At 64.6% G+C, this 56,087-nt stretch carries 54 protein-coding genes and 1 tRNA gene (2 of these 55 cut by a window edge); 22 read left to right on the top strand and 33 right to left on the bottom strand.

What is annotated here, in order from left to right; all coding sequences use genetic code 11:
* From uvrA to DCM79_RS11155, 3 genes are all read right to left on the bottom strand, one after another.
* Window positions 1-1,951, bottom strand: the 5' portion of a protein-coding gene (uvrA, locus tag DCM79_RS11165) for an excinuclease ABC subunit UvrA (protein ID WP_257179884.1). Its footprint begins 1,025 nt before the window's first position; the window shows 1,951 of its 2,976 coding nt (coding positions 1-1,951); the start codon lies at window positions 1,949-1,951; the stop codon falls past the left edge of the window.
* Between the two features lie 272 nt (window positions 1,952-2,223).
* Window positions 2,224-2,916: an outer membrane protein gene (locus DCM79_RS11160; RefSeq protein ID WP_257179883.1), complete on the bottom strand. Its 693-nt coding sequence runs from the start codon at window positions 2,914-2,916 to the stop codon at window positions 2,224-2,226.
* 239 nt (window positions 2,917-3,155) lie between these two features.
* Window positions 3,156-3,935 (bottom strand): outer membrane protein, encoded by a 780-nt coding sequence (locus DCM79_RS11155; RefSeq protein ID WP_257179882.1) that lies wholly within the window; start codon window positions 3,933-3,935, stop codon window positions 3,156-3,158.
* A gap of 446 nt (window positions 3,936-4,381) precedes the next feature.
* Between DCM79_RS11155 and DCM79_RS11150 the strand changes: the two genes are divergently transcribed.
* A complete protein-coding gene (locus tag DCM79_RS11150; RefSeq protein ID WP_257179881.1) occupies window positions 4,382-4,879 on the top strand; it encodes a single-stranded DNA-binding protein in 498 nt (165 codons plus the stop codon).
* Between the two features lie 352 nt (window positions 4,880-5,231).
* Window positions 5,232-7,964 (top strand): DNA gyrase subunit A, encoded by a 2,733-nt coding sequence (gyrA, locus tag DCM79_RS11145; protein ID WP_257179880.1) that lies wholly within the window; start codon window positions 5,232-5,234, stop codon window positions 7,962-7,964.
* A 71-nt stretch (window positions 7,965-8,035) separates the two neighbouring features.
* On the opposite strand, the gene DCM79_RS11140 is transcribed toward gyrA, so the two are convergent.
* Entirely contained in the window at window positions 8,036-8,293 is a 258-nt protein-coding gene (locus DCM79_RS11140; RefSeq protein WP_257179879.1) for a hypothetical protein, read from the bottom strand.
* 256 nt (window positions 8,294-8,549) lie between these two features.
* Here DCM79_RS11140 and coaD point away from each other — a divergent pair, with 256 nt between their 5' ends.
* From coaD to queA, 5 genes are all read left to right on the top strand, one after another.
* The gene (gene coaD / locus DCM79_RS11135; protein WP_028136279.1) at window positions 8,550-9,047 is read left to right on the top strand and encodes a pantetheine-phosphate adenylyltransferase; all 498 of its coding nucleotides are present in this window, start codon (window positions 8,550-8,552) and stop codon (window positions 9,045-9,047) included.
* A 36-nt stretch (window positions 9,048-9,083) separates the two neighbouring features.
* Window positions 9,084-9,647: a peptidylprolyl isomerase gene (locus DCM79_RS11130; RefSeq protein ID WP_257179878.1), complete on the top strand. Its 564-nt coding sequence runs from the start codon at window positions 9,084-9,086 to the stop codon at window positions 9,645-9,647.
* 9 nt (window positions 9,648-9,656) lie between these two features.
* Window positions 9,657-10,082: a hypothetical protein gene (locus tag DCM79_RS11125; protein ID WP_257179877.1), complete on the top strand. Its 426-nt coding sequence runs from the start codon at window positions 9,657-9,659 to the stop codon at window positions 10,080-10,082.
* Window positions 10,079-10,543: a peptidylprolyl isomerase gene (locus DCM79_RS11120; RefSeq protein WP_126257534.1), complete on the top strand. Its 465-nt coding sequence runs from the start codon at window positions 10,079-10,081 to the stop codon at window positions 10,541-10,543. Before DCM79_RS11125 ends, DCM79_RS11120 begins: the two co-directional genes overlap by 4 nt.
* Before the next feature lie 140 nt (window positions 10,544-10,683).
* On the top strand, window positions 10,684-11,757 hold the full coding sequence (gene queA / locus DCM79_RS11115; protein WP_257179876.1) for a tRNA preQ1(34) S-adenosylmethionine ribosyltransferase-isomerase QueA: 1,074 nt from the start codon (window positions 10,684-10,686) through the stop codon (window positions 11,755-11,757).
* Window positions 11,758-11,871: 114 nt separating this feature from the next.
* Here queA and DCM79_RS11110 read toward each other — a convergent pair whose 3' ends face one another.
* The 4 genes from DCM79_RS11110 to DCM79_RS11095 all read right to left on the bottom strand — a co-directional run bounded on the left by DCM79_RS11110 (window position 11,872) and on the right by DCM79_RS11095 (window position 15,962).
* Complete coding sequence (locus DCM79_RS11110) at window positions 11,872-12,909, bottom strand: aspartate-semialdehyde dehydrogenase (protein ID WP_257179875.1); 1,038 nt, start codon at window positions 12,907-12,909, stop codon at window positions 11,872-11,874.
* 232 nt (window positions 12,910-13,141) lie between these two features.
* Complete coding sequence (locus DCM79_RS11105) at window positions 13,142-13,744, bottom strand: PepSY domain-containing protein (protein ID WP_257179874.1); 603 nt, start codon at window positions 13,742-13,744, stop codon at window positions 13,142-13,144.
* A 235-nt stretch (window positions 13,745-13,979) separates the two neighbouring features.
* Complete coding sequence (locus tag DCM79_RS11100; protein WP_257179873.1) at window positions 13,980-14,726, bottom strand: TetR/AcrR family transcriptional regulator; 747 nt, start codon at window positions 14,724-14,726, stop codon at window positions 13,980-13,982.
* Between the two features lie 135 nt (window positions 14,727-14,861).
* The gene (locus tag DCM79_RS11095) at window positions 14,862-15,962 is read right to left on the bottom strand and encodes a patatin-like phospholipase family protein (protein ID WP_257179872.1); all 1,101 of its coding nucleotides are present in this window, start codon (window positions 15,960-15,962) and stop codon (window positions 14,862-14,864) included.
* A gap of 300 nt (window positions 15,963-16,262) precedes the next feature.
* On the opposite strand from DCM79_RS11095, the gene tgt reads away from it, so the two are divergent.
* The gene (gene tgt / locus DCM79_RS11090) at window positions 16,263-17,408 is read left to right on the top strand and encodes a tRNA guanosine(34) transglycosylase Tgt (RefSeq protein ID WP_257179871.1); all 1,146 of its coding nucleotides are present in this window, start codon (window positions 16,263-16,265) and stop codon (window positions 17,406-17,408) included.
* 1 nt (window position 17,409) lies between these two features.
* On the opposite strand, the gene DCM79_RS11085 is transcribed toward tgt, so the two are convergent.
* A complete protein-coding gene (locus DCM79_RS11085) occupies window positions 17,410-17,628 on the bottom strand; it encodes a hypothetical protein (RefSeq protein ID WP_028136289.1) in 219 nt (72 codons plus the stop codon).
* A gap of 222 nt (window positions 17,629-17,850) precedes the next feature.
* Here DCM79_RS11085 and cysK point away from each other — a divergent pair, with 222 nt between their 5' ends.
* Together cysK and DCM79_RS11075 are read left to right on the top strand one after the other, a co-directional pair.
* Window positions 17,851-18,828 carry a cysteine synthase A gene (gene cysK / locus DCM79_RS11080; RefSeq protein ID WP_257179870.1) on the top strand — a complete coding sequence of 326 codons (978 nt, stop codon included), beginning with the start codon at window positions 17,851-17,853 and terminating at the stop codon, window positions 18,826-18,828.
* A gap of 3 nt (window positions 18,829-18,831) precedes the next feature.
* The gene (locus DCM79_RS11075) at window positions 18,832-19,074 is read left to right on the top strand and encodes a BrnA antitoxin family protein (RefSeq protein ID WP_257179869.1); all 243 of its coding nucleotides are present in this window, start codon (window positions 18,832-18,834) and stop codon (window positions 19,072-19,074) included.
* A gap of 196 nt (window positions 19,075-19,270) precedes the next feature.
* Here the strand turns inward: DCM79_RS11075 and DCM79_RS11070 are convergent, their stop codons facing one another.
* The gene (locus DCM79_RS11070; RefSeq protein WP_257179868.1) at window positions 19,271-20,701 is read right to left on the bottom strand and encodes a caspase family protein; all 1,431 of its coding nucleotides are present in this window, start codon (window positions 20,699-20,701) and stop codon (window positions 19,271-19,273) included.
* Window positions 20,702-20,902: 201 nt separating this feature from the next.
* On the bottom strand, window positions 20,903-21,778 hold the full coding sequence (locus tag DCM79_RS11065) for a DMT family transporter (protein ID WP_257179867.1): 876 nt from the start codon (window positions 21,776-21,778) through the stop codon (window positions 20,903-20,905).
* A gap of 248 nt (window positions 21,779-22,026) precedes the next feature.
* Between DCM79_RS11065 and DCM79_RS11060 the strand changes: the two genes are divergently transcribed.
* Window positions 22,027-22,425, top strand: coding sequence for a RidA family protein (locus DCM79_RS11060; RefSeq protein ID WP_257179866.1), 399 nt, complete (start codon window positions 22,027-22,029; stop codon window positions 22,423-22,425).
* Window positions 22,426-22,476: 51 nt separating this feature from the next.
* On the opposite strand, the gene DCM79_RS11055 is transcribed toward DCM79_RS11060, so the two are convergent.
* From DCM79_RS11055 to DCM79_RS11045, 3 genes are all read right to left on the bottom strand, one after another.
* Window positions 22,477-23,022, bottom strand: a complete 546-nt coding sequence (locus DCM79_RS11055) for a hypothetical protein (protein WP_257179865.1) — start codon at window positions 23,020-23,022, stop codon at window positions 22,477-22,479.
* Window positions 22,967-23,317, bottom strand: a complete 351-nt coding sequence (locus DCM79_RS11050; RefSeq protein WP_100174819.1) for a hypothetical protein — start codon at window positions 23,315-23,317, stop codon at window positions 22,967-22,969. Before DCM79_RS11050 ends, DCM79_RS11055 begins: the two co-directional genes overlap by 56 nt.
* A gap of 196 nt (window positions 23,318-23,513) precedes the next feature.
* Entirely contained in the window at window positions 23,514-24,101 is a 588-nt protein-coding gene (locus DCM79_RS11045; protein ID WP_028136296.1) for a formyltransferase family protein, read from the bottom strand.
* 552 nt (window positions 24,102-24,653) lie between these two features.
* On the opposite strand from DCM79_RS11045, the gene DCM79_RS11040 reads away from it, so the two are divergent.
* Complete coding sequence (locus DCM79_RS11040; RefSeq protein WP_257179864.1) at window positions 24,654-24,872, top strand: hypothetical protein; 219 nt, start codon at window positions 24,654-24,656, stop codon at window positions 24,870-24,872.
* Between the two features lie 60 nt (window positions 24,873-24,932).
* On the opposite strand, the gene DCM79_RS11035 is transcribed toward DCM79_RS11040, so the two are convergent.
* Together DCM79_RS11035 and DCM79_RS11030 are read right to left on the bottom strand one after the other, a co-directional pair.
* Complete coding sequence (locus DCM79_RS11035; RefSeq protein WP_028136298.1) at window positions 24,933-25,235, bottom strand: hypothetical protein; 303 nt, start codon at window positions 25,233-25,235, stop codon at window positions 24,933-24,935.
* Window positions 25,236-25,382: 147 nt separating this feature from the next.
* Window positions 25,383-25,610, bottom strand: a complete 228-nt coding sequence (locus DCM79_RS11030; RefSeq protein ID WP_257179863.1) for a hypothetical protein — start codon at window positions 25,608-25,610, stop codon at window positions 25,383-25,385.
* Window positions 25,611-25,885: 275 nt separating this feature from the next.
* Between DCM79_RS11030 and DCM79_RS11025 the strand changes: the two genes are divergently transcribed.
* Window positions 25,886-26,971 carry an AI-2E family transporter gene (locus tag DCM79_RS11025; RefSeq protein WP_257179862.1) on the top strand — a complete coding sequence of 362 codons (1,086 nt, stop codon included), beginning with the start codon at window positions 25,886-25,888 and terminating at the stop codon, window positions 26,969-26,971.
* A 130-nt stretch (window positions 26,972-27,101) separates the two neighbouring features.
* Window positions 27,102-27,494 (top strand): NUDIX hydrolase, encoded by a 393-nt coding sequence (locus DCM79_RS11020; protein WP_028136301.1) that lies wholly within the window; start codon window positions 27,102-27,104, stop codon window positions 27,492-27,494.
* Window position 27,495: 1 nt separating this feature from the next.
* Here DCM79_RS11020 and DCM79_RS11015 read toward each other — a convergent pair whose 3' ends face one another.
* From DCM79_RS11015 to DCM79_RS11005, 3 genes are all read right to left on the bottom strand, one after another.
* Window positions 27,496-27,741 (bottom strand): hypothetical protein, encoded by a 246-nt coding sequence (locus DCM79_RS11015; RefSeq protein ID WP_373568074.1) that lies wholly within the window; start codon window positions 27,739-27,741, stop codon window positions 27,496-27,498.
* A gap of 153 nt (window positions 27,742-27,894) precedes the next feature.
* A complete protein-coding gene (locus tag DCM79_RS11010; protein ID WP_373568073.1) occupies window positions 27,895-28,146 on the bottom strand; it encodes a hypothetical protein in 252 nt (83 codons plus the stop codon).
* A 658-nt stretch (window positions 28,147-28,804) separates the two neighbouring features.
* On the bottom strand, window positions 28,805-29,068 hold the full coding sequence (locus DCM79_RS11005; protein ID WP_257180946.1) for a hypothetical protein: 264 nt from the start codon (window positions 29,066-29,068) through the stop codon (window positions 28,805-28,807).
* Here DCM79_RS11005 and DCM79_RS11000 point away from each other — a divergent pair.
* Together DCM79_RS11000 and DCM79_RS10995 are read left to right on the top strand one after the other, a co-directional pair.
* Complete coding sequence (locus DCM79_RS11000) at window positions 28,965-32,069, top strand: DEAD/DEAH box helicase (protein ID WP_257180738.1); 3,105 nt, start codon at window positions 28,965-28,967, stop codon at window positions 32,067-32,069. The two genes, DCM79_RS11005 and DCM79_RS11000, sit on opposite strands and share 104 nt — an antisense overlap.
* A 291-nt stretch (window positions 32,070-32,360) precedes the next feature.
* A complete protein-coding gene (locus DCM79_RS10995; RefSeq protein WP_257179859.1) occupies window positions 32,361-33,050 on the top strand; it encodes a hypothetical protein in 690 nt (229 codons plus the stop codon).
* A gap of 12 nt (window positions 33,051-33,062) precedes the next feature.
* Here the strand turns inward: DCM79_RS10995 and DCM79_RS10990 are convergent, their stop codons facing one another.
* From DCM79_RS10990 to DCM79_RS10950, 9 genes are all read right to left on the bottom strand, one after another.
* On the bottom strand, window positions 33,063-33,233 hold the full coding sequence (locus DCM79_RS10990) for a hypothetical protein (protein WP_257179858.1): 171 nt from the start codon (window positions 33,231-33,233) through the stop codon (window positions 33,063-33,065).
* Window positions 33,234-33,383: 150 nt separating this feature from the next.
* A complete protein-coding gene (locus DCM79_RS10985) occupies window positions 33,384-33,746 on the bottom strand; it encodes a hypothetical protein (RefSeq protein ID WP_257179857.1) in 363 nt (120 codons plus the stop codon).
* Between the two features lie 154 nt (window positions 33,747-33,900).
* The gene (locus DCM79_RS10980) at window positions 33,901-34,278 is read right to left on the bottom strand and encodes a response regulator (RefSeq protein ID WP_257179856.1); all 378 of its coding nucleotides are present in this window, start codon (window positions 34,276-34,278) and stop codon (window positions 33,901-33,903) included.
* Between the two features lie 682 nt (window positions 34,279-34,960).
* A complete protein-coding gene (locus DCM79_RS10975) occupies window positions 34,961-35,338 on the bottom strand; it encodes a hypothetical protein (protein WP_257179855.1) in 378 nt (125 codons plus the stop codon).
* A gap of 111 nt (window positions 35,339-35,449) precedes the next feature.
* Entirely contained in the window at window positions 35,450-37,600 is a 2,151-nt protein-coding gene (locus DCM79_RS10970) for a S8 family peptidase (RefSeq protein ID WP_257180737.1), read from the bottom strand.
* Between the two features lie 204 nt (window positions 37,601-37,804).
* Window positions 37,805-38,794, bottom strand: coding sequence for an AAA family ATPase (locus DCM79_RS10965; RefSeq protein ID WP_257179854.1), 990 nt, complete (start codon window positions 38,792-38,794; stop codon window positions 37,805-37,807).
* Between the two features lie 242 nt (window positions 38,795-39,036).
* Window positions 39,037-39,112: transfer RNA gene (locus tag DCM79_RS10960), tRNA-Lys, on the bottom strand.
* Window positions 39,113-39,577: 465 nt separating this feature from the next.
* The gene (locus tag DCM79_RS10955) at window positions 39,578-42,238 is read right to left on the bottom strand and encodes a glycosyltransferase (RefSeq protein WP_257179853.1); all 2,661 of its coding nucleotides are present in this window, start codon (window positions 42,236-42,238) and stop codon (window positions 39,578-39,580) included.
* A 213-nt stretch (window positions 42,239-42,451) separates the two neighbouring features.
* Window positions 42,452-43,042 (bottom strand): beta-1-3, beta-1-6-glucan biosynthesis protein, encoded by a 591-nt coding sequence (locus tag DCM79_RS10950; RefSeq protein WP_257179852.1) that lies wholly within the window; start codon window positions 43,040-43,042, stop codon window positions 42,452-42,454.
* Between the two features lie 341 nt (window positions 43,043-43,383).
* On the opposite strand from DCM79_RS10950, the gene DCM79_RS10945 reads away from it, so the two are divergent.
* On the top strand, window positions 43,384-44,943 hold the full coding sequence (locus DCM79_RS10945) for a beta-(1-6) glucans synthase (RefSeq protein ID WP_257179851.1): 1,560 nt from the start codon (window positions 43,384-43,386) through the stop codon (window positions 44,941-44,943).
* Here the strand turns inward: DCM79_RS10945 and DCM79_RS10940 are convergent.
* The 3 genes from DCM79_RS10940 to DCM79_RS10930 all read right to left on the bottom strand — a co-directional run bounded on the left by DCM79_RS10940 (window position 44,903) and on the right by DCM79_RS10930 (window position 47,567).
* Window positions 44,903-45,283 (bottom strand): hypothetical protein, encoded by a 381-nt coding sequence (locus DCM79_RS10940; protein WP_257179850.1) that lies wholly within the window; start codon window positions 45,281-45,283, stop codon window positions 44,903-44,905. The two genes, DCM79_RS10945 and DCM79_RS10940, sit on opposite strands and share 41 nt — an antisense overlap.
* Window positions 45,284-45,616: 333 nt before the next feature.
* Entirely contained in the window at window positions 45,617-46,057 is a 441-nt protein-coding gene (locus DCM79_RS10935; RefSeq protein WP_028136331.1) for an MgtC/SapB family protein, read from the bottom strand.
* Window positions 46,058-46,184: 127 nt separating this feature from the next.
* Window positions 46,185-47,567 (bottom strand): hypothetical protein, encoded by a 1,383-nt coding sequence (locus tag DCM79_RS10930; protein ID WP_257179849.1) that lies wholly within the window; start codon window positions 47,565-47,567, stop codon window positions 46,185-46,187.
* 168 nt (window positions 47,568-47,735) lie between these two features.
* Between DCM79_RS10930 and glmU the strand changes: the two genes are divergently transcribed.
* Window positions 47,736-49,091, top strand: a complete 1,356-nt coding sequence (glmU, locus tag DCM79_RS10925; RefSeq protein ID WP_257179848.1) for a bifunctional UDP-N-acetylglucosamine diphosphorylase/glucosamine-1-phosphate N-acetyltransferase GlmU — start codon at window positions 47,736-47,738, stop codon at window positions 49,089-49,091.
* 8 nt (window positions 49,092-49,099) lie between these two features.
* On the opposite strand, the gene DCM79_RS10920 is transcribed toward glmU, so the two are convergent.
* Window positions 49,100-49,318 carry a hypothetical protein gene (locus DCM79_RS10920; protein ID WP_028136334.1) on the bottom strand — a complete coding sequence of 73 codons (219 nt, stop codon included), beginning with the start codon at window positions 49,316-49,318 and terminating at the stop codon, window positions 49,100-49,102.
* A 222-nt stretch (window positions 49,319-49,540) separates the two neighbouring features.
* Here DCM79_RS10920 and glmS point away from each other — a divergent pair, with 222 nt between their 5' ends.
* The 4 genes from glmS (at window position 49,541) to panE (ending at window position 54,313) form a co-directional block, all read left to right on the top strand.
* On the top strand, window positions 49,541-51,367 hold the full coding sequence (glmS, locus tag DCM79_RS10915; RefSeq protein WP_257179847.1) for a glutamine--fructose-6-phosphate transaminase (isomerizing): 1,827 nt from the start codon (window positions 49,541-49,543) through the stop codon (window positions 51,365-51,367).
* Window positions 51,368-51,451: 84 nt separating this feature from the next.
* Window positions 51,452-52,222, top strand: coding sequence for a DUF502 domain-containing protein (locus DCM79_RS10910; protein ID WP_028136336.1), 771 nt, complete (start codon window positions 51,452-51,454; stop codon window positions 52,220-52,222).
* Between the two features lie 105 nt (window positions 52,223-52,327).
* Window positions 52,328-53,185, top strand: a complete 858-nt coding sequence (locus tag DCM79_RS10905; RefSeq protein WP_257179846.1) for an NAD(P)-dependent oxidoreductase — start codon at window positions 52,328-52,330, stop codon at window positions 53,183-53,185.
* Between the two features lie 198 nt (window positions 53,186-53,383).
* Window positions 53,384-54,313 carry a 2-dehydropantoate 2-reductase gene (gene panE / locus DCM79_RS10900; protein ID WP_306556723.1) on the top strand — a complete coding sequence of 310 codons (930 nt, stop codon included), beginning with the start codon at window positions 53,384-53,386 and terminating at the stop codon, window positions 54,311-54,313.
* Here panE and recG read toward each other — a convergent pair.
* Window positions 54,310-56,087 carry the 3' portion of an ATP-dependent DNA helicase RecG gene (gene recG, locus DCM79_RS10895; RefSeq protein ID WP_257179843.1) on the bottom strand. 331 nt of this gene lie beyond the right edge of the window, so 1,778 of the gene's 2,109 nt are visible here — the last part of the coding sequence; the start codon falls outside the window, past its right edge — the gene reads right to left on this strand; its stop codon occupies window positions 54,310-54,312. The two genes, panE and recG, sit on opposite strands and share 4 nt — an antisense overlap.

The raw sequence follows: 56,087 nt of genomic DNA, 5'->3' as shown, positions 1-56,087 counted from the left end.
CCTTGATGGTGCGGCGATGGTTCGGCGGACGCCGTTCCGGCACCTCGACCTCGAGCTCGCCGGTCAGGTACTTGCCGGTCAGCGATTTCGGGTTGCGCATGATCTCGGCGGGCGTGCCTTCGGCGACGATGTGGCCGCCATGCATGCCGGCGCCGGGGCCGATGTCGAGCACGTAGTCGGCGAGACGGATGGCGTCCTCGTCATGCTCGACCACGACCACGGTGTTGCCGAGGTCGCGAAGTCTCTTGAGCGTATCGAGCAGGCGGGCGTTGTCGCGCTGGTGCAGGCCGATCGAGGGCTCGTCCAGCACGTAGAGCACGCCTGTCAGCCCCGAGCCGATCTGCGAGGCGAGGCGAATGCGCTGGCTCTCGCCGCCGGACAGCGTGCCGGAGGAGCGGGACAAAGTGAGGTAGTTGAGGCCGACGTCGAGCAGGAAGGTGAGGCGCTCGCGGATCTCCTTCAGGATGCGGCCGGCTATCTCGTTCTGCTGCGCGTTGAGCGCGCCGGGCACGGTCTCGAACCATTCGCCGGCCTTCCTGACCGACAGCTCCGAGATCTCGCCGATATGCTTAGCCCCGACCTTGACGCAGAGCGCCTCGGGTTTGAGGCGAAACCCGCGGCAGGCCTCGCAGGGCACGTCGTGGAAGTACTTCGCCAGCTCCTCGCGGGCCCACTCGCTTTCGGTCTCGCGGTAACGGCGGTTGATGTTGGTGATGACGCCCTCGAACGGCTTCCTGGTGTCGTAGGAGCGCACCCCGTCCTCGTAGGAGAACTTGATCTCGTCCTCGCCGGAGCCGTGCAGGATCGCGTTCTGCGTCTTCTTCGGCAGGTCCTTCCACTTGGTGGTCAGGGTGAACTTGTAGTGCTTGCCGAGCGCGGTCAGCGTCTGCACGTAATAGGGCGAGGACGATTTGGCCCAGGGCGCGATCGCGCCCTTGCCGATGGCGAGCTCCTTGTCGGGGATGACGAGGTCCTCGTCGACATGCTGCTCGACGCCGAGGCCGCCGCAGGCGGGGCAGGCGCCGTAGGGGTTGTTGAACGAGAACAGGCGCGGCTCGACCTCGGGAATGGTGAAGCCGGAGACCGGGCAGGCGAACTTTTCCGAGAACAGCATGCGCTCGGGCCCGCTCTTGTCGTGGATCTTGGCGGTCTTCTTCTTCTCTTCGGCGGGAGCGGCCGCAGGCGCGTCGGCGAACTCGACGACGGCGAGGCCCTCGGCGAGCTTCAGCGCGGTCTCGAAGCTTTCGGCGAGGCGCTGGCCGATGTCGGCGCGAACCACGATGCGGTCGACGACCACGTCGATGTCGTGCGGGAATTTCTTGTCCAGCGTCGGCGCCTCGCTGAGCTCATAGAAGGTGCCGTCGATCTTGACGCGCTGAAAGCCCTTCTTGAGCCATTCGGCGAGCTCCTTGCGGTACTCGCCCTTGCGGCCGCGCACGACCGGCGCGAGCAGATAGAGCCGCGTGCCCTCGGGCAGCGCCAGCACGCGGTCGACCATCTGCGAGACGGTCTGGCTCTCGATCGGCAGGCCGGTGGCCGGCGAGTAGGGCACGCCGACGCGCGCCCAGAGCAGGCGCATATAGTCGTAGATCTCGGTGACGGTGCCGACGGTCGAGCGCGGGTTCTTCGACGTCGTCTTCTGCTCGATCGAGATCGCCGGCGACAGGCCGTCGATCTGGTCGACGTCGGGCTTCTGCATCATCTCCAGGAACTGGCGCGCATAGGCCGACAGCGATTCGACGTAGCGGCGCTGGCCCTCGGCGTAGATGGTGTCGAAGGCGAGCGAGGATTTGCCGGAGCCGGAGAGGCCGGTGAACACCACCAGCTTGTCGCGGGGAATCTCGACGTCGATGTTCTTGAGGTTGTGCTCGCGCGCGCCGCGGATCGTAATTGCGCGCAGGCTGGAGCCCGCGTTCTGTTGTTGGCGCTTCGCCTTGATCACTTCATCCATCCGAGTTGCCCCTAGGGAATCCCATGGGTGCGCGACCGCGCCGATAAAAAAGGCGCGCTTCGTCCGGAACCGGGATCGGCGCCGATGGGGTTGTCAGCGAACGTAGGAAGAACGGAGACGGATTTCCAGAGGGAGTTGCGAATCGTCAACGGAATGTTGGCGCGCTGGCGGCATCTGGCAGCAGGCGCTGCACTGATCCGGCGCGTATCCTCCAAAACAAAAAGGCCGGCGCGAGGCCGGCCTTTCGTAACGCTGAGGCGTTGAAGTGTCGCTTAGTACTTCGCAACCACCGGGGCGCCGAAGTGATAGTTCACGCCGACCTGCACGGTGTGGAGGTTGAGCGTGCCGGTGGGAACGGTGCCCGAGAAGTAGGTCTCGCCGTCGAGGCTGCGATAGAGATACTCGCCCTTGACCGACCATTGCGGTGCGAAGAACGCCTCGACACCCGCGCCGACAGTCCAGCCGGAGTGGAACTTGCTGTCGGAGGCCGAGAGGCCGCCCAGGGTGGCGGTGAGCTTGTTGTCGATCCAGGCGTAACCACCGGTGCCGTAGAGCAGCACGTTGTTGATGGCCCAGCCGATGCGGCCGCGCACGGTGCCCATGGCGTCGGTCTTGGAGGTCAGCGAGGCGGGGACGCCACCGACGCCGGCGACGAAAACCGTGCCAGCTGCCGAGGCGCTGACGTCAGCCCAGGCGGCATCGGCCTCGAGGCCGAACACCACGTTGCCGGTCTGCCAGTTGTAGCCGGCGGTGCCGCCGACGAAACCGCCCTGCATCTTCGGGTCGCCCGACGAGGCTTCCCAGGCGCCGCCACCGACGATACCGAGGTAGAAGCCGGTCCAGTTGTAGACCGAAGCCAGCGGAGCGACCGGCGCCTTGGTGTAGGGGCGAGCCGCGAGATCAGCAGCCGAAGCGGGGGCCGCCAGAGCGAACAAACAGGCCGAAGCCAACAGAACTTTCTTCATTTTCAACTTAATCCCAGTCCCAGTTTCTATTGTTGCCTTCCTTGACGGAAGGGCAGCGGACTCAACGGCCCAACTGAAGCAGTGCTTACACCACTGAAGCCGCAAGTTGTGTCTCCGTAAAGCCACAGTGGTTGAAAAGGTGATGGTTACTGACTCATTGCGCCTGCGGATCCGACCTCCCGAATGACAAAGGCCGGCGCAAGGCCGGCCTTCAATCATCGAACAATGTCAGAGAGATATCAGTATCTGGCGATCAGCGGCCCGCCCCAGCGGTAGTTCACCCGGATCAGGCCGATATCGACGTCCTGGCTGATACGATCGGAGCGTGTAACGGCGCCAAGCGGGGCCGCCAGCAGGTTGCCCGAGCCGGTGAAAGTCATCGTGCGGTTGCCGAGGAAGATGTGGTCGTACTCGAAGCCCACCGTCCAGTTCGGCGCAAATCCAAACTCGATTCCTGCGCCCACGACGCCGCCCCAACGGGTCTCGTTCGCCCGGTCAAACTCGAGGCCGGTGACGAGATCGTAGCTCCGATAGCGGTCGCTGACGACGGCGCCGCCGCCTTTCACGTAGAGCAGCACGTTATTCCAGGCGTAGCCGACCTGGCCGGTGATCAGACCGAAGGCGTCGATCTTCGAGCGATTGCGCAGGCCCGTGCCCACGAGCACCGTGCTGATGTTGTCGCCGGAGAAGTCGGCCCAGTTGCCCTGGCCTTCGAGGCCGAACACCCAATTGGTCGACTGCCAGCGATAACCGACCTGGCCGCCGACCGTGCCGCCGGTCGCGCTGTGACAGCCTTCGCCAACCAGGACGCCGGTCCCCGGGGTGACGAAATCCCAGCACTTACGGCTGCTGCCGCCGCCGCCGTTGATGCCGACGTAGAAGCCGCTCCAGTCGTAGATGGCGGCGACCATCGGCGCCGGGGCCTTGGTGTAGGGGCGCGCGGCGAGATCCGCCGCGCTGGCGGGAGCCGACAGGCTCAATGTCACTGCACCGATGGCACCAATCAGAATCTTGTTCATTGCAGTCTCCCCAGTGTTCGCCGCTTCTCGCAGTCCCCGAAGCAGCGGATCAGGCGCGACGCCCTTATCATTCAATTACAGGGCGATCGTAGTCCCAAGACGGCACCGAGTCCGTCTCTCAAATGCCACACTTGCCGGTGCCCAAAAGGGGCCGCAACTTGCTCAATGTTAAGCGGTTTTGCCTGTTTCCGGGAACCTCGCCCGGTTCCCGTGGCGGAACATTCCTCGGCGCCGGCGGGATGAATCCCAGGTTCTGTTTCGGTGCGCCGTAAGGAAAGAACAAATCTGGAACATAGCGAAGGTCGATGCTATATATGGGGATAACCTTGGGGGTGACGGGCTGAGCGGTGCCCGCAAGCGTATAGGGTCGCCTCAACAGGGCGCAGAGGAACGCGGGCAGCGCGCTCGGCCTTTGAAATCAGTGGCATTCGGAGTGGAGAGCGGCGATGGCGGGAAGCGTCAACAAGGTCATTCTGGTTGGAAATCTCGGCAAGGATCCTGAAATTCGCCGCACCCAGGACGGGCGGCCGATTGCGAATTTGAGCATCGCGACATCGGAAACCTGGCGCGACAAGAACACCGGCGAGCGCAAGGAAAAGACCGAGTGGCATCGCGTCGTGATCTTCTCGGAGCCGCTTTGCAAGATCGTCGAACAGTATCTGAAGAAGGGCGCCAAGGTTTACATCGAAGGTGCGCTGCAGACCCGCAAATACACCGATCAGAGTGGTGTCGAGAAGTATTCGACCGAGGTCGTGCTGCAGGGCTTCAACTCGACGCTGACGATGCTCGACGGCCGCGGTGGCGGCGGCGGAGGCGGCAGCTTCGGTGACGAGCCGGGCGGCGATTTCGGCTCTTCCGGCCCCGTCAGCAGCGCGCCGCGCCGTCCGGTTGCCGCCGGTGGCGGCAGCCGCAACAGCGACATGGACGACGATATCCCGTTCTGAGAACGGATCGGACGAGGCGGCGCTGGCGGGTCTCGGCGCGCCTTTGCACGTCGTGTCAGCAAACCTTACTAATTGACAGAAAGGGCTCGGGATTTCCGGGCCCGCTTCATGTTCGGGTTGAACTCGGCCCGCGCTCGGCAAAGCAGACGGATGGGCGCTCGCCGCGGGGGGGTCCGTGTTGGCAGGGGCGATTCTGGACGACCTGTTCCAGCTTGCTTCCAGGCGTGCCGTGCAACGCCGTAAGTCATTGGAAAAATAAGCGGAAAAAGCGCTTCCGAGCCGCCGCCAAGGGTGGTTATCAGGGGTGCGATGCGCTATATGATTCCCAGACAAAAACTCACCGGATTCCCCCTTGGCTGACGACGACAACAAGCCCGGCGACCAGCCGGCGCAACCCTCGGACATTCGCCCCGTCTCCATCTTCGAGGAGATGAAGAAGTCCTACCTCGACTACGCCATGAGCGTGATCGTGGCGCGGGCGCTGCCTGATGCCCGCGACGGTCTGAAGCCGGTGCACCGCCGCATCCTGTACTCGATGAACGAGCAGGGGCACACACCCGACAAGAAGTACGTCAAATCCGCCCGCGTGGTCGGCGACGTCATCGGTAAGTACCACCCGCACGGCGACCAGTCGATCTACGACGCCATGGTCCGGATGGCGCAGGACTTCTCGATGCGCGTGCCGCTGATCGACGGCCAGGGCAATTTCGGCTCGGTCGACGGCGATCCCGCGGCCGCCTATCGTTACACCGAAGCGCGCCTGACGAAGGCGGCGCTGGCCCTGTTGACCGACATCGACAAGGACACCGTCGACTTCCAGCCCAACTACGACAACAACGAGACCGAACCGTCGGTCCTGCCGGCCAAGTTCCCGAACCTTCTCGTCAACGGTGCGGGCGGCATCGCGGTCGGCATGGCGACCAACATCCCGCCGCACAATCTCGGCGAGGTCATCGACGCCTGCGTCGCGCTGATCGACAACCCCGCGCTCACCATCGACGAGCTCATCAACATCGTGCCGGGACCGGATTTCCCGACCGGCGGCGTCATTCTCGGGCGGCAGGGCATCCGCTCCGCCTATCACCTCGGCCGCGGCTCGATCGTGATGCGCGGCAAGGTCGCGATCGAGACCATCCGCAAGGAGCGCGAGGCGATCATCATCACCGAGATTCCCTACCAGGTGAACAAGGCGACGATGGTCGAGCGCATCGCCGAGCTGGTCAAGGAAAAGAAGATCGAGGGCATCGGCGACCTGCGCGATGAATCGGACCGTGAAGGCTACCGCGTCGTCATCGAGCTGAAGCGTGACGCCGTTCCGGATGTGGTGCTGAACCAGCTCTACCGGTTCACGCCGCTGCAGACCAGCTTCGGCGTCAACATGGTGGCGCTCGACAGCGGCCGTCCGCGGATCATGCATCTGAAGGACCTGCTGACGATCTTCGTCGACTTCCGCGAGCGGGTCGTCACGCGGCGCACCAAGTACCTGCTGGCCAAGGCGCGCGATCGCGCCCATATCCTCGTCGGTCTCGCGATCGCCGTCGCCAATATCGACGAGATGATCCGCGTGATCCGAAGCTCGCCCGACCCGACCACCGCCCGCGACACCCTGATGTCGCGCGACTGGCCGGCCCGGGACGTCGAGGACATGCTGACGCTGATCGACGATCCGCGCCATCGCATCAGCGCGGATGGCACGATCCGGCTGTCGATGGAACAGGCGAGGGCCATTCTCGACCTGCGGCTTCAGCGCCTGACCGCCCTCGGCCGCGACGAAATCCGCGACGAGCTCGACAAGCTCGCCGGCGAGATCGCCGACTATCTCGACATCCTGCGCTCGCGCGAACGCGTGCTCGGCATCATCAAGACCGAGCTCGCCGAAGTGAAGGCCGAGTTCGCCACGCCGCGCCGCACACTCATCATCGAGCAGGAGGGCGAGGTCGAGGACGAGGACCTGATCCAGCGCGAGGACATGGTCGTCACCGTCTCGCATGCCGGCTACGTCAAGCGCGTGCCGCTGTCGGCCTACCGCGCCCAGCGCCGCGGCGGCAAGGGCCGCTCCGGCATGCAGACCCGCGACGAGGACTTCGTCAGCCGGCTCTTTGTGGCGTCGACCCATACGCCGGTGCTGTTCTTCTCCTCCCGCGGCCAGGTCTACAAGGAGAAGGTCTGGCGTCTGCCGGTGGCCGCGCCGAACGGGCGCGGCAAGGCGCTGATCAACATCCTGCCGCTGGAGCAGGGTGAGCGCATCACCACCATCATGCCGCTGCCGGAGGATGAATCGACCTGGGGCAACCTCGACGTGATGTTCGCCACGACGGGCGGCAACGTCCGGCGCAACAAGCTGTCGGATTTCGTCGACGTCCGCCGCTCCGGCATCATCGCGATGAAGCTCGACGACGACGAGGCGATTGTCGACGTGCAGATCTGCACCGAGCGCGACGACGTGCTGCTGACCGCCGCCGGCGGCCAGTGCATCCGCTTCCCCGTCACCGACGTGCGCGTGTTCACCGGGCGCACCTCGATGGGCGTGCGCGGCATCGCGCTCGCCGGTTCCGACAAGGTGATCTCGCTGGCGATCCTGCGCCACGTCGACGCCACCTCGGACGAGCGCTCGGCGTATCTGAAGATGCGCCGCGCGGTCGCCGGCGAAGCCGCCACGGAGGAGGCACCAGGGGATACCGAGGCCGAGGAGACCTCGGGCAGCTTCCAGCTCCCGCAGGAGCGCTATGTCGAGATGTCGGCGCAGGAGCAGGTCGTGCTCACCGTGTCGGTCAACGGCTACGGCAAGCGGACCTCGTCCTACGAATACCGCACCACCGGGCGCGGCGGCAAAGGCATCGTCGCCATGAGCGTCAACAACCGGAACGGCAACCTCGTCGCCTCGTTCCCGGTCGAGGACGCCGATCAGATCATGCTGGTGACCGACAAGGGCCAGCTGATCCGCTGCCCGGTCGAAGGCATCCGCATCGCCGGCCGCTCGACGCAAGGCGTCATCGTGTTCGACACCGCCGAGGACGAGCACGTCGTCTCGGTCGAGCACATCACGGAAGAGGCGGAGAGCGGGAACGGGACGAACGGCGAATAGGGAGCAGCGGCCAAGACTTGCTGCTCCATTCGCTGTTCGCCGCTCATCATTCGCGGGCTTGGCAGGCCCGCCTACGGCGTGCGATTGGCGGTCACGAGGCGCGCTTCGCGGATCGTCGCCTTGGTGCCGGCCTTGCGCAGGCAGGAGGCCTCGAAGTTCGGCCAGGCCTGCTGCGAGCAGTCCTTGCCGATGGCGCGGATATCGAGCCGGTCGCTCTTCGCCAGCGGCTGCGGGACGCTGGCTTCGACCGCCGGGGCAAAGCCGGGCAGGAGCGTGAGGGCTGCGGCAACAAACGCAGAAAGCGTGATCGCTGAAAGAGCCTTGATCATTGACAGTCCCCTGTGATGCGGCCGCCTACGCCCAGTGTGCGGCCCGTCATTCGTTGGCCGGATTAGTAACCATGGCCAGTTTCCGGACGTCTTCGCCTGGCGTGGGAAATGGTTTCGTGGCTGCACCCTTTTGTTTCGTGACCGCGCTCAGGACGAAACAAACCGGCCATTGCCGACACAGCCGGCCGGATATCGCCGGAAGCGGCCGGGGAACCGGCCCGCTTGCCGGGCCGGGCCGGGCGCGGTAGGAGGGGGCATGCCGCGTATCGCCTTTTATCCGGGTTCCTTCGACCCCATCACCAACGGCCATCTGGACGTGGTCCGGCACAGCGTGTCGCTCTGCGACAAGCTCGTGGTCGCGATCGGGGTCCATCCCGGCAAGAAGCCGCTGTTCTCGACCGAGGAGCGGCTGAAGATGCTCCATGACGTCTGCGGGCCGGTGGCGGCCAAGGCCGGCTGCGTGCTCGAAGCCGTGACGTTTGACGACCTGTCGGTGACGTCGGCGCGCAAGCACGGCGCGACCATCATGATTCGGGGCCTGCGGGACGGCAGCGACCTCGACTACGAGATGCAGCTCGCCGGCATGAACGAGGCGATGGCGCCGGAGGTGCACACGGTGTTCCTGCCGGCCTCGCCGATGGTCCGCCCGATCACCGCCACTTTGGTGCGCCAGATCGCCGGCATGGGCGGCGACGTCTCGGCCTTCGTCCCGCCGGTTGTCGCGGCCCAGCTCAAGGCCAAATTCGCCGGATAACGGCGCGCTTCCTCTTCCCTCTGATCCGGAGTTGTCATGATCCGAATTCTCGCAGTCCTTGCCGCGCTTCTGTTCGCGGTGCCGGCGCTGGCGCAGCAATTGCCGGCCAACCTCGACAAGGCCAACGCCATCGTCATCGACAGCACCAAGGGCCGCATCGTCATCAAGCTGCGCAACGACATCGCGCCCCAGCACGCCGAGCGCATCAAGCAGCTCGCGCGCGAAGGCTACTACAACAACGTGCCGTTCCATCGCGTCATGGACGGCTTCATGGCGCAGACCGGCGACGGCCAGAACTTCAACGGTACCGGCGGGTCGAAATATCCGAACCTGAAGCAGGAATTCTCCAAGGTGCATTTTGCCCGCGGCATCGTCGGCATGGCCCGGCGCGGCGACAGCGTCGACAGCGCCAACTCGCAGTTCTTCATCATGTTCGCCGACGGCGGCAGCCTCGATGGCCAGTACACCGTGATCGGCGAGGTCGTGCAGGGCATGGACGTCGTCGACAAGCTGAAGAAGGCTCCTCCCGGCTCCGCCGGCGGCGCGGTGACCGATCCCGACAAGATGGTGAAGGTGCAGGTCGCCTCCGACATCAAATAAGAGGCGGCGATGGCGCGTTGTGGCGACAAGCTCCTGCTGGTTGCCGCGATGCTGCTGCTCGGCACCTCGGGCACGGCTGCCGAGGGGAGGCAGGTCGATACCATCCAGGACGTGTTCCGGCACTTGCGCACCTGCTGGAGACCGCCGCCCGTCACCAAGGCCCGGCCACTCGACATCACCGTCGTCGTGAGCTTTAACCGGTCCGGCGACATTCTGGGCCATCCGAGGATCACCTATGAGTCCGCGGAGGCCTCCGACAATGACCGGCTGCAATACCGGATCGCGGTGATGGAGGCGTTGCAACGCTGCACGCCGATGCCATTTACCGAAGCAATGGCCGGCGCCGCAGCGGGACGTCCATTCGCGATCCAGTTCCGCAGCCGCAAGACGTCACCTGACAAGACTTCACCCACAACGCAAGAGAGACGAGCATGAGCGTCACCGAAAACACCCTGATCCTCGAGACCACGCAGGGCCCCGTCACCATCGAGATGCGCCCCGACCTCGCGCCCGGCCATGTCGCGCGCATCAAGGAGCTGGTCCGCGAAGGCTTCTACGATGGCATCGTGTTCCACCGCGTGATCGAGGGCTTCATGGCGCAGACCGGCTGCCCGCAGGGCACCGGCACCGGCGGCTCCGGCAAGAAGCTGAAGGCCGAGTTCAACAAGGAGCCGCATGTGCGCGGCACCGCCTCGATGGCGCGCGCTGCCAATCCCGATTCCGGCGACAGCCAGTTCTTCATCTGCTTCGACGACGCACGCTTCCTCGACAACCAGTACACGGTCTGGGGCAAGGTCACCGAGGGCATGGAGAATGTCGACAAGATCAAGCGCGGCGAGCCCGTGCAGAACCCCGACAAGATCGTCAAGGCGCGGATGGCCGCCGACAAGGAGTAAGTCCATCCCCTCATGGTGAGGAGGCGCGTAGCGCCGTCTCGAACCATGGAGGCCGAGCTGCTGCAGCGGGGCCTTCATCCTTCGAGACGCGCGTTCCGCGCTCCTCAGGATGAGGAGTGAGGTACGGCGCTGAATCTCACATGCGCACCGATCTGTTCGACTTCGATCTGCCCGCCGAGCGCATCGCCTTGCGCCCGGCGAACCCGCGCGACTCCGCCAAGATGCTGGTCGTCGAGAACGGCGCGCTGCGCGACCAGACCGTCGCCGACCTGCCGTCATGGCTGAAGGCGGGCGACCAGATCGTCGTCAACGACACCAAGGTGATCGCGGCGCAGCTGAAGGGCCGCCGCATCGGCCGCGAGACCGAGCCCAGAATCGAGGCGACGCTGATCAAGCGGCTCGACGGCTCGCGCTGGCAGGCGCTGGTGAAGCCCGCCAAGAAGCTCGTCGCCGGCGACCGCATTCGCTTCGGCAATGAAGGCAAGGTCTGCCTGCTCGGCCATCTCGACGCCGAGGTCGAGGCCAAGGGCGCCGCGGGCGAGGTCACGTTGTCGTTCTCGTTCCACGGCCCGGCGCTGGACCAGGCCATCGCCGATCTCGGCAGCCCGCCACTGCCGCCCTACATCGCCTCCAAGCGCACGCCCGACGATCAGGACCTCGCCGACTACCAGACCATGTTCGCGGTGAACGAAGGCGCGGTTGCGGCGCCCACCGCCGGGCTGCATTTCACCCCGGCGCTGGAGCAGGCGCTGCGCGCGCGCGGGGTCGGCATCAACCAGGTGACGCTGCATGTCGGGGCAGGGACGTTCCTGCCGGTGAAGGTCGACGACACCGAGGCCCACAAGATGCACGCCGAGTGGGGCACGATCTCGGCCGAGACCGCGGACCGCCTCAACAGTGCTCGAAAAAATGGCGGCCGCATCATCGCCGTCGGCACCACGTCATTGCGCCTGCTCGAGAGCGCAGCCCGCGAGGACGGCACGATCCAGCCCTTCGCGGCCGAGACCGCGATCTTCATCACGCCCGGCTATCGCTTCCGCGCCGTCGATGTCCTGATGACCAATTTCCACCTGCCGAAGTCGACCCTGTTCATGCTGGTGTCGGCATTCTCCGGGCTCGAGACGATGAAGCAGGCGTATGCGCACGCCATTGCGAACGGGTACCGGTTCTACTCGTACGGCGATGCGTGTCTGCTGTTTCAGGAAAAGAAGTAGGGTGGGTTAGCTGATCAGAGGCGCGAAGCGCATCTGATCAGCGTAACCCACCATCCTTGTTTGCACCTGAAAATGGTGGGTTACGGCTTCGCCTAACCCACCCTACGCACCTTGCTACGCCATCACGCGCTGCGGCAGGAGCTCGGCGATCTGCACGGCGTTCAGCGCTGCGCCCTTGAGCAGCTGATCGGCCGCCACGAACATCGAGATCGAATGCCCAGTGGGATCGCTGAGATCCTTGCGGATGCGGCCGACCAGGACGTCGTCCTGGCCCGAGGCGTCGATCGGCATCGGGAAGTAGTTCTTCGCGCGGTCGTCGACCACCTTCACGCCGGGCGCCTGCGCCATGATGGCGCGGACCTGGTCTTCGCTGATCGGCCTCTCGCATTCGAAGGTGATGGCCTCGCAATGGGCGCGCAGCACCGGCACGCGCACGCAGGTGACGCCGACGGCGATGGTGTCGTCCTCGAAGATCTTGCGGGTCTCCTTGATGACCTTGGTCTCTTCGTCGTTGTAGCCGGTGTCGGGGTCGACGGCCGTGTTGTGGTTGAAGAGGTTGAAGGCGTAGGGATGCGGCATCACCTTCGGCGTATAGACCTGCCCGTTGAGATTGGCGCGGGTGGATTCGACCAGCTCCTCCATCGCGGCGGCACCGGCGCCCGAGGCGGCCTGGTAGGTCGAGATGATGACGCGCTTGATGCGGTTCTTCTGGTGGATCGGCCACAATGGCACCAGCGCGGTGATCGCCGCGCAGTTCGGATTGGCAATGATGCCCTTGTGGTCGCGGATGCGGTTCGCGTTGATCTCGGGGATCACCAGCGGCACGTTCGGGTCCATGCGGAAAGCGGAGGAGTTGTCGACCACGACCGCGCCCGCCTTGACCGCGATCGGCGCATACTTCTTGGAGATGCTGCCGCCGGCGGAGAACAGGGCGATGTCGACGCCCTCGAAGGACCGCTCGGTCAGCTCCTCGATGACGACGTTCTGGCCGCGGAACGACACCGTCCTGCCGGCCGAGCGGGCGCTGGCGAGCGCCTTGAGCTTGCCGACGCGAAAGCCGCGCTTGTCCATGGTGGCGATGAATTCGGCGCCCACCGCGCCGGTGACGCCGACAATCGCGACGACGGGATCGTTACTCACTTTGTCCTCCATTGAGATTTGCGAATGAGACAACAAAAAAGCCCCGGACCAACGAGGGCGGGGCTTCGGTAGAGCTTGATGCGTTTAGTCGACGACTACGCGCGCACGCCTCCCCGGGCCCCTGAGGCCGTGGTGGTTTTGGTCGTGCGTTTGGTGGTCGTGAACATGGCGGCGACTTATGCGGGAGAGTCCGGCCGCCGTCAATGGCTTTTCCCCCCGGTCGGTACCGGGGGAAAATCTGTCGCTATCGGGCCCGGACGCGCGGGGGCTCCAGGATGACCTCCTTGAGATCGTCGCCGCTGATCACGACGATCGCGAAATTGAGCCGGCCGCGTTCGCGCACGAGGCCACCGCTGATCGCCTTGCCCGAGGCCGCGCGCTCGGCAACGCGCACGGCATCCGCGAGGCGGTGCCTGATCGCACCGAGTGCCGCAAGGTTGTTGCGATCGTCGTGGTCGAGCTCGGCGAGGGGCAGGGCAGCTTCCCCACCCACCAGTTCGCCCGTCGCAGCGTTGATGGTGTGGCGCCAGATCCGGTCGTTGTGCAGGGTCTTCACCCGGTACACCGCGACGCCGGAGCCGCCATCAAAACTCACATCCGCGGTGGTGGCGCCGGCGTGGCGGGCTTCGGCGATCGCCATGGCCTGGCTGATCGAGATCGACGAGCTGCGGAAGCGCTCGATCTCGCGGCTGACGGCCTGGCGGTCAGCCTCGGCATCGCCATCTGTATCGCTGTGAAGTGCGGTCGGTGTGCCCGTGGTCACGGTCGCCTGCAACGGCGCGGCGAGGAGCAGCGCAGGCAAGGCGATCGCGAGCAGTTGCAAGGTCCGTCGTCTGGCTGTCGTCATGTTCGAAACCTTCGACCTGCGAGAGTGCCGGATGAACGTAAAGAATTCGCGGCCGGCCTCGGGCAAAGGCCGGCCGCGGAGCGCCGCGGCGGGCTGTACCTGCCGCGACGATCGAAGCGGTCCGAACCTCCTTGGGGCTGTGAAAGGCGGCCCGGACCAACTTAACTAAACAATACCGTATCGTTTTGTTTGGTCAATGCCGTTGCGGCGATCAGGGCGCGAGCTCACGGAATCGTCAGCGGGACGAGCGGCGCCGCGTCGGGCCTTTTGCGGCGTCCCGGACGCGATCGGCAGGCCCCAGCGCCCCGGCCAGGAACAGCTTGATCGCGGCGCGCGTGCGCTTTTCGGCGGCCTTCATATCGAGGCTCGTTCCGAAGGTCGCCATGCGGTGGGTGTGGCCGACCACCACGTCGAGAAACACCTCGGCCGCAATGGTGGTGTCCTCGACGTCGAGCGCGCCTTGCGCGACCAGATGGTCGAAGAAGCGCGCGGTGGTGGCGACAGCCTTGAGCCAGCCTTCCTCCTTGCCGAGCTTGGCGACGTCGGGGAAGTTGATGGCCTGTGACGTCATCATGCGGCTGAAGGCGACGGCGTCGGGACCGCAGGTGAATGAGAGCATCTCCCGCCCGATCTCGACCAGCCGCTGCTCGACCGAGATGTCGGCGGCACTGCTCAACTGGGTCTCTGCCGCGGCCGACAGCGGCGCAAGCCAGCGTGCGATCTCGCGCCTCAGCACGGCGGCAAACAGGCCGCGCTTGTCGCCGTAGCGGGCATAGACGGTGGGCTTGCTGACCCGGGCCGCTTCCGCGACCGCGTCGAGCGAGGTCGCGTCGAAACCGCGATCGAGGAACAGACGGGTGGCGACCTCGATCAAGCGCTGGTCGCGCTCGATGGCGGCGGTCTTGGTCGGCCGGCCACCGCGGGATTTCGGCACCTCGCGCCGCAGCGCTGCCGGTCTCGTCCTGGTCGCAGTCAATCCCATGCCCAATGATTCCTGCGCGTTTCTGACGTTCGTCATTCGCTCTATATCGCGCAGTAGCCGGGACGTCATCGCCAATCTGGCCGAATTGGCCGTATCGTCAACCGTTTCAGCACGGCCTCGTTCCGTCACGCGGATTCACGGCAGCGTCGAGGTCCAGGCCTGGCCGGATGCAGCCTTCTCGTATCCGTACTGATACAGCGCCCGCATATAGGCGGTGTCGAACCCTTCGGACGGCGGGGCGGGGTAGTCGCGCGCGATGTAGGAGAGATGGAAGCCGAGACGGTTGCGCCGCGCGAAATCATAGGTCGAGAAGATGATCGAGCGCGTCTGCGACTGGGTGATCGCCGACAGGCTGCGCGAGGCGACGTCGATGGTGCCGTTGGAAACCAGCTCGAAATTGCGTTCGATCTTCTTGTTGACGAGGATGTAGATGTCCATTTTCGCACTGCCCGGCAGCCGACTGCCCTGGAACAGCAGGGCTTCCGGCAGCGTCAGCACCGGCGCGGTCACGCCCCCGTCGACATGCATCTCCTGAAACTTGCGGCCCTGGCCCTCGGCGTCGATCATGATCGGTGGAAACACCAGGGGAATGCTGGCGGAGGCCGCCATCACGTCGCGGAACAGCTTGAGCGCCTCGGGCGTTCCGACCGCGGCGATCTTGCCCATGTCCCAGATCGCGGTGCGCTGGGTGTCGAGGTCGGTCGTCGCGATCAGCAGCTTTCGCCCCTTGGCGTTCTCGCGCGCGACCTGGGCCAGAATCTGCGGCCCGACATAGCGCGCGACCAGCTCGCGCAGTCGCGTGTTGCCGAACAGGCCGGATCCGAACAGCACGCGCATGATGCTGGGATCGTTCAGCAGGCTCTCCGCGATGCCGCTGGTGTAGACCTCCTTCAGCGTGTCGTCGTAGTGCGGGCCGAGAAACGCGAACGGCGCGATCAGGCCGCCGGTGCTGACGCCGGAGACGACGGAGAAGGTGGGGCGGGTTCTGGCCGCGGTCCAGCCGTTGAGCACGCCGACGCCGTAGGCGCCATCGGCGCCGCCGCCGGAAAGCGCCAGATAGGACTTCGTCGCCGTGCTGGTGTCCTTGTCGAAGCTGAATTTCGTGACGGGGTCGTCGGCGTAGCGCCTGAGACCATCGATATCGAGCACGCGCGATGTGCTGGCTTCGGCGGCCGTGTAGGGTGTGCGGGGCAGGGAGGTGCAGGCGGCGAGCGCCAGGCTGCCCGTCAGGACCATGACCGCGGTCAAGCGGCCGGTTGTAGGCCTGATCCGGTGGCGCGGGCGGCCGGAGAGGACGGTCGAACAGGAAGGAAGAGGCATTGTCGGTGGCTGGCGATCACACATCTGGCGCCGCCGGCAAATCTCACCGCGGCACCTCGTCCAACCCCCACAGTAAAACTATACTGTATCGTTTTGTTTAACAAGGCTGCCGGCTGGAATAATCGCGTCCAGTGTGTCCCAGGCTGAGGCACCGGCCGGCCGCTGCGCGGGCTGGGCGGGTTGATCGACGTGCTCCGACACGCAATAAGCACCGCCATGAATCCCGACAACGACCTTCCCAATCACTTTGAATTGCTCGCCACCGATGGCGCCGCGCGTACCGGACGCCTGACCACGCCCCATGGCGTGGTGCGGACGCCGGCCTTCATGCCGGTCGGCACCGCCGGCGCCATGAAGGGCATGCACTGGCGCGAGGTGCGGGATGCCGGTGCCGACATTGTGCTCGGCAACACCTATCACCTGATGCTGCGCCCGACCGCCGAGCGGATCGCGGCGCTCGGCGGCTTGCAGCGTTTCACCGGCTGGAACGGGCCGATGCTGACGGATTCTGGCGGCTTCCAGGTGATGTCGCTGTCGGACCTGCGCAAGGTCACCGAGAACGCCGTCACCTTCCGCTCCCATATCGACGGTGCCAAGGTCGAACTGTCACCGGAGCGCTCGATCGAGGTGCAGCGCCTGCTCGGCTCCGACATCGCCATGCAGATGGACGAGTGCGTGCGGTTGCCGGCCGAACACGCCGACATCGAGCGCGCGATGCAATTGTCGCTGCGCTGGGCCGAGCGCAGCAAGCGCGCCTTCGAGCGCGCTCCCGAGGGCTACATGCTGTTCGGCATCGTGCAGGGCGGCGATGTCCCGCAGCTTCGTCACGCGAGTGCCCAGGGCCTGGTCGAGATCGGCTTCCATGGCTATGCGATCGGCGGCCTTGCCGTCGGCGAGCCGCAGGAGGTGATGCTGGCGATGATCGACGAGACCGCGCCGGTGCTGCCGAAGGAGCGCCCGCGCTATCTGATGGGCGTCGGCACGCCCGACGACATCCTCGAAGCGGTGAAGCGCGGCATCGACATGTTCGACTGCGTGATGCCGACGCGCAACGGCCGCCACGGCGTCGCCTTCACGCGTTTCGGCCAGGTGAATTTGCGCAATGCACGCCACGCCGACGATCCGCGTCCGCTGGACGAGGAGAGCTCATGGCCGTCGACGCGCAATTGCGCGCGCGCCTATCTGCACCATCTCGTCAAGGCGGGCGAGACGCTGGGGGCGATGCTGCTGTCCGAAATCAACATTGCCTATTACCAGTTCCTGATGCAGGGCATCAGGGACGCGATCGCAGGCGGAACGTTCGAGGAGTTCTATCGGCGTACGCGCGAGGACTGGGCGAGGGGCGATATCGCCCCACGCTAGCTCAGTTGCACACAAAGCGTTGCTTCACGGCATGTTTGGTCACGAAGCCATAGCCGCAATTGTCGCAGGTCCAGAGATAGCTGATCATTTGGTCCGAGACGTAGGCGGAGGCTTCGGCGGCGACCATGGAGTCGGCGCAAACGGGACAGGTTGGCAACTCGCTGCAACGCGGATCGCGGTTCGGCGCGACGGTCGACAACACTTCAGCAATTGCTGACATCGTGGTGACCTCCCTGCTTTAAGACATAAGTCTAACATAAGCAGAAGCGGTTGACGAGGTCGCAACACAAATGCGTTGGTTTTCTGATCGTCGCCGCTCACGCGATTTTGCGATGCAGCGCATTTAACATGTGCCGCATTGTCGCTTGCGTGCCGCCGCAAGCTGTCTGTAACTGCGCAATGCCGCGATAGATGTGCAGATTGTCGCCACAGGGAGTTCATCATGGACGCACCGTCCAACACGGGTGCAGCGCACCAAGCCGGCCGCGGCCGGATCTACGACTCGATCGTCGAGGCCTTCGGGAATACGCCGATCGTGCGCTTGCGCCGGCTGCCCGGCATGCACGGCGTGAATGCGACCATTTTGGCAAAACTTGAATATTTCAATCCTGCCGCAAGCGTGAAGGACCGCATCGGCGCCGCCATGATCATCGCGATGGAGAAGGCCGGCATCGTCAAGCCCGACACCGTGCTGATCGAGCCGACCTCCGGCAATACAGGCATCGCGCTCGCGTTCGTGGCGGCGTCGCGCGGCTACCGGCTCAAGCTGGTGATGCCGGAATCGATGTCGATCGAGCGGCGCAAGATGCTGGCTTTTCTCGGCGCCGAACTGGTGCTGACGCCGGCGGCCCAGGGCATGAAGGGCGCGATCGCCGCCGCCGAGGAACTGGTGAAGACGACGCCGAACGCGGTGATGCCGCAGCAGTTCAAGAACCTCGCCAATCCCGAGGTGCACCGCCGCACCACCGCCGAGGAGATCTGGAACGACACCGGCGGCAACATCGACTTTTTCGTCGCCGGCGTCGGCACCGGCGGCACCATCACCGGCGTCGGCCAGGTGCTCAAGCCGCGCAAGGCCTCGCTTCGCGTGGTCGCGGTCGAGCCGGAGGAGAGCCCGGTGTTGTCGGGCGGACAGCATACCCCGCATAAGATCCAGGGCATCGGTGCCGGCTTCGTCCCCGACATCCTCGATCGTTCCGTGATCGACGAGATCGTGAAGATCAACTCGACGACCGCGATCGAGACCTCGCGCGCGCTGGCGCGGCACGAGGGCATTCCCGGCGGCATCTCCTCGGGAGCTGCGATTGCGGCCGCGCTTGAGATCGGCAAGCGGCCGGACGCCGCCGGAAAGACCATCCTGGCGATCGTGCCGTCCTTCTCCGAGCGGTATCTTTCGACGGCCTTGTTTGAAGGAATCTAGGACATGGCGGAGCAACCACCGAGGCGGCCGCGCACCCTGGGCGACGCCAGGACGGAAGCAGAGGCCGCGTTCAAGAAGGTGACGGCCAAGGTCGCCGCGCCGCCGCCTAAGCAGACGGCTGTTCCCGGCATCAAGGAGCAGGTCACGCTGCGCATCGATCAGGACGTGCTGGAGTTCTTCCAGGAGGGCGGCCCGGGCTGGCAGGATCGCATCAACGAGGCGCTGCGCAAGGCGGCGGGGAAGTAGGCAGTCGCGTCACGCACACTGGGGCTCCTCATCCTGAGGAGCTTGCGCAGCAAGCGTCTCGAAGGATGGGAAGCCCCGCTGCGAGAGCCAGGCCTTCATGGTTCGAGACGGCGCTTCACGCCTCCTCACCATGAGGACTACAAACGAAAAGCCCGGCGTGAGCCGGGCTTTTGCATTCTGAGGTCGTCGTATCGCCTCAGCGGCGGAACATGCCGCCCATCATGCCGCCGACGACACCGCCGACGAAGGCCGCACCGGCGGCATCGCCGGGGCTGCTGCGTTGTGGGGCCGGCGCCGGCGCGCTGCCCTGAGCCGGGGCGCTGGCGGCGCGCCGGGCCGGCTTCTGGCTGGTGTCGCTCGCGGTCGCCGGGGCAGCCACGATCTCCGAGAGCAGAGCCTTGTGCTGAAGCTTGTTGAGGTAGCCTGACGAGGGATAGCCGCGCGCCGTCTGCCAGCGCTTGAGCACCGAGCGCGTCTCCTCGTCGAACGTGCCGCTCGGCTTGGTGTCGAAGCCGAGCGCCGTCAGGCGACGCTGCACGTCGCGGCGCTTGGTCTTGTCGAGGCCGATCTGGTCCTCGGTGACTTGGGTGGACTCGTCGGTGAAGGTTGCGGGATCGATGCCGGCGTTGAGGGCGCGGGTCGCGGTCGAGGGGCCGCTCTTGATGGCGGCGAGACGTGCCAGCGCCAGCGCCTTGAACTGACCGTTCGGATAGGCGGTGAGATAGGCGTTGAGCTCTTCCGGCTTGTTCGATTCCTTCACCGAGCGCCAGTATTCGAGCTCGACGCCGTCCGAGCCGGCGGTCGCAGCCGGCAACATGCCCGAAGCGGTCGGGGCGGCGTTGGCGACCTGGGTGGTGGGGGCCTGGTTGAGATAGACGGAGCCGGTCAGGTTGGTGTGGCCCCAGGGCAGCTGGCCCTTGCGGGTCTCTTCATTGACCTGGGCGCGCACCGACGTCATGGCCTGCTGGATCTCGACGCCGGGCCTGGTGATGTTGTCGATCAGCGCACGGGTGAACGGGCTGTTGTTGCCCTCCTGACCGTCGAGCGCGGTCTGGCCGGGACCGGTGGCGAACGCGATCAGCGTACCTTCACCCGATTTCATCTCGGCAAGGCCGCTCTGCACGTTGACGCTGCGGGTCGCGGCGTTCGACTTGATCTTGGCGGCGAACGGATTGTCGCGGCAGGCATCGAGGAAGACGAGCTTGACCTTGGCATCGCCCATGGTCTGCTCGAGCGTCAGGTCGATGTTGATGGCCGCGCCCAACTTGACGTCCATCTCCGACTTGATGTCGGCGTCGACGGGCAGCAGGTAGTTGGTGCCACTCACGGCGATGCCGTGGCCGGCATAATAGAACAGCGCGATGTCGGAGCCCTGCGCCTTGCGCCCGAAGTCGAGCAGCTTCTCCGTCATCTGGTCGCGGCTGAGATTGGAGCCTTCGATCACCTCGAAGCCGACATTGCGCAGCGTCGATGCCATCGCCTTGGCGTCGATCGGCGGGTTCGGCAATTGCGCGACGTTCTTGTAGGAGCCGTTGCCCACGACAAAGGCGACGCGGCGGTCAGCCTTCGCGGCACTGACCGACAGCGCCATGCACATCAGCGAGGCGAGGAGGGTGAGATAGCGCATTCTGAAATCCCCAGAATCGAATTGCAGGCAGCAACAAATTGGCAACGAACCTACACGAAGTGCCCGACCTCGCGCCACCAAAACGGCAGAACGTCCGCATCAACCCGCTGCTGTGTGGCCGAATGTGCACGGTGGAGCGCCGCTCCAACGTGATCTAAATCACACGGCCACTTTGTTTTGTCGCGCAAGGCGGCGCAAGGTTCACTGGGTGCGGGCGGGAACCGGCGGCACCGGCTTCAAATTCAGGAGATTGCCGCACAGGATCAGCGCCGCGCCGAGCACGGTCCAGCCGTCGAGCCGCTCGGAATAAAGCAGCCAGCCGGCTGCCGCAGTCAACGGAACCCGCAGGAAGTCCATGGGCACCACGATCGTCGCATCCGCGTACCGGAGCGCACTGGCGAGGCAATAATGGGAGAAGGTGCCGCAGACCCCAATGACAAACAGCCAGCCCCATAGGCGAGGCGAGGGCCAGACCCACACAGCGAGCGTCGGCAGCAAGCCCACGACGGCCTGCACCACGATCATCCAGAACAGGATCGACAACGCGCTTTCGGTTCGGGTCAGCGACTTCGCCAGGATCATGGAAATGCTGAAGCCGATCGCAGCCCCGAGCGCGATCAACTGGCCGGGATTGATCTCGCTGGTGGCGGGCCGCACGATCATGACGACGCCGACGATGCCGAGCACGACGGCGGCGATCTTCCAGAGCGTCATGCGCTCGGACAGGAACGTCGCGGCCAGCACCGCGGTCCAGATCGGCATGGTGAATTCGATTGCGACGACCTGGCCGATTCCGATCAGCGTCAATGCGTAGAACCAGCCGAGCTGGGCAAAATAGTGCACCACGTTGCGAGCGAGGTGCTGGGGCAGGCGCTTGGTCGCGACCGCTTTGAAACCGCCGGCGCGGTAGATGATGGGCAGGAGGAGCGCAAACCCGATCACCGAGCGCACCTCCATGATCTGGAAGACGTTCAACTCGCGCGTGGTCTCGCGCCCGGCAACCGCCATCACCAGCATCAGCGACAGCCAGCCGGCCATCCACAGTGCAGCCATCGTTTTGGACGGTGTCGCGCTCATCGGCGGTGATTGCGGGAGAATGGAATGTGAAGGGACGGCCGGTATCGGCGACATCGCCGCCATTTGCAACGGCCAAATCTGCGGATGCAGTGATGCAGCGGGTCGTGCTAAAGCATGATCCGGAAAAGTGCGCAGCGGTTTTCCAAGAGATCATGCTTAGACGGCAAGCTGAGGCGCGATAGCGAGTCATCCTCATCGCACCGCGCTTTAGTCAGCATCGAACAACAACAATCGGGAGAGCTTCGCTCATGCAGATCCTGCAGCCGGCCGAATGGAAGAAACCGCGTGGCTTTTCCCATGGCGTTGCGGTCGAGGGGCCGGGGCGCTGGGTGGTCCTGGCCGGCCAGACCGGCGGCGACGAGACCGGCAATTATGCGCCCGACCTGGCGGCTCAGGTCGAAATGGCGCTGAAGCGGATCATCAAGCTGCTGGGCGAGGCCGGCGCGGGTCCGGAGCACATCGTCCGCCTGACCTGGTACCTGACCAGCCGCAGCGAATATGAAGCGGCCGGTGCGGGCATTGGTGCGGCCTGGAAGGAAACGCTCGGACAAAATTTCCCGCCTTCGACCCTGCTTTATATCGGCGGCCTCGTGGACGAGCGGGCCAAGGTCGAGATCGAGGTCACGGCGTTCGTCCCGGCCGCATAAAAAAATCGATCCGGCGGGACCGCCGGATCGATTGTCGGATCGACCGCTGGCTTATTTCGACAGCGAGATGTTCGCTCCGCGGAACTGGCTGTCCGCGCGTATCGCGACGCTCTGCTTATTGCCGCTCGTCTTCAGCGAGATGTTGGCATTGAAGCCCGCGGCAGAGGCAAGCAGCTCGTAATGGCCGCCGGAACCATGCCCCTGGAGCGATCCAGAGATGTTGCGGCTGATCTCGGACCAGCTCCCGGTGACGGATCTGCCTTCAGCCTTTAGGCTGGCCGTGAAGTTGAACTTGTAGGCGTCGCTGGCGCAGGTCAGGGTCAGCTCCATGGTGGGGCCGATCGGGGCGTACTTTGCCCGGCAGCGGATCCGTTCGGTCGAGCCGTCGTCCAGGGCCACCGTCCCCGCGCCACTCCAGCTGCCCGCGAGTGGGGCGAACGGGCTCGACTGGGCCTTGCTTTCAATGCCGGCGATCCCCGCCGCAAACAAAACGGCGGCCGCGATCAGCAGCCGCCGGCTCCGGGCGCGAGCCTCGATTGGTTTATTGGCGCGATGCTTCCCATCGCCCGCTGCACGGTATGCCTGCAGATGCTCCATTCCACTTCCCCGATCCGGCGTTGCCGTTGAGTTGACCGTTGGCATATGCACCATTGATCGAAACTTTCACAAGACCCCCGCTGCCGATGGTGCCGGAAACGTTAGCGCCGGGCGCAGTGATCTTTCCGTCGGCAACCGTCAGCATGGAACTCGCGGTGGGTTCGCACGAGCCGCTCTTGGTCACGATCGTGACCTGCCAGTTGCCGTCATAAGGCGTCTGGGCAAAGGCGGACGCGGCGAGGGTGCCGGTGAAAACTGAGGCGGCACAGAACACCGCAATGCGAGCAAAACGCATAAATCCGTCCTTCAATGTGTCTGATATGCTGTCGCTTATCTGGACCAAATGTGACGGAAATTTGTTGCGATGCCAAATCGCAAATTGTTCCTGTTGGAACAATGGTTTATTTGCGTTTTCGGCTCCGATTTTCCAAGCAGAATCAACGCGGCTTCACGTTAAGGGTAAACGTCGGGAGCGAGCCCTTGGATAGGCTTCACGAAAGGCTTGGCGCGGAGGTCGCGAACTGCTCGTCCTGAGTCTTGGCGGGCAGCGCCTTGTGGACCTTGGCGTAGTCGATCACGTCGGCGAGGAGCTTGAGGCCGAGGGGCGCCAGCGCGCGCTCCCAGAGCTCTCGCGCCGTCTCGCCCTTCTTCACGAAGCACCAGTCCTGGGCGGCGATGGCGCCGGCGTCCATGCGGTCGGCGAGGTGATAGATCGTGCCCCCGGCGATCGGATCGCCTTCCTTGATGGTCCATTCCACGGCGGCCTTGCCGCGATGACGCGGCAGCAGCGAGGGGTGATAGCCGATCCCGCCGAGCCTGGCCGCGGCGAGCGCGTCCTTGCCGATCCGGGCGTGGCTGTGCGCCGTAATGATCAAATCGGTATCAGGGGCGATCTCGGAGCCTACGACCAGCTTCGGGTTGGCCTGCACCACGACCTCGATGCCGGCCGCCTTGGCGGCCGCGGCGAGGCGATCCTCGGCGTCGGCCACCACGACCCGCACGATCGAAACGCCGTGCTCCCGGAGCATGTTCAGGGTGGTCACGCCGAAATGGCGGGAGCCGACGAGGGTAATGCGCATGGGTCTCCGATCCGGTCTCGCAACTGCGTCATCACCCGATAACACGTCCGGACGCCCTGTCACCACCCGCGCAGCGCTTGCCTGGGTTATCAACAATGAGCCGAGGACGCGGCTGCGATCGATGCCTGGAATGCGCAGCTCGCCATTTCGGTGCCTCCAGGGCGGGCGCAGATTGCCCGCAACGCTTCCGCAAACCCATGCCGCGAACCATGTGCGTTGCCGCGCGGCCACGGCGGGACGGCAAGCGTCCAATGATTCGGTTCCTGTGTTTCGTTGTTAACAGAGGGACGCCGGGCGGGCTGATAAGAGTGCGTGGACCGGGGCTGGCTACATTTCAACCCGCATCCGTTTTTAAACCCGGCCTGGGCCGCTGGCGTTATCGCCAGCGGCCTTTTCAATGCCGCGTATCACGAAATCACTGAATGGTAACGCGATCTCAACCAGCCCGGCGTATCGACGAATCCGTCGCGGATTTGTACTGCGTACCGCGACACCGAAAATGTCCCGCCGGCGTGGGTGCGCCGCGCGGGCCTTTTCGCCGGGACAAATCTCATGCCGCGCGCAATTGAGCAGATTGTCGACAGCTATGTGCGGCTGAAGAACCGCCGTGGGCTCGACGAGCTGATGATGCACAGGCAGCGGCTCGCGGTCGAGCTGAAGAGCAGGTCCGGTTATGATTTCAGCCTGCCGATCGGCCAGATCGACGAGGAGATCGCGATCATCGAGGCAGGCCTCAGCCGGCTCAAGGCAGAGAATTCCACGCCGATCTAGCGGGATCTGCGCGGCAAGGCTACGGACGCCGCGGCGCCGTCGGATCAATGCGCCTGTTGTTCAATCGCGCCGGCCGCCGTCGATCACTGTGAACAGCGGCCGCGCCGGGGTCGGCTCGACCAGCAGTTCCTCCACCAGGGCGGTTGCCGCGTCGACATATTTGCGTGTCGGCTTGTCGAGCGGGCGCCTGGCCTCGTCGTCGAGCGCGACCTTTGCGGCTTCGACCAGCTTGCGCATCCGCGCCGCATGGTCATCGCCCGCCGTCAGCGTCGCGCGCGCCAGCGAGCGCAGCACGAACAGCTCGCCTTCGAGGCGGAGCAGGCGGTCGTTGAGCCTGGTCAGGACGGCGTTGAGGTCGGCCATGATTGCTGGTTCGGCGCCAAGGGTCCGTTCTGATCTAGCGGCGATCGATGAACGGAGTCCAAATGGCGCCGCTGCAATTCGGCCGATCCGCCGGTCCGTCTCGGACGACCCTGCGGCATCGTCAGGGCTGCCCGCGTGATGGGCGGCCTACCATTCCACGTCCGCCCAGCGCTTTCCGAACACGGGTGGCCGCGTCTTGACGGCTTGCCAGCCGAAGAAATGATGCTTGCCGGACCAGGCGTGCACCATTCCGCTGCAGATGCTGCATTTGAAATGGCCGGCGTGGGCTTCGCTGTGCTCCTCCCTGGTCGCGGTGTAGTTCATGCCGCAACCCGCACAGGTAAATTCTTCGATCGTCCAGATGCTGTTGGCCATTGCACGGAATGCTTCTTGGTGACCCCGATCTACGCTAGCCGCGGGCGTTTGCAGCGGCGTAAACCGGCGCGCGGGAATCCGGTTAACGGGCGTTAGCCAAGGGCGGGTGACGTCGGAGGCGGTCGCGGGTCGCGGGCCATGGCGCAAGGGCCCTGACGTGGTGCCAATCGCGGGGCGGGCCGGTTCCCGTCGCCTTGACGCCGGATGCGTTGCTGGCAATAACGGCTGGGCCGCGCAAGCACCGGAAGTTTTGCGTTCATGCCGCAAGGAAAGCAGTGCCCGTGAAAAGTCTCCGTCAGCTCCTGACGGGAGAGGATGTCATCCAGCTGGTGATCCGGCTCGGCCTGCTCGCCCTGCTGATCATCTGGACCTTCCTGATCATCCGCCCGTTCGTGCCGATCCTGGCCTGGAGCGGCGTGCTCGCGGTTGCGTTCTATCCGGCCTTCAGCTGGGTGGCCAAAGCCCTCGGCGGCCGGCCCAAGACCGCAGCCGCGATCCTGACCTTGATCACGCTCGGCATCGTCATCGGCCCGGCGACCTGGCTCGGCATCAGCGCGGTGGACGGCGTGCGCGAGCTGGCCCACCAGCTCGGCACCGGCGATCTGGCGCTTCAGGCCGCGCCCGAGCAGATCAAATCCTGGCCGCTCGCCGGCCCCTGGCTCTACGAGCTCTGGGACCAGGCCTACACCAACGTCCGTGCGCTGGTGCGCGAGGTGGCGCCATATCTCCAGCCGCTGGCGGGCCCGCTGCTGTCGCTTGCCGGCGATGCCGGCCTCGGCACGCTCCAGTTCCTGGTCTCGGTGTTCGTGGCCGGCTTCCTGTTTCCGCATGGGCCGAGGCTGGTCGCGGCCGGCCGCGGCTTCCTGTTTCGCATCGTGCCGGAGCAGACCGAGCATTTCCTCTCGCTGGCGGGCGCGACCATCCGCGCCGTGGCGCAGGGCGTGATCGGCGTAGCGATCGTGCAGGCGCTGCTCGCCGGCATCGGCTTCAAGCTCGCTGCCGTGCCGAGCGCCGGCCTTCTGGCCTTCATCGTGCTGCTGCTCTCGATCGTGCAGATCGGCGCGTTCCTCGTGCTGCTGCCGGTGATCATCTGGATCTGGACCGCCAAGGACGTCACCACGGCGCTGCTGCTCACCGTGTTTCTCGTCCTCGTCGGCTTCATCGACACCATGCTGAAGCCGCTCGTCATGGGACGCGGCCTGACCACGCCGACCATCGTGATTTTCGTCGGCGTGATCGGCGGCACGCTCGCCCACGGCATCGTCGGCCTGTTCATCGGACCGATCATCCTCTCGGTGGCCTGGGAGATGATGATGGCCTGGATCAGGACGGAGGACCGGGCAGGGGCGGGCAAGGACTGATCTCGCCGCCGACCGCGGCGATCTGCCCGAGGTGCCACGCCAGCATCCGGCGCCCCGAAGTATGCCGCGAACTTGTCTGTTTCACTAGACAAGTTACGATCGGAACGATTCTGTTTCAGCGACGGCAGCAATGGCGAAGTCTTCCAAGCTCGTCGCCGCGAGGCGCGGCAAGGTATTGTTGGTCAGACGCCGGTCGGACGGCCTGTGGATGTTTCCGGGCGGCCGCAAGCGGGCGCGCGAGTCCGCGAAGGATTGCCTGCGGCGGGAAATCCGGGAGGAGCTGCCCAAGCTGAAGCTCGGCAGGATCAGTCTCTGGAAGGAAGTGAAAGCCAGGAACAAGCGTTCCGGCCGCAAGATGAGCGACGCGATCTTCATTGCCAAGAGCGCCAAAGGCCGGCTGGCCATCGGCGACAAGAAGGAGATCGACCGCGCCGCCTGGCAGAAGCCGCGCGGCATCCGTCTGACCGCAACCTCGCGCTACATCCGCGATCGCCTGTTTCCGCGCAAGCAGAAGCCGAGGTGAGCTACTCCTCGCGTTCGGCCGACCGCGTCCGTCCGGCGAATCTCCTCGATTGCGCCGCGCGCGGTTCGGGTGCGACAAGCCGCAAGGCCTCGGCCTCCCTAATGTCCTTGCGGACCTTGCGCGCATTGCGCATCGCGCGCTTGATGAAGGGATGCTGGGAATCCTCGGCGAAGAACAGCACCACTTCGCAACTCGGGCATTGCCTGGAATAGCCGTCCTGCAACCGCCCGGCGCGATCGCGAAACACGCTCTTGCACCGCGTGCACTGAATCTGGACCGAGCTCATGCGCCGACAACAATGACTTTGAAAAACGGATCTTGAGCTGATCCCAAATGTCTGAAGAAAGCTTGAAGGATATTGCGGCTGGATGTCGGAGCGCGCGCGGGCTTCGGCCGGCCGCTAGTGCCCGGCCGCCATCGTCTCCAGGCAATGGGTGAGGAAAGCGGTGCGATCCCTGGGCAGCACCTTCTCGAGATCCGCCTTCAGCGCGCATTCGCGCTGGCGCAGCTGCTCGGCCCGGCGCTTCTCGGCTGCCTCGCGATATTCGGGAGCGACCTTGCTCGGATCGACCAGCGTCTGCGAGTGGGCGGGGGCCGACGCAAGCAGCGCGACGGCGGCGATGAAAAGCAATGGTTTCAAATGAGCCTCCATAAAAGCGGCATCCTAGCGCGCAGCGCGTGCACGCTCAAACCGCAATGCGGTATCCCACTCCGGCGGATTGAACGGGACGAACGTTCAGGCCGCCGCGGCGAAGCTCTCCGCCGGTGGTGATGGAACGACTTTGCATGGAACGACTTTGCATGGAACGACTTGGCGTGGCCGGCGTCGAATCCTGGCTCGCGGCCCAGCCCCAGCCCCCCAAAAGCCCCGGGCCGCGAGAAAACCTTTCCCACAAAGGTTGGCGACCTCAGAGCCTCCGCGCTGAGGTCGTTTGTTTTGCCGCAGGAATGTGAACCAGTTCACAAGCGCGCGCTGAAATCGCTGCTATGAAGAGGTCATTGCTTGACCAATTCATTTGAACGAAACGCCCCAGCGTGGCTCCAAGCGCTGGGGTTTTTCGTTTCTCTCCGTGCGCGGAACGGTTACAATCGCGCTCAGCGTCGCATCGACAGACGCAGATCCCGCGCCGTGCAGTTCCGCTGCAGCGGTCGACAAGCCAGCCCTTGTGTCGGGATCGTTGCGCCGCGCCGAACGTTGCCACCAGGCGTGCGTTCGCGGGGCAAATCTCATATGCATGGCGCGACGTCGCCGAATCGCAAATGAGGGCGGCTGGCGTTCAGTTGACGACGGTTTACGACCAGAAACGGATTCAAGTGAGGCTTACCAAGAAGGCGCGGGTGGCCAAGAGGTCGCCGAAGAAGACGTTGCCGAGCAGGACGTCGACAAGCAAGGCGTTGCCGAACAGGACGTCGCCAAGGACGAGCAAGTCGGTGCAGCGCGCCACGATCTCGTCGGCGTCGCCGCTCGGGGTGCTGGCTCTCCACCTGCTTGCCCAATGGAAGCAGTCCGGACCCGGCGGCATCGTTTTTCTCGCCGAGAACGAGAACAGAGCGGAGCGGCTGGGCAGCGTCATTCACGCGCTCGACCCCGCTTGCGAGGTCCTGGTGTTTCCGCGCTTGAACACCTTGCCGTTCGATCAGCTCGAGCCGTCGCACGAGCTCGCGGGGCGCAGGGCTTCCGTGCTGAGGCGCCTTGCGAAATCCAAGAACCCGCTGTTTCTGGTCTCGACGGCGGAAGCGGTGATGGAGCGCCTGCCGCCGCCGGCGAGCCTGGCACGCCTCAGTTTGAGCTTGAAGGTGGGCGGCCCGTTCTCCGAGCGCGAGCTCGAGACGCGCCTCGAAGCCCTCGGATACGATCTCGACGACGAGCCGGATTATCCGGGCGGGGCGCTGTTCCACGGCCAGACCTTCGAGATCTTTCCGGCGGGCGCGCTGGGGCCGTTCCGGATCGAGCATTCGGATCGCGCGATCAAGCGGATCGTGGCGTTCGACCCGAACGAGCACAGGATCATCTTCGAGACCAGGGAGCTGCTCGTCGATCCCATGTCGGAGCGGCTCGGCCTTGCCGGCAAAGGAAGCAAGCGCGCGAGCCTGTTCGATTATTGCGGACGTGCCAAATGGATCGCCGACGCAGGCGTTCCGGCGCACGTCGACGGCTGGTTCGATACGATCGAGGAGGCCGCGCCGCGCGCCGAGCGCGAGCGCGAATATCTCGGACGGCGCGACTGGAAGCAGCTCTCCAGGGGCATGAAGGTGCTGCCGCGCGCAGCGTCCTTCCAGACCATCCCGGAGTTTTCGAAGCTGACATCCGCCAGGAAGGCGCTGCGTGCTTTCGTCGAGGAGACGCGGCGGGCCGGTTCGCGCCTGATCCTCGCCGCGGCGCAGGAGGACGACCTGCGCGTGATGGAGCGCATGAGCGGCCTCAAGGCGCCGCGCTGCGAGGACTGGGACGAGGCGGCGAGCGCGCGGAGCGGCGAGGCGGCGCTGCTGGCCGATCTCGACGCGGGCTTTGTGGTGCCGGGCCGAAAGCCTCTCGTCGTCGTGACGGCCTCCGACGTGCTCGGCAGCCGGGCGCATCATCCGCAGCCGATGGCGCGGGCCTGGAGCACGGCCTTCGACCATGCCGACGTGCCCGAGCAGGGCACGGTGGTGATCCATCTCCAGCGCGGCCTCGGCGTGCTCGACGGCCTGCAGACCGTCAACACCGGCGACGGCGGCTTGCGCGAGATGATCCGCCTGAAGTTCGCCGGCGACAATGCGGTGCTGGTGCCGCCGTCCGATCTCGCCCTGATGTGGCCCTACGCGGCTGAGCTCGGCAAGCTCTCGCTCGACAAGGCGGACGGCAGCACATGGTGGGCGCGGCGCACCGAAGCGGAGCGCGAGATCCAGGCGGCCGGCAGGGCGCTCGCCAAGCACATCAGCCAGCGCCGCCGCCGGCGCGGCGAGAAGCTGGTGCCGCCGGGATCTGCCTACGAGAAGTTCGTCGCGCGTTTTCCCTACTTCACCACGATCGACCAGGCCAAGGCGATCCACGACGTGCTGGACGATCTCGCCTCCGGTCATCCCATGGATCGGGTGGTCTGCGGCGACGTCGGCTTCGGCAAGACCGAGGTGGCGCTGCGGGCGGCGGCGGCCGTGGTGCTCTCGGGCAAGCAGGTGGCGGTCGCGGTGCCGACGACGGTGCTGGCGCGCCAGCACGTCGCGACCTTCCAGAAACGTTTTGCCCCGTTCGGCATCGACGTCGGCAACCTGTCGCGGGCGACCTCGGGCGCCGAGCTGCGCGAGACCAGGGAGGGCCTGCGCAGCGGCCGGATCAAGGTCGTGATCGGCACGCAGGCGCTCACCGGCAAGGACGTCAGGTTCGACGATCTCGGCCTCGTCATCATCGACGAGGAGCAGCATTTCGGCGCCGCCGAGAAGGCCAGGCTCGCCGGCCTCGCCAGGAACGTCCATGTGCTGATGATGAGCGCGACGCCGATCCCGCGCACGCTCGCCGCCGGCCTTGCCGGCTTCCGCGACCTCAGCGTGATCGCCTCGCCCCCGGTGCACCGGCTTCCGGTCGCGACCCGGATCGCGCCGCTGTCGGATGCCGCGATCGCCTCGGCGCTGCTGCGCGAGCAGCGCCGCCACGGCCAGAGCTTTCTGATCTGCCCGCGCATCCAGGACCTCGATCCGATGCTGGCGCGGGTGCAGGCGGTGGCGCCTGATCTGCGCATCGTCTGCCTGCACGGCCGATTGGCGGCGGACGAGATCGACGACCGCATGATGAGCTTCGTCGAGGGCAGGGCCGACGTGCTGCTCGCGACCAACATCGTCGAGAGCGGGCTCGACATTCCCCGTGCCAACACCATCGTTGTCTGCTGGCCGGAGAAGTTCGGCCTCGCCCAGCTGCATCAGCTGCGCGGACGCGTCGGCCGCAGCGGCATCCGCGCCTTCGCCCATCTGTTGACCGAGACGCAATCCGGACAATCGGAGAAGCGGCTGGCCGTGCTCGAGGAGTTCAGCCGGCCCGGCGCGGGCTTTGCCATCAGCGAACGCGACCTCGATCTGCGCGGCGCGGGCGATCTGTTCTCCGAGCAGCAATCCGGCCACGTTAAGGTGTTCGGGCCGGTGCTCTACAGTCATCTCCTCAAGATGGCTTCGGAGAAGCTCGACGAGGGGCAGGCGGTGTGGGTGCCGGACCTGAACCTGCCGCTCGGTGAAATGCTGCCCGAGAGCTATGTGCAGTCCGAGCCGGTCCGGCTCGAGCTCTATGCGCGCGCCGCACGTTGCACGGATGAGGACGATCTCGAAGACCTCGAGGAGGAAACCGCCCGGCGCTTCGGACCGCTGCCGGAGCTCGCGCTCGACTTCTTCGCTGCGGCGAGGCTCAGGATCGAATGCAAGCGCAGAGGCATCATCCGCCTCGATGTCGGCCCGGAAGCTGCGGCCGCGACCTTCCTGCCGGGGCGCCTGCGGAAGTCGCGGGGCAAGTCGCTGCAGCGCGACGGCGACCGCGTGGTCTATCACGCCAAGATGCAGGGCGCGCCGTTCGAGCGGGTGGAGGAGCTGTTCGAGCTGCTGGACGAAGGCTAGGGCGACAAAAAAACACGAAAACAACCCCATGCACAGTAGCTAAGTGCTGCTGGCACAAGGCATTTTGAATCGGCGGGAAGGGGGCGTTTGACCCGTCGGGCAAAACAGGGATGATCGCCAGGCCCCGTACTCGAACGGGGGCGCAGCGCACGTCGCGCCGCCCCGCCGCTAACGTGGAATTAATCCGAAATGCTCACAATTCTAGGCAGTTGTGTAAGGGTGCTGCGTACAAGGGACTCCTCGTGAGGGCGTTTCCAGGAGCGGCTTCCTGTTGCTCGCTCATTGGGGTCCATGCACGTGACCACGACATTCGAAACGGCAGGCTTTGCCGAAGAGCTCGACGCCGCCGCCCTGGCTGACGCCGCGTCAGCGCGTGAACCCGAAACGTCTGTAGCTTCGGAACCGATCAAGCGGTCGCGCCGGAAATCGATCCTGGCCTTTTCGCTATGCGCGCTGGCCATCAACGGCGCGGCGGCCATCTATACCTCGCCCGCGGATTTTTCGTCGCTGAACCTCGGCAGCCTGGCTGAGCTGCTGCCGCACCAGGACGCGCCCGCGCCAAAGCCGGATCCGGTCGTCGCTGCGCTGAAGGAAATTCAGGCAGCCCAGCAGCAACACACCGCCTTGCTGCAGCAGAACAATCAGGCAGCGGATCAGAACTCGGTTCTGCTCCAGCAGGATTCGATGCTGCTGCTGTCGCTGCGGCAGAGCATCACGGACGAGCGGGTCGACGTGAAGAAGATCTCCTCGCAGCTGTCGACGCTGATCGCGAAGATCGACTCGCTGCAGAGCTCCGCGATGTCGGACGTCACCTCGTCCGTCCGACGAGCGAATGCGCGCTATGGATTGTCCACCGCGATGCGCAAGCGGATGGTGCGGGAGCCCAAACCTGTCGGGCCTCTGGGGCCCGTGGGGCCGGTCTCGGTTGGAGGGGCGCCGCTAACCGTGCCGGCTGCAACTGCGGCGGCGCCTGAGAGCTGAGGAGAGGCCGAGCTAGGCAGCTTGCTCCTCGAACGAGGTGTAGACCCGGCCTGAGGGATCAACGACCTGAACGTCCCAGCAGCCGTCCTCGACCAGCTCCCGGGCCTTCTTGAGGGCGGCGGCAAGTGAAGGCCGCTTCAGGCTGACGATACCCGCCGTGTCGAAACCGTTGATTTCAAACATGCCGCTCCTCCGGTTTGGATGAAGGGTACACGTTTTCGGAGGGTTGTCAGCGGGTTTTTGGGGTGGGGGCGAGCGGCCCCGCTCGGAACCAGTGAGATATCCGGCATTCCTGCAAAGGTTTGCGGAAGGCCCTTCGTTCCCGCAAACGCGTCAGGCAGCCCCGCGCAAAGGCAGCGCCAGTTGAAAACCGAATGGGCGTGACGAGTTGGCGCTGACGAAAGCCTCAAGCGCAGGCGATAAGTCGATGCCGTCCTGGACCGCGCGATCAGCCAGGGCGTTGGCGATGTCCTCGGTGGCGTCGTGCGACCAGCCCTCGATGGCGTTGAAGGCCACGATCTTGAGGGGGTAGGCGTATTGCCCGGAGAGCAAGTCCCGCAGCACCGTTTCGCGGTCGGTATCCTGCTCGTCCGTCTCTCGCCAGGCACAACCGGCACGCGCGCCGAAGTCCTCCAGAACGAGGTAGATCTCGCGATCCAGACGATCCAGCGGCACGATCGACGGCGAATGACGCATACGCAACTCCTACTCCCAAGGAGAAAATTGCTGCGGCAGGTAATCGTTCCGCGATCGATTGCAGGCGCGGGCCTTTTTCGAGGCCGGCTCGGCGCAAATGACGGCAGACAATTGTCGATCGGCGCGCATTGACGGCGGTCGGCTGGGGCCGTGCCTACTTGCCCGTGAGCGACGTCACTGCATCCAACAGACGTTCAAGTCTGAACGGCTTCTGCAGCATGATGCTGCCCGACACCGGTCGCGGAGCGTCGTGCGTGTAGCCGGTGGCGTAGATGACCGGCATGCGCGGATTGGATTGTCTGCACTGGATGGCAACGTCCCAGCCCGACAGCGAACCTGCCAGCTTGATGTCAGTGAACAACAGATCAGGTGCGGCTTCGGCGCAGAGCTGAAGCGCGCGCTCGCCGCTATCGGCTTCCATGACCTCGTGCCCATGCGTCTCCAGGATGTCGACCACCACATCCCGGATCAGGTCTTCGTCTTCGGCTACAAGAACCCGCAAAATCATCCTCCGGTCGCGCTCTTCGTCCACGACGTGAGGACCCATGCGCAGAATACGCGGCCCCGGCGAGTGGGGGCCGTTTCCACCAGCTCGGCCGAAGAGCCAGCGAGATTTAAGCCAGGATAGGGGCCTTTGTTCCTGCCCACCTGGTGGCCGTCTGGCCGATCGGATCATGCCGGGCAGGCCGGAACGGCGCCGGGTCACGGCCCGTCGGGGCTGCGGACGCCGACGCTGCTCTGCAGAGCCTAGGCGAGCGGGATAGTGTCCACCCGCAGGCAGGGACGGCACTGGTAGGCGTGCACCGCGGGAAGCATGAGGATGGCGGGCAGCGTGGCCAAGAACGTCATCGGCCGTCTGCACAGGGAGCAGATCAGAACGGGCGGACTGTCCTTCGCTACGCAGATCATCGCCAAAGTGCCTGGAGGGGTAAGGCACGATAGGCGCATGCTGCGGGGAGTCATCTCGGGGCGACTACTGGAGTCGTCCTTCGGCAGCGGCTTCGCTTGCAGGTAAGCAAGCAGTTGGTACTTGAACGCGCCGCTGCGGAAGCTGCGCTCGCGAATTGGGCTCAATAGCCGCGCCGCGAGGCACGTCCAAACGATTTTACCAAGGCCTCTGGGGGGAGGGAAAATTCCGAGCAAAAGCATGCTTCTTCATTGCGAAGCGTCTTACAAAATACCCGGACCGGCGGCGCATGTCCGATCTCCAGTGATCAGCGCAAGCGTGCAACGCCAATTGGCTTAGACAAGCCGTCCACCTTCATCTTGTAACCGTTACCAGAGGGATAGACCAAAACCTTTGGCATGTACGCGTAGTGGTATTCGTAATGATACTCGGTCTGTTGCCATATCTGACCGTTCATCAGCTTTACAACCGTTTCACCTTCCCAGCCGTTAAATTCACCATCCACTTGTGTCTCAACAACACCTGTTGTGGCGGCGCTGCCGCTTGGACGATCCGCACCCCGCGCCGTGCGATAGCCAAGTCCGTACATCCTGATTAAGGCGCCGCGTATTGTTTCTCGCTTTTCCGGCGGCATTGATGAAATGCCAAGTTTAGTCTGTTCTTCTTTGGTAAGCAGTTGCTCCAACGAGGGTGCGTCTTGCGCCGCGCTCGAAAATGCAGTGAGGAGTAAAGTCCCGATTATCATCAGGGACGGTACGGTGGGTGCCCACGCTGAACTCGACAAAAGTATCCCCCATCAAACTCTGACGCGAGCGCGCAATGAGATGTATAGATTAATCTCTTTCTCGTGCTCCAACTCAACGGCGATAGAATACCGCTGATGCGTAATTTCCTCACCGGCCCAACGACGCTCTGCAAACACAGCTAGAAAATATTCATCGCCGTATCTATCGACATTCCTTGCCATCTTGAAAGTCGAACATTGTAGCGTACTCGTTCCCCGTAGGTCGCGCGACGGCGCTAGATTGCATTTTGCAGTACTGGGCAAGTCGTCAAAAGGCGCCTCATCGGTGCTGCGATGCCGGAAGTGCTCGAAAATTTGTTCAGAGGTCATCCCCCGAATTAGATGATAGTTCATCCGCAGGCCCAAATACTCCAGGCGGCTGTGACGGACTGGTGGATCGAACGCCAAACTTACCTTGATATGACGGTTTCCCTTCGTGGTTTGGAAATCCTTTGGCAGCGGCACGCGATACAAGGCAAACTGATCAACTGGCAACTCCTGACGATCCGCGATCATAATGACGCGGGCTTCTTCGGAGTGCAGAGCTCGAAATGCATCGGGCATTCCATACCCCAAACACAATCGCGCACCATCGTTGCCTAGGCAGGCTAGCGATTGAGTTGCTTCGGGCGGATGTTTCGCCGACAACGCGAGCAAAGCCCTTATCATATTGGCCGACGCTTGCGGCAAAGCTCGCAACAAGAGGGCGGCCTTATACGCTACACGAGGTGCGGCCATTGAGGTGCCGGTCGCGGCAGTCAACAGGCCTTGCAAGTATTCGGCCCGGAAAGTCAGCATGCCAGAACTTGCATAATTCTCGCCCGTTGCGATCCTCTGGGTTGCTCCATCGAAGATGCAGGTTCCGCCGTAGTCCACTAGGTCTGGTTTGATTGACTTGTTTATTCCCGGCCCTGACCGCGTAATCGGAGACGGCGTGCCGGAGGTAGTGATCGCCTGCAACTCGACGCCGTCCATATCTGCGGGCAGACCGTTGGCATGCGCGAGGCTCCCCACCGTCAATGCGATAGCTGCCGTCGCGGGTTCGACGATCCTATTGTCGGCGGCAATTAGATAATCTGGGTAAGCACCAATGATATTCTCTGGCGCTCCCCATGGGGCCCGGGCTCCGCTGGCGGAATTACCAGCAGATACAATGATGACGATATCGAGTTCGCGCGCGAGTTGATCGAGCACTGCCGACCATTGAGATACACGCCCGCCGTCATATGGAATTCGATACTGATCACCCAGCGAGACATTGACGATCCTGCAACCCCGCTCATGTAGCGCGACGAGTGCTTGGCGCATCACCTCGGGGATAGTGTTTAGGTCGTCGAATTGCCCTTGGTCATTGACGACCTTGACGGAAACAATTCGCACCGGACTCTCGAAGACTTGCCGCTCTACGCACTCTCGCACGTCACCGTAGGCTGCAATACCTGCGACTTTGGTACCGTGTCCCCATATGTCGGCAGTCCCGATCTCATCCGGAATACCAACTGCCGCTGACAGGGTAGGGAGTAGTAGCGGATGCTCAACGCTTCCGCTGTCGATTATTCCGATAATCGGTGCGTCGGGCGGTGGCACAATTGGCGGCGGCTGATCCGCCACGGTAATCGGAGGAACGTCCCGGTTACCAAGATCGGGGATAGGACGAAAGTCCACACGGGAGACTGCCGGTAATTCAAGCACATTCCGCAGAAGCGCCCCCTGCAAGCGCACGCGTACAACAATCAGACCAGCAGTTCCAATGTATCGCGAATGAACCGATCCACCCGCCGCCTCGATATGGTTCGTCAGGCATTGAACGCGTACTTCGCGCTCAAGACGGGCTGGCGCATCCCAAAGTTCGACATCAACCACAAACTCCGCGTCGTTCCTAATATGCGCCGGAGTAAGTAGTTCTTCGGACCGCATTCGCGGGCCAATTCGATCCTCTGACGTAATGCTTCCGATATTTTCAATGGAAGCGAACAGCGAGTTGTATGCGGGGTTTGGTCGCCCCGCGACTGGGCCCAACTGATACTGCCCCAGCCGCGCGCGAAATTCGCGCAACTCCACGTCATCGGAAAATAAAACCAGTATGTTGTTGGGCTCCTGCGAGAGCACCTTTAATCCCGCAGTTCTCCAGCTATCCTCCTGAACAGGCGAAGCAAGAGTCACCTTCAAGATTAGTTCAGGATCGATCCCCTCGATGCGCGGAAGCGCTACTTGCTGCCTAACGGCATTGTCAATTTCAGTTGTGATACTTGCCGCGTGTGTTGGGGCTTGCCGCTGCGGCGGCCCCAGGGGAGCCGGGACGCGGCGCCGGTCGGCAAAACGCTCCAATCGTTCCAGCGGCAAGTGCGGGAAAGTTGCCATCTGGCACTACGGCTTTGCCGATGTTGTTAGTCCTTTTCGGCGCAACTCCTGCCGCAACGCTGCGACAAACTCTGTCTCACTGACGGATTTGCGCGTCTTCAACACCGCTTTTTTAATGGCATCGATACATACGCGTTCAATGTCGGCATACGACATACCGACAAGCTTTGTACTCATGCTTTCGAGATCGAACTGCGGCGGAAAATTCGCGAATTGGCGGGCCAGCAGCGACGCGATCTCGCGCTGCCCAGGCGGTTCAAACGAGATGACTTCATCGAACCGACGCCAAATGGCTTCGTCAAGAAATTGCGGAAGGTTTGTTGCAGCAATAACCAATCCCGGCCCGCGAAATCGCTCAATCATTTGAAGCAGGCTGTTCACAACGCGGCGCAATTCATTGTGCTCGGTCGTGTCGGCGCGACTTCTCGCAATGGCGTCGAATTCATCGAGAAACAATATACAAGGCTGACGGGTCGCTAACTCGAACAATCGGCGTAGATTGCTTGCCGTTTCGCCCAAGAAAGAAGAAACTATTACGTCGATCCTTGCGGTGTACAGCGGAAGCGAAAGCTCTCTAGATAGCACTTCTGCGCAGAGTGTCTTCCCGCAGCCTGGCGGGCCCGCAAACAGAACGCGGGTCGTCAACGGCAGTCGATGCCGTCGAAGCACCTCGCCCCGGCGGCGTTCCTCGATCATCCCTTCCACTAGCGCTCGGGTTTCAGAGTTTAGGACGATGTCCCTTAGCCCCCGGGACACTTTGATTTCGTCGATCAGGCTGATCGCTGGATCAATCTGCGACCCTAGACTGGTCAAGCTCGGTTGGGTTGCTTGATAGTCGGGACGGACGTTCGCATCGAGGATTTTCCGAAGGGCATCCGCGAACGGCTTTTTGCCCTGGTTCGCAGCATCATCGATGATTCTTAGCGTCGCCGCTCGGAATTCCTGTGACCTGCCGAAACTGGCCACGAGCTTTTTGATGTGGTCGGCCTTCGCCATCAATATTTCCATGGGAGCGCTAGGGACCGCTCCAAACTAACCCGATTTGATGAGCTACTAAAACAACGAGTCTGGGATCAGTCACAAGCGAAGTTGTGGGCGAGTCGTTGGACTACTCGCAAGAGGTCAGCGACGTGTTGCTGCGCTGTGGATGTAGTCTAGCGTCCCTCCCACAAACCTCCCACACCTAAGCTTTATGGGAGGGTGGGACTTCCGAGAGTAACCTAACTGGTTGATTTTATTGGTGAGCGCGCTGGGGCTCGAACCCAGGACCCCGTGATTAAAAGTCACGTGCTCTACCGGCTGAGCTACGCGCTCCCATGGCCGCTGATGGCTTTGACGAAGATCGCCATCGTGTTCGGACATTCGAGAAGCATGTCTTGCCGCAACGCGCGATTTGCGTCGCGGGGAAAAACCGGCTGTTTCCGGATCATGCTTTCGGCCCGCGCTGTGTAGGGGGATGGGGCGCGGAGGTCAATAGCGGGCGTGGCTGCCGAAAGTCGCGGCAGGAGCGAGGATTTTCTCGCTCTGTCCACGGCTTAGACCGGGATTCTCAACTCGATTGACGGCGCCATCCACGTTGAACTGTCAGGGCTTGCCGGACGAGCGGGGCCTTTCATGGTTCGCCCGGCGATGCGGAGCATCGTCGGGACGCCCGCTTTGGCGGGCTCCTCACCATGAGGGTCTGACACTCGGCCATCTCGCCGCAAAACGTGTCCTCATCCTGAGGGCCCGCCGCAGGCGGGCGTCTCGAAGGATGGCTGTGGGGTGAGCTTTTGCCCCTCAGTTCGTCTCGCGCCGCACCTCGGTCGGCACCGCCTGGGGCGCGGCCACCGGAGGCAGCGCCACCGGGCGCAGCCCGATCAGCTCGGCGGTGCGGATCGCGCTGTCGCGCCAGAACTGGAACGAGTTGATGCGGCTGAGCTCGAGGACGGCGATGGCGACGGCGGCCAGGAACGGCAGGCTCTGCAGCACGAGGACGCCCGCGAAGATGTAGATCTCGGTGATCTGCTTGAAGCTGTTGGAGGCGACCAGCACGCCGGCGCCGACCAGCAGCAGGGTGCCGATCACGGCCTCCCAGAACGCCTGGAACTCGATCGACATCCGGCTGAGGCCGCCCTTGGAGGTGCGGGCGAAGGCGATGTGCTCGGTGATCAGGCCCTGCGCCACCGCGCGCGACACCGTCCATTGCACGCTCATCGCCGCGATCATGGCGCCCAGCATCTGGCCCGGCTTGATGGCGACGCGGGCGCGGTACATCGACAGGAAGTGCACCAGCGAGACGATGAAGGCGCCGATGATCGGCAGCGTCAGGATCTTGTCGGGGATGGCGATATCGGCGAAGGCGACGATCGGCACCCAGACGAGGTTGAGCAGCGCCACCACGACGCCGAGGCTCTCGGCGCCGAGCCAGTTGAGCCAGCCGAGGCCGTATTCGCGCTTCTGGTCCGCGGTCAGCCGGCTCGCGCCGGGCAGGAAGCGGCGCCAATGCTTCTTGACGATCTGCAGGCCGCCATAGGCCCAGCGGTGCCGCTGCTTTTTGAAAGCCTCATAGGTGTCCGGCAGCAGGCCCGCGCCGTAGCGGGTGTTGGTGTAGTGCGTGGTCCAGCCGAGCTCCTGGATCGCAAGGCCGAGATCGCTATCCTCGCAGATCGTGTCGCTCGACCAGCCGCCGGCCATGTCCATCGCGGCGCGGCGGATCAGGCACATCGTGCCGTGCACGATGATGGCGTTGGCCTCGTTGCGCTGGACCATGCCGATGTCGAAGAAGCCGGCATATTCGCCGTTCATGATGTAGTGCATGATCGACAGATCGCCGTCGCGGTGCTCCTGCGGCGCCTGCACCAGGCCGACGCGCGGATCGGCGAAGGCGGGGACGAGGTCCTTCAGCCAGTCGGGCTCGACGACATAGTCGGCATCGAGAATGCCGATGATCTCGGCGTCGGCCGCGGTGCGGTCCATCGCAATGCGCAGCGCGCCGGCCTTGAAGCCCTGCACCTTCTCGGCGTTGATGAACTTGAAGCGTTCACCGAGCGCGCGGCAATGGTCCTGGATCGGCTGCCAGAACGCAGGGTCCGGCGTGTTGTTGATGATGACGACGCATTCGTAGTTCGGATAGTTCAGCCGCGACAGCGCATCCAGCGTCTGCTTGAGCATGTCGACCGGCTCGAAATAGGCGGGGATGTGGATCGAGACCTTCGGGCAATAACCTTCGGGCACGTTCTCGATCGGCTTGTCCTTGGCGATCAGCCGCTGCGGCGGCCGGCCGAAGGCGACCGCGGCGATCTCGTCGATGCGCGCCATCGCGATGAGGACGAGGGGAACGAGCAGGATCATGCCGAGCGTCAGCGCGAAGGCCGAGCCGAACAGGAAGTAGTGGCCGTTCCAGAACGCGAACACGGTCGCGGCCCAGGCGCCGACGCCGTTGGCGGTCGCCGACAGCAGGAAGGCCTGCCTGGCGGTCGCCTTTTCGATCCGCAGGATCGGCAGCGACAGGAGGATGCCGACCAGCAGCGCGATGCCCATCAGCTTCCAGTAATCGGGATTCTCCACCGGGCCGGTCCAGGCGAATTTCGGCTCGCGGTTGGCATTGAGGATGCCCCAATACGGACCGACGCCACCTTCGAAGTATTTCCAGGGCTGATCGATGGCTTCGACGATGTTGTAGTCCATGCCGAGCGCTTCGGCGCGGGTGACGAAGTTGCGCAAGGTCAGCGCTTGCTGGAATGGACCTGGGTCTGCGTTGCGAAGATTATAGCCTGCACTCGGCCAACCGAACTCGGCGATCACGATGCGCTTGCCCGGGAACTGATTGCGCAGCAGGTTGTAACGGTCCACGGCCTGGTCGACGGCCTGATCCGAACGGAAGTTTTCCCAATAGGGCAGCACGTGCGCGGCGATGAAATCGACGCTGGAGCCGAGGTCCGGAAAATCGCGCCAGATGTTCCAGATCTCGCCCGTTGTCACGGGAACGCGGACCGCGCCCTTGACCTTCTTGATCATCCGGATGAGGTCTTCGACCTTCTGCTCGCCGCGGTAGATCACCTCGTTGCCGACCACGACGCCGACGACGTTGCTGTTCTTGCGGGCGAGCTCGATCGCAGCCTTGATCTCGCGCTCGTTGCGGTCCTCGTCCTTGTCGATCCAGGCGCCGACCGTAACCTTGAGGCCGAACTCGGCCGCGATCGGCGGCACCAGTTCGTTGCCCTCCGTCGCGGAGTAGGAACGGATCGCTCGCGTGAGGGTCGAGAGCTTCTTCATGTCCGCGCGAATCTTGTCGGGGTCGCCGTTGAGGTCGACGACATGGCCCGGTTCGAACGGCGTATAGGACAGGCTCGGCACCAGGCCCTTGAAATCCGGCGCAGGTTCCCTGTCGCGCAGGACTCCCCACAGCCCAGCGTGGAGCGCGGACACGAGCAACAGAACGGCGGCGACAACGCGCATCGCGGCTAAACCTGAAGGGGCTGAGGTGGCAGGGAAGCGGATCCGACCCCGAGATCCGACCAAGTCCGCGGCAAAGGAAGCATATCTCCGCCGCGCGGTTTCACAACTGTCATGGCCTCATGTCCTTATGAGGGCATGCCTTTCGGGATGCGCGGCAGTGCCAACCGTCTCTATGGACGGTCGTTCCTGAACGCCAGCTGAAACGGTCCTCAGCTATTTCTGGGGCGGGGGCGTCGGGCTTGCCGCAGGCGAGGGACTGGCGGCCGGCTGCGCCGCCGGCGAATTGCCCGAGGCCGGCGCGGGCTGCGGCGCCGAGGCGGCCGCCTGCTGCGGCTGGGCGGCCGGGTTGATCCAGCAGGCGTGCACGCGGCTGTCCAGCGTCTCGGCAACCTTGGGGTCGATCTGGCCGCCGAACCGGGTCAGGCAGCGGAACGCGGCCTGGATGTGGCCGCCGGGGCAGCCGAAACGATCGTAGAGGTCGAGGTGGCGGAAGGCGGTATCGAGGTCGTCCCGCCACATCAGCCGCACCACGCGCCGGCCGAGCCAGACGCATTCGGGATTGCCGGCGGGGCCGTTGATGACCTGGGCGGCTTCGGCGAACTCGTCGGTGCGGCGCTGGTTCTGGGCGGCATCCTTGGCGGCGTCGGCAGGCTGGGCGGCGGCCTTGCCTTGATCCGGGGTCGGCGCACCGCTCTGGGCGGAGGCGCCAGCGAGGCCGGCGAGAGCGAGAAGGCAGGAGACGGCCAAGGTGGCGGCGAACTGCCGCAGGACCGCATTTCGTGACTCGAACACCCGTTGCCGCATGAATTCCCCAATGTATCCGCTGGCCGTCCGCGTCAGGATCCCGCGGACGCGTCGGTGATGGCGTCCAAATGGGTCTCCATTGCGGCGGAAAAGTCTTTCGGAGTCCATGACCTGTATTTGGAATTTTGTCCAGCAAAGTCACGATGCTAGGTCCCGGTCGAACGGCCGCAGCCCAATTCCTTGGAGGAGAAGCGGAACACTTGAGTGGATTGGCATCTGGGCACCCCCTTGGCAGACGGCGTGCAAGCAGGTAATCGACGGACCCTTCGCGGAGGACGGAACCGATTTCTCTTCGTACGCCACTGGCGCTTCTGCTCGTTTCACTGGGTGCGATTGCTGCCGTGTGGTGGTGGTTGGCGACGCCGATCACGCTCGCGCGCGCGCCGATCGACCCGGCCGACAAGGTCCAATGCGTCTCCTACGCGCCGTTCCGCGGCGAGCAGACGCCGCTGGAGACGTGGACCCATATCGAGGCCGAGCAGATCGAGCAGGATCTGCGCCAGCTCAAAGAAATCACCGACTGCGTCCGCACCTATTCGATGGAGAACGGGCTCGACCAGGTGCCGGCGATCGCCGCCAGGGTCGGCGGGCTGAAGGTGCTGCAGGGCATCTGGCTCTCCAGCAACCGCACCAAGAACTACGAGCAGGCCGGGCTCGCCATCCGCCTCGCCAAGCAATTCCCGGACATCATCACCACCCTCATCGTCGGCAACGAGGTGCTGCTGCGCGGCGAGATGACGACGGCGGATCTCGTCTCCATCATCCGCCTGGTGAAGACGCAGGTCAGCGTGCCCGTCACCTATGCCGACGTCTGGGAGTACTGGCTGAAGAACCGCGAGGTCGCCGACGCCGTCGACTTCGTCACGATCCACATCCTGCCCTATTGGGAGGATTTCCCGGTCAAGGCGAAGTTCGCTGCCGCCCATGTCGAACAGATCCGCGAGCGCATGGTGGTGGCGTTCCCCGGCAAGGAGATCCTGATCGGCGAGACCGGCTGGCCGAGCGAGGGGCGCATGCGCGACGTCGCGCTGCCGTCACGGACCAATCAGGCGCGCGTGGTCTCGGAAATCCTCGGCCTTGCCAAGGCGAACAAGTTTCGCGTCAATCTGATCGAGTCCTACGACCAGCCCTGGAAGCGCAAGCTGGAAGGCACCGTCGGCGGCTATTGGGGCCTTTACGATTCGGCGCGCCGGACCCTGAAATATCCGCCCGGGGCGCCGATCAGCAATTTCCCGTACTGGAAATGGTACATGGGCGCGGGCATGGGCCTTTCCGTGCTGGTGTTCGCGGTCGCCATCATCACGCTGCGCCGGCGGCCGTGGACGCCGCGCTTCTCGGCCTGGCTCGGCGTCGGCATCTCGGCGACGACGGCGGGGAGCCTGCTCGGGATCGGCGCCGACAAGATGTATTACGAGAGCTACGGCATCGGCGGCTGGCTGCTCTGGGGCGCGTTGCTGCTGGCCGGCATCCTGTCGCCGATCTTCTGCGCCCAGGCGATGGTGATCGGCCGCAGCCTTCCGACCTTCCTCGACCTGCTCGGTCCGCGCGAGGGGCGCAAATGGTCGAAGCTCACCGCCGTTCTCGGCCTGACGCTGGCCGTGACCGCGGTGATCGCGGCCGCGACCGCGCTCGGCTTCGTGTTCGACCCGCGCTACAAGGATTTTCCCTACGCCGCGCTGACGATGGCGGTGGTGCCGTTTGCGCTGCTAATGCTGAACCGGCCGCAGATCGGGCAGCGCCCGATCGCGGAATCGGTGTTCGCCGGCGTGCTGGCGCTGTCGGCCGTCTTCGTGCTCTTCAACGAAGGCCGCGACAATTGGCAGTCGCTGTGGACCTGCACGATGTATCTGCTGTTCGCGCTCACGCTGTGGCGGGCGCGGGCCGAGCAAATCCAAGAATGAACAGGCCGATCGCAAGGCCGGACAGCACGACATTGTAGAGCACGATGCCGAGGCCGGCCGCGATGATGCCGACCGTGAGCAGCACGATCGACGGCCGCATCAGGTTCAGCGTCGCAACCACCAGCGCGACGATGCCGAACACCGAATTCTTGAACAGCACGGTCGAGACCGAGCGCGCCTTGCAAAGCAGCGTCTGAAGCCCGGCGTCGCAGGCGAGAGCGACCTGCGACAGCTCGATCGCGAGGTAGCGCAGATAAAGCGCATAGCCGACGGACGAAAAGCCGACGACGATCAGGAACTGGACCTGGTAGGGCGAGAGGCGGAAGGGCTTTTTTGTCATGGCCGGCAATATGGTCGGGATGGCGCGGTCAGGCAACAGGGCAGGCGATGTTTCTGTCGATCTCGGCCGTTCAAGCCGCGCGTGAGGCCGTCAAGGCTGACCAGGTGTTTTCCGGTTCTGTTCGGCGAGCCGGCGCTCATATCGTTGGGCCAAGTCGAGCAGTCGCTTCCTGATATGGGGATCTGCCTGATCTGCGAGGTCACGGATCAACGCGAGTTGCTCTCGCAAGAAATTCGCGTCCGTCATCTCCGCTCCGAATCAAATCAGGGAGCGGATCATGCCGTCTTACGCCGACCTCTTCCGTATCATTTGATATGTTCTCTCGCGGGCTCGCTATTTCAGTCCCAGCCTGCGCTCGACCCAGCCGAGAACGAACAGCACCAGCAAGGTCACCGCGATCGCGGCGCCGACCAGCAGCCAGGCCCCGAGCGCACAGGCAATTCCGAGGCCCGCCGCGATCCAGACGGTTGCCGCCGTCGTAAGGCCGTGCACCGTCTTGGACTTGCTGTCGTGCAGGATGACCCCTGCACCGATGAAGCCCACGCCGCTCAGCACGCCGGTCACGACGCCCTGAATGACCCTAGAGATCGCATCAGGGTGGTCGCGCATGTTCTGGAACTCGATCACGGAGATCGAGATCAATGCTGAGCCGAGCGCGACCAGAGCGAGGGTCCGCATGCCGACCGGCTTGTCGTTCATGTCGCGATCGATGCCGATTACGAGGCCGGTACCTGCGGCAACGAGCAGCCTCAACACGTCATCAAGTTCGTTCATCGGAGTCCGCGAGGTTTGGAAGGCGAGGTGACGCCAACAAGACGCCGTCAATGAACGCCAACGGGCTGCTCAAGTCCCAGCGTCCGATCGCCGCATGCTAGCTTCTTTCGTCGCGGAAGGGAGCTTCCTATCGCCTGAAGAACGACGACAGCGTCGATGTCGCCGATGCGGCCTCCGGCTTTGCCGGCGCCGGCGGCGCCGCAGGAGCGGGCGCGGGCTCCTCGCGCTTGCTGCGTTTCGAGGTGTAGCCGCGGCGGCGCTGCGGCTTCTCGGGCTTGGCGCCGGGCGCGGTTTCGGCTTGCGGGGCCGCGTCCTGGCTCTTCTCCGCGTTCTTGTCCTGAACCCTGTCTTGAGATTTCTCCTGGACCTTGTCCTGAGGCTTCTCCTGAGGTTTCTCTTGCGCCTTGTCCGTGCCGCGCATCGACAGGCGCTGACCGTCGAACACGGTGGTCTCGCAATGACGATTGCTCTCGGCGAGGCTCGCGCAGAATTTCGCGGCGACGGCGGCGTTGACGAGCGGGCCGGCGCCGAGGCGGAGCTGCATGCCAAGCCCGGTCGTGCCTTCCTTGATCATGATGATCGGCCGCAGCGCTGCGATTTCCGGATTGGACTTGGTCACGCCGCGCCAGAGCGCGCGCAGGCCGTCGACCGAATTGGCGCCGCCGAGATCGATCGCAAAGCGCGTCTGCTGAACCGCGATCGCGGGGGATTCGCTCTCGGTTGCCTCCGACGGCTTGGCGGCCGCCGCGACGATCTCGGTCGGGGCGGGCGCCGGCTCGGCCTTCTTCTCGGCGGCCTTCTCGTTCGTCTCGGGCTGCGTCAATTTTGATGCGGCCGGATCGGGCGGCGCCATGATCGACTTGGACGGGACCAGCGGAATGGTCGGCAACGTCGAATTCATGGCAGGCGATTGCTGCACGAGCGAGGCGGCCGCGGCGGTCTGCGGCGGCGGCTCTTTTGCCGCTTCCTTCGCGGTGTCCTTGACCGTGTCCTTGGACGTGTCCTTGGCGGCCTCGGTGCGAGGCTTGTCAGGGGCGGAAGCAGGCGTCGAGGCAACCGGCGCGACGCTCGGGGCTGCGGGCGCAGCATCCTGCGCCTTGGCGACCGGCGGCGGCGCCGTGGTCTGCCTGGCGATGGCGCCGGTGACGGAATCGAGCCCTTGCTCCAGCACGGTGACGCGCGAATAGAGCCGGTCGCGATCCGTGTTCAGCGTCTCGATGGCGGCCGTGAGCCGGCGGGCCTCGTTCTGGCTCTCCCTGGTGAGCATCTGGAGCCGGTCCGCCTGGCGCGCGAGATCGGCGGAAGCGACCTGGTCGCGGCGCCAGCCGAGCTGAGCCTGATTGGCCAGCACCGCGATGGTGACGGCGCCCACGGCCCCCACGCCCCACGAGCCCAGGCGCCACATCAGGCGGCGGTCGAATGCGCTTTCCTCGGCCAAGAGTCCGGAGAACAGTCCGCCGGTCTCCTTGGCGCCGAAGGCATCCGCCAGTGGGTCGGAATCCTTTGCCATGAACGTTGAGTGCCCAGCCCCGAAGCTTCCCCGAATCAATCAGGGAACATTAACAGGAAAAGCGGGCCGCACTTGAATTCCGGGCGTTTGCGGGGGTAGCAAGGCGGCAGCATTCGCGGGCGGCCCGCCTGCCGCGCCATTTGATTCGGCCGAACCGACAGGATTTCGATGACCGCCCGTTCCAGCCTCACGATCGTGCTCGCCGCCGGCGAAGGCACGCGCATGCGCTCGAGCTTGCCCAAAGTGCTGCATCCGGTCGCTCACCAGACGCTGCTGGCCCACGTGCTCGGCGCGGCGCCGAAGGGAACCGGCAGCGCGCTCGCGGTCGTGATCGGACCGGATCACCAGGCGGTCGCGGACGAGGCGAAGCGCATCCGGCCCGACGCGCTCATCTTCGTGCAGGCCGAGCGGCTCGGCACCGCGCATGCGGTGCTGGCGGCGCGCGAGGCCATCGCGCGAGGCGCCGATGATCTGCTGATTGCCTTCGGCGATACGCCGCTGATCTCGGCCGAGACCTTTGCCCGGCTGCGCGCGCCGCTCGCCAAGGGCGCTGCGATCGCCGCGCTCGGCTTCCGCGCCGCCGATCCCACAGGCTACGGCCGCTTCATCGTCGAGGGCGAACGCCTGGTCGCGATCCGCGAGCAGGCCGATGCGAGCGCCGACGAGCGCAAGATCGATCTGTGCAACGCCGGCGTGATGGCGATCGACGGCCGGCGGGCGCTTCAAATAATCGAGCAAATCGGCAATGCCAATTCCAAGGGCGAATATTATCTGACCGACGCGGTCGAGATCGTCCGCAAGCAGGGATGGGAGTCCGTGGTGATCGAGACCAGCGAGGACGAGGTGCGCGGCATCAACACCAAGGCGCAGCTCGCCGAGGCCGAAGCGGTGATGCAGGCGCGGCTGCGCAAGGCGGCGATGGAGGCCGGCGTTACCCTGATCGCGCCGGAGACGGTTTATCTCGCCGCCGACACCGTGTTCGGCAAGGATGTGACCATCGAGCCGTTCGTGGTGATCGGCCCCGGCGTCTCGATCGCCGACGGCACCGTGATCCATTCCTTTTCGCACATCGTGCAGACGACGCTCGGCAAGAACGTCTCGATCGGCCCCTATGCGCGGCTTCGGCCCGGCACCTCGCTCGGCGACGGCGCGCGGATCGGCAATTTCGTGGAGACCAAGGCGGCGACGCTGGAGGCCGGCGTCAAGGTCAACCATCTCTCCTATATCGGCGATGCCACGGTCGGCGCCAATTCCAACATCGGCGCCGGCACCATCACCTGCAACTACGACGGCTTCAAGAAGCACAGGACTGAGATCGGGCAGGGCGCCTTCGTCGGCACCAATTCATCGCTGGTCGCGCCGGTCAGAATCGGCAACGGCGCCTATATCGGTTCGGGCTCGGTGATCACGCGCGACGTGCCCGATGACGCCATGGCGCTGGAGCGCAACCAGCAGACCATCCGGGAAGGCGGCGCGGCGCGCTATCGCGAGATGAAGACGGGCGGCAAGAAGCCGGCGAAGTGAGCTGTCCGCTATTCCTCGTCGGCAAATTCGGAGAAGATCGCGCGGGTCAGGCGCCAGCCGCGCGGCGTGGCGCGCTTGACCGGCTCGCCTTCCGGATGCTTCATGAAGACGGGCTTGCTTTCCTTGCCGCGCTGGGGCGGCGGCCAATGTGCGAGATGCGTGCCCGTGGTCTCGCTGGCGCGCATGTACATCGATGACATGCCCTTGCGGTCGGATGAGCCTTTCATGGCCTTGTTCTCCTGAGACGGAATCGTTGGCCAAATATGTTGACAACAAGTTAACGCGCGCGGTTTAAGGCCGGCCAATTCGACGCAGGCGAAGGCGAAGGATGCGGTCCGTGCTGTCTCAATCCGCAATAATTATTGAGTATCTGGTTCCTTGCGAACTTCGCTAAAAACCGGACGCGTCGTTTAGGCGATTTTTCGACGATTTGGGGGATAGTGATCCGCATGTGCGGGATTGTCGGCATTCTCGGGCGCGAGCCGGTTGCAGAGCAGCTGGTGGATTCGCTCAAACGTCTTGAATATCGCGGTTACGATTCTGCGGGCGTCGCCACGCTCGAAGGCAGGCACCTCGAGCGCCGCCGCGCCGAAGGCAAGCTGAAGAACCTGGAGAAGCGGCTGGCAGCCGAGCCGCTGAAGGGCACCACCGGCATCGGCCATACCCGCTGGGCCACCCACGGCAAGCCGACCGTCAACAACGCCCATCCGCACGCGACCGAGCGCGTCGCCGTCGTCCACAACGGCATCATCGAGAATTTCCGCGAGCTGCGCGAGGAGCTCGAGAAGAAGGGCGCGGTGTTCAACACCGAGACTGACACCGAGATCGTGCTGCATCTGGTCGATGATCTGCTCGCGCGCGGCAACAAACCGGTGGAAGCAGTCAAGCTGGCGTTGGGGCGGCTGCGCGGCGCCTTCGCGCTCGGCTTCATCTTCGCCGGCGACGACGACCTCATGATCGGCGCCCGCAATGGGCCGCCGCTTGCGATCGGCTATGGCGACGGCGAGATGTATCTCGGCTCCGATGCCATCGCGCTCGGCCCGTTCACCGACACGATCAGCTATCTCGAAGATGGCGACTGGGTCGTGCTGACCCGCAACAGTGCTGATATCTTCGACAAGGACGGCAACGCCGTCCAGCGCGACAAGATCAAGCACGCCGCCTCGACCTCGCTGGTCGACAAGGCCAATTACCGCCACTTCATGGCCAAGGAGATCCACGAGCAGCCGGAAGTGGTCGGTCACACGCTGGCGCGCTACGTCGACATGGCGAGCGAGCGCGTCGCGCTGCCGGTCGAGCTGCCGTTCGATTTCAAGAACGTCCAGCGCATAAACATCACGGCCTGTGGCACCGCGAGCTATGCCGGCTATGTCGCAAAGTACTGGTTCGAGCGCTTTGCGAGGCTGCCGGTCGAGGTCGATGTCGCCTCCGAATTCCGCTACCGCGAGGCGCCGCTGCGCAAGGGCGATCTCGCCATCTTCATCTCGCAATCCGGCGAGACCGCCGACACGCTGGCGGCGCTGCGCTATGCCAAGGCCGAGGGCGTGCACACGATCGCCGTCGTCAACGTGCCGACCTCGACGATCGCGCGCGAGAGCGAGACCGTGCTGCAAACGCTGGCCGGGCCCGAGATCGGCGTCGCCTCGACCAAGGCCTTCACCTGTCAGCTCATGGTGCTGGCCAATCTTGCGATCGCGGCCGGCAAGGCGCGCGGCCAATTGTCCGGCGAGGACGAGACCAAGCTGGTCCACGGCCTGGTCGAGATTCCGCGGCTGATGGCGGCAGCGCTCACCACCGAGCCCCAGATCGAAAAGCTCGCGCACCGGATCGCCAAGTCGCGCGACGTGCTCTATCTCGGCCGCGGCACCAGCTTCCCGCTCGCACTCGAAGGCGCGCTGAAGCTGAAGGAGATCTCCTACATCCACGCCGAGGGCTATGCCGCCGGCGAGCTCAAGCACGGACCGATCGCGCTGATCGACGAGACCATGCCTGTCGTCGTCATCGCGCCTTACGACCGGGTGTTCGAGAAGACCGTCTCCAACATGCAGGAGGTCGCTGCCCGCGGCGGCAACATCATCCTCATGACGGACGCCAAGGGTGCTGAAGAAGCGACCGTCGAGTCCCTCGTCACCATCGTCATGCCCGACATGGCGGCGGCGTTCACGCCGATGGTCTACGCCGTCCCGGTGCAACTGCTCGCCTATCACACGGCTGTCGTGATGGGCACCGACGTCGACCAGCCGCGCAACCTCGCGAAGTCGGTGACCGTGGAATAGGCAGGCGGGATATCGGTCGGTCGTGGTCTTCCAAAATCTGCTAGAAGACCCTAGCTTGTGTGCTGCGACCGACCTGGAACCCGAATGACCCCCCGCGACGACGCGCCTGCGCCTCTTGATCCCCTCCCGGAACCGCATACCGGCCTGATGGGCCGCTTCCGCAATTATTTTCTCACCGGCCTCGTGGTCACAGGGCCGATCGCGATCACGCTGTACCTGGTCTGGTGGTTCGTCACCTGGGTCGACGGCGTGGTGCGGCCGTTCGTGCCGCTCGCCTACCGGCCGGAAACCTATCTGCCCTATGTCATTCCCGGCTGGGGGCTGGTCGTCGCATTCTTCACGCTGACGCTGGTCGGCTTCCTCGCCGCCAATCTGATCGGCCGCACCCTGGTCGATGTCGGCGAGACCTTCCTCGGCCGGATTCCGGCCGTGCGCGCCATCTACCGTGGCCTGAAGCAGGTGTTCGAGACGCTGTTCTCGGGCAAGGGCTCGAGCTTCCGCAAAGTCGGCCTGGTCGAGTTTCCCTCGCCGGGCATGTGGTCGATCGTGCTGATCTCGCAATCGCCGAACGAGGACATTGCGCGCAGCCTGCCGGGTCAGGAGGAGCACGTCTCGGTGTTCCTGCCGTGCTCGCCGAACCCGACCACCGGCTTCTTCTTCTATGTTCCGAAGAGCAAAATCATTGAGGTCGACCTCACCGCCGAGGATGCCGCAACCCTGATCATGTCGGCCGGCGTGGTCCAGCCGGGCTCGGCCCCCGATTCCAAGAAGGCGGCGGCACTTGCGGGCATGGCGCATGCCGCGCGCATCGCCAATGCGTCGGCGATCCAGCCCGAGCCTGCGAAGGTGGAGTAGAGCCATTCCGTTGCGGGATGGCGCCGGTCACGCGCGCCTTGGCGTCCTCTGCTAGTCTCCCCTCGAGCCGAGCGTCCTCGCTCGGCGTTCGATGCGGAGTGCACGATGTCCAAGACCATTGCGATCCTCGCGCCCGGCGCCATGGGCAGCGCCGTCGCCCGCCGTCTCAGCGAGCATGACGCGCGCGTGCTGACGTCCCTGACCGGGCGGAGCGAGGCGACGCGCAGACGCGCAGCAGATGCCGGCATGATCGGTGCCGATGACGAGGCGATCGCCGCCGCCGACATCATTCTTTCGATCGTGCCGCCGGGCGAAGCCGTCGCACTGGCTGAGCGGCTGGCGGCGCTGATCGTCAGGCGCGAGCACAAGCCGATCGTGGTGGATTGCAACGCCGTCAACGTCGACACCGTGCAAAGAATTGAGGAGATCATCGGCTCGGCGCAGGCGCCGTTCGTCGATGCCGGCATCATCGGCTTTCCGCCGCAGCCGGGCGGCAAGAGTCCTGCGTTCTACGTATCCGGCGAGCACGCCGTCGATGTCGCGGTGCTGAGGGATTTCGGGCTCGACCTGCGCATCGTGGAGGGCCCGGTCGGCGCCGCCTCGGCGCTGAAGATGTCCTACGCCGGCATCGTCAAGGGTCTCGCCGGCATCGGCTCGGCCATGGTGATCGCGGCAACGAGAGCAGGCGCCGCCGATGCGCTGCGCGACGAGCTGGCATTGAGCCAGCCCGCGATCCTGGCGCGGCTCGAAGTCGCGCTGCCGGACATGATTCCGAAAGCCTATCGCTGGGTCGCGGAAATGCGGGAGATCTCCGGTTTCCTCGGCCCCGATCATCCGGCCAGCCAGATCTACGAGGGCTTTGCGCGCTGGTTCGAGCATCTGGCGGAGGATGCGAAGGGCGAGGCGGTGGATGCGGAGCTGATGAAGGCGTTTGCCGCGGGGATCGCGCGGAAGCAGACCTGACGCGCCCACTTGCGGTCCCGCAAGGTTCGTGGTTGCGGTGTGCGGGTCTCTATCCCACGTCATTGCCAGCGCAGCGAAGCAATCCAGTCTCTCTCCGCGGAAGGAGTCCGGATTGCGTCGCCACACTCGCGAAGACGGGGAGGAGACGCTGCGGAACCCATCTGCTATTATGTTTGCGGGTCTGAGACGGGAGTTCGAATGAGAGTGCTGGTGATCGGCGCTGGCGCGCTCGGCGGCTATTATGGAGCTTGCCTGGTTCGAGCAGGCCGCGACGTGACCTTCCTGGTGCGCGGGACGCGGGCGGAGCAATTGCGCCGGGACGGATTAAAAGTCGTGAGCCCGCACGGCGATTTCACTGTGCAGCCGAACATCATCCTGGCGCATGATCTCGATGAATCATTCGACGTCGTGCTCGTCGGCGTGAAAGCCTATTCGCTCGATGACGCGATGAGCCAGTTTGCGCCCGCCGTCGGTGCGGGCACGACGATCCTTCCGATCCTGAACGGGCTGAGACATCTCGACGCTCTCATCTCAAAGTTCGGCGCTGCTCGCGTCCTTGGCGGTCTCGCCAATGTCAGTGCCGGGCTGGATCCGGATGGCCGGGTCGTCCACTTCATGGCCAACCAGACCATCGTCTTCGGCGAGATCGAGGGCGCCCTGAGTGAACGCGCGCTCGCGCTGGAGACATTGTTCGATGTTCCCGGCATCGACGTGCGCGCCAGCGAGGCGATCACGCAGGACATGTGGGAGAAATTCGTTCAGCTTTCGACGATCGCGGGGATCACCTGCCTGATGCGCGCAATCATCGGCGACATCCTGGCCGTGCCCAACGGTGAGCAATCCATCTTCCGCCTGTTCGCCGAATGCTGCGCCGTTGCGACGGCATCGGGGTATGAGCCGCGTGCGCCGTTCATCGAGTTCGATCACAAGCTGTTCACGACCCTCGACTCGCCGCTGAAGGCCTCGATGTTGCGCGATATCGAACGCGGCTCGATGACCGAGTGCGAGCACATCCTCGGCGATATGGCGAACCGAGCCCGGACCTTGGGCATCGAGACGCCGCTACTGGATCTCGCCCGCGCGCATGTTGCGGCCTACGAGGTCGGGCGACAAAGGGCCGCGAGCTAGCCCGCCCCGATCAGCGGGATCGCCTCGTCCCGCTCGTACAGATACAGCAGGCACCGCAGCGCCTCGCCGCGCTCGCCCTTCAGCTTCGGATCGTCCTTCATGATGCGCAGCGCCTCGTCTCTCGCCTGGGCGATCAGCTGCCCGTGCACCTCCGGGCGCGCGATGCGGTAGCCGGGCAGGCCGCTCTGGCGCACACCGAGGACGTCGCCTTCGCCGCGCAGCTTCAAGTCCTCCTCGGCGATGCGGAAACCGTCAGTGGTCTCGCGGATCACTTTCAGCCGCGCCTTCGACATCTCGCCGAGCGGCTCAGAATAGAGGAGGATGCAGGTCGAGGCCTCCGAGCCGCGCCCGATGCGGCCGCGCAGCTGGTGCAGCTGGGCAAGGCCAAAGCGCTCGGCGTTCTCGATCACCATGATGGTGGCGGCGGGCACGTCGACGCCGACTTCGACCACGGTGGTCGCGACCAGGAGCCCGATCTCGTGGGCGGCGAACTGGCCCATCACACGGTCTTTTTCCGTGCCCTTCATCTGGCCGTGAACGAGGCCGACACGATCGCCGAAACGCTTTTGCAGGCTCTCGAAACGTTTGGTCGCGTTGGTGAGGTGCTCGGTGCCCTCGGCCTCGGACTCTTCCACCAGCGGACAGATCCAGTAGACCAGTTTTCCCGCCTGCAAGGCACGGCCGACGCCGTCCATGACCTCGCCGAGCCGGCTCATGGCGACGGCGCGGGTGTCGATCGGCTGCCGGCCGGCGGGCTTCTCGCGCAGCTCGGAGATGTCCATGTCGCCGAAATAGGTCAGCACCAGCGTGCGCGGTATAGGCGTGGCGCTGAGCACCAGCACGTCGACGGCTTCGCCCTTCGACGTCAGCGCGAGGCGTTCGCGCACGCCGAAGCGGTGCTGCTCGTCGACGATGGCCAGTGCGAGGTCGTGGAAGGTCACATCGTCCTGGATCAGCGCGTGGGTGCCGACCAGCAAGTCGATCTCGCCTGCGGCGAGCTGCGTGATGATCTCGCGCCGCTCCTTGCCTTTCTCGCGGCCGGTGAGGATCGCAACGCGAATGCCGGCTCGCTCGGCGAGCGGGGCGATGGTCTTGATATGCTGGCGTGCCAGGATTTCGGTCGGTGCCATCAGCGCGGCCTGCTTGCCAACCTCCGCGACCGCGGCGGCCGCGAGCAGCGCCACGACGGTTTTGCCCGATCCGACGTCGCCCTGGAGCAGGCGCAGCATGCGCACCGGCTGCTTTAGGTCCTCGGCGATGGCCGCCACGGCGCTGCGTTGCGAGGGCGTGAGCGCGTAGGGAAGGGCGTCGATGATCTTGTTGCGCAGATGCCCGTCGCCGGCATTGCGCACGCCGGCGGGGCGGCGCAGTTGCGCGCGGATCAGGGCGAGCGCGAGCTGGCCGGCCAGCAGTTCGTCAAAAGCGAGACGCGACCAGAACGGCTGATCGGGCAGGATGTCCGTCAGCTCGACCGGCTGGTGCACGCGATTGAGCGCTTCCGTGATCGGCGGAAAGTTACACCGCCGCATCACCTCCGGGCTGATCCATTCGGGCAGCGCCGGCAGCTTCTGCAAGGCCTGCGCGATAGCCCGGCGCAGCGTGCCGAGTGCGAGGCCTTCTGTGAGCGGATAGACCGGGTCGATGCCCGAGAGCTTGGCGATCGCCTCCTCGTCCAGCACGCGGTCGGGATGCACGATCTGCGGGATGCCGTCATACATCTGCAGCGTGCCGGAGACATAGCGCTTCTCGCCGACCGGCAGCAGCTTCTCGACAT

Source organism: Bradyrhizobium sp. WBOS07 (assembly GCF_024585165.1).
Taxonomy (GTDB): domain Bacteria; phylum Pseudomonadota; class Alphaproteobacteria; order Rhizobiales; family Xanthobacteraceae; genus Bradyrhizobium; species Bradyrhizobium japonicum_B.
Note: the sequence above shows the minus strand (reverse complement) of the source record. Positions and strands in the feature narration are given on the sequence as shown.

Bases quoted from the DNA above. Each gene is read 5' to 3' on its own strand.
- DCM79_RS11160 (WP_257179883.1), bottom strand. From the start codon at position 2,916: ATGAAGAAAGTTCTGTTGGCTTCGGCCTGTTTGTTCGCTCTGGCGGCC.
- DCM79_RS11155 (WP_257179882.1), bottom strand. From the start codon at position 3,935: ATGAACAAGATTCTGATTGGTGCCATCGGTGCAGTGACATTGAGCCTG.
- DCM79_RS11150 (WP_257179881.1), top strand. From the start codon at position 4,382: ATGGCGGGAAGCGTCAACAAGGTCATTCTGGTTGGAAATCTCGGCAAG.
- DCM79_RS11140 (WP_257179879.1), bottom strand. From the start codon at position 8,293: ATGATCAAGGCTCTTTCAGCGATCACGCTTTCTGCGTTTGTTGCCGCA.
- coaD (WP_028136279.1), top strand. From the start codon at position 8,550: ATGCCGCGTATCGCCTTTTATCCGGGTTCCTTCGACCCCATCACCAAC.
- DCM79_RS11130 (WP_257179878.1), top strand. From the start codon at position 9,084: ATGATCCGAATTCTCGCAGTCCTTGCCGCGCTTCTGTTCGCGGTGCCG.
- DCM79_RS11125 (WP_257179877.1), top strand. From the start codon at position 9,657: ATGGCGCGTTGTGGCGACAAGCTCCTGCTGGTTGCCGCGATGCTGCTG.
- DCM79_RS11120 (WP_126257534.1), top strand. From the start codon at position 10,079: ATGAGCGTCACCGAAAACACCCTGATCCTCGAGACCACGCAGGGCCCC.
- queA (WP_257179876.1), top strand. From the start codon at position 10,684: ATGCGCACCGATCTGTTCGACTTCGATCTGCCCGCCGAGCGCATCGCC.
- DCM79_RS11110 (WP_257179875.1), bottom strand. From the start codon at position 12,909: ATGGAGGACAAAGTGAGTAACGATCCCGTCGTCGCGATTGTCGGCGTC.
- DCM79_RS11105 (WP_257179874.1), bottom strand. From the start codon at position 13,744: ATGACGACAGCCAGACGACGGACCTTGCAACTGCTCGCGATCGCCTTG.
- DCM79_RS11100 (WP_257179873.1), bottom strand. From the start codon at position 14,726: ATGGGATTGACTGCGACCAGGACGAGACCGGCAGCGCTGCGGCGCGAG.
- DCM79_RS11095 (WP_257179872.1), bottom strand. From the start codon at position 15,962: ATGGTCCTGACGGGCAGCCTGGCGCTCGCCGCCTGCACCTCCCTGCCC.
- tgt (WP_257179871.1), top strand. From the start codon at position 16,263: ATGAATCCCGACAACGACCTTCCCAATCACTTTGAATTGCTCGCCACC.
- DCM79_RS11085 (WP_028136289.1), bottom strand. From the start codon at position 17,628: ATGTCAGCAATTGCTGAAGTGTTGTCGACCGTCGCGCCGAACCGCGAT.
- cysK (WP_257179870.1), top strand. From the start codon at position 17,851: ATGGACGCACCGTCCAACACGGGTGCAGCGCACCAAGCCGGCCGCGGC.
- DCM79_RS11075 (WP_257179869.1), top strand. From the start codon at position 18,832: ATGGCGGAGCAACCACCGAGGCGGCCGCGCACCCTGGGCGACGCCAGG.
- DCM79_RS11070 (WP_257179868.1), bottom strand. From the start codon at position 20,701: ATGCGCTATCTCACCCTCCTCGCCTCGCTGATGTGCATGGCGCTGTCG.
- DCM79_RS11065 (WP_257179867.1), bottom strand. From the start codon at position 21,778: ATGAGCGCGACACCGTCCAAAACGATGGCTGCACTGTGGATGGCCGGC.
- DCM79_RS11060 (WP_257179866.1), top strand. From the start codon at position 22,027: ATGCAGATCCTGCAGCCGGCCGAATGGAAGAAACCGCGTGGCTTTTCC.
- DCM79_RS11055 (WP_257179865.1), bottom strand. From the start codon at position 23,022: ATGGAGCATCTGCAGGCATACCGTGCAGCGGGCGATGGGAAGCATCGC.
- DCM79_RS11050 (WP_100174819.1), bottom strand. From the start codon at position 23,317: ATGCGTTTTGCTCGCATTGCGGTGTTCTGTGCCGCCTCAGTTTTCACC.
- DCM79_RS11045 (WP_028136296.1), bottom strand. From the start codon at position 24,101: ATGCGCATTACCCTCGTCGGCTCCCGCCATTTCGGCGTGACCACCCTG.
- DCM79_RS11040 (WP_257179864.1), top strand. From the start codon at position 24,654: ATGCCGCGCGCAATTGAGCAGATTGTCGACAGCTATGTGCGGCTGAAG.
- DCM79_RS11035 (WP_028136298.1), bottom strand. From the start codon at position 25,235: ATGGCCGACCTCAACGCCGTCCTGACCAGGCTCAACGACCGCCTGCTC.
- DCM79_RS11030 (WP_257179863.1), bottom strand. From the start codon at position 25,610: ATGGCCAACAGCATCTGGACGATCGAAGAATTTACCTGTGCGGGTTGC.
- DCM79_RS11020 (WP_028136301.1), top strand. From the start codon at position 27,102: ATGGCGAAGTCTTCCAAGCTCGTCGCCGCGAGGCGCGGCAAGGTATTG.
- DCM79_RS11010 (WP_373568073.1), bottom strand. From the start codon at position 28,146: ATGGAGGCTCATTTGAAACCATTGCTTTTCATCGCCGCCGTCGCGCTG.
- DCM79_RS11005 (WP_257180946.1), bottom strand. From the start codon at position 29,068: ATGACGCTGCCCAGCCGCTCCGCTCTGTTCTCGTTCTCGGCGAGAAAA.
- DCM79_RS10995 (WP_257179859.1), top strand. From the start codon at position 32,361: ATGCACGTGACCACGACATTCGAAACGGCAGGCTTTGCCGAAGAGCTC.
- DCM79_RS10990 (WP_257179858.1), bottom strand. From the start codon at position 33,233: ATGTTTGAAATCAACGGTTTCGACACGGCGGGTATCGTCAGCCTGAAG.
- DCM79_RS10985 (WP_257179857.1), bottom strand. From the start codon at position 33,746: ATGCGTCATTCGCCGTCGATCGTGCCGCTGGATCGTCTGGATCGCGAG.
- DCM79_RS10965 (WP_257179854.1), bottom strand. From the start codon at position 38,794: ATGGCGAAGGCCGACCACATCAAAAAGCTCGTGGCCAGTTTCGGCAGG.
- DCM79_RS10955 (WP_257179853.1), bottom strand. From the start codon at position 42,238: ATGCGCGTTGTCGCCGCCGTTCTGTTGCTCGTGTCCGCGCTCCACGCT.
- DCM79_RS10950 (WP_257179852.1), bottom strand. From the start codon at position 43,042: ATGCGGCAACGGGTGTTCGAGTCACGAAATGCGGTCCTGCGGCAGTTC.
- DCM79_RS10940 (WP_257179850.1), bottom strand. From the start codon at position 45,283: ATGACAAAAAAGCCCTTCCGCCTCTCGCCCTACCAGGTCCAGTTCCTG.
- DCM79_RS10935 (WP_028136331.1), bottom strand. From the start codon at position 46,057: ATGAACGAACTTGATGACGTGTTGAGGCTGCTCGTTGCCGCAGGTACC.
- DCM79_RS10930 (WP_257179849.1), bottom strand. From the start codon at position 47,567: ATGGCAAAGGATTCCGACCCACTGGCGGATGCCTTCGGCGCCAAGGAG.
- glmU (WP_257179848.1), top strand. From the start codon at position 47,736: ATGACCGCCCGTTCCAGCCTCACGATCGTGCTCGCCGCCGGCGAAGGC.
- DCM79_RS10920 (WP_028136334.1), bottom strand. From the start codon at position 49,318: ATGAAAGGCTCATCCGACCGCAAGGGCATGTCATCGATGTACATGCGC.
- glmS (WP_257179847.1), top strand. From the start codon at position 49,541: ATGTGCGGGATTGTCGGCATTCTCGGGCGCGAGCCGGTTGCAGAGCAG.
- DCM79_RS10910 (WP_028136336.1), top strand. From the start codon at position 51,452: ATGACCCCCCGCGACGACGCGCCTGCGCCTCTTGATCCCCTCCCGGAA.
- DCM79_RS10905 (WP_257179846.1), top strand. From the start codon at position 52,328: ATGTCCAAGACCATTGCGATCCTCGCGCCCGGCGCCATGGGCAGCGCC.
- panE (WP_306556723.1), top strand. From the start codon at position 53,384: ATGAGAGTGCTGGTGATCGGCGCTGGCGCGCTCGGCGGCTATTATGGA.